The organism is Streptomyces sp. NPDC048612 (assembly GCF_043199295.1).
In the GTDB taxonomy this organism is placed as follows: Bacteria; Actinomycetota; Actinomycetes; order Streptomycetales; family Streptomycetaceae; genus Streptomyces.
The window spans coordinates 1-56824 of the sequence record NZ_JBICVV010000020.1; the positions used below are offsets into that span (position 1 = coordinate 1).

The following is a 56824-nucleotide window of genomic DNA, read 5'->3' on the forward strand; positions in this document are numbered from 1 at the left end:
GGGGGGGGGGGGGGGGGGGGGGGGGGGGGGGGGGGGGGGGGGCCGGGGCCGTGGGTTTTTTTTTGTGGGGGCGGGGGGGGGGGGGGGGGCGGGGGCCCCCCCCCCCCCCCCGGGACCCACAACGCGCACAGCCACCGGCACCGCTGCGCTTCCTGCGGACCGCTTCCGCGTCCCTGCCGTCCTCGTTGGCGGCCACCTTCACGGCCTCCTTCACGGCCGCCACCGATGCCGTCATCGCCGCCGCTCGCCGACGTCCCCGACCGTATGCGGCACCGCCCTCCCTGGACGTGCCGCGCTTCCGCCGGGGAAGGGCGCGCCGCCGCCGAGAAAGGGACTGCCCATGAACGCGTTGAGCAGCAACGGGCTCGAGTTCACCCACCCTTACCTCGCCGTGGTGCTCGGCGGCGGCTTCACGGGCATGCTCGCCGCCGCGGCACTGTCCGGACACGCCGATGTCATCGTCGTGGAGCGGGACCGGCTGCCGCGGACGCCCAGCCTCCCCACGGACCTCCCGCAGGCCCGGCATGCGCAGCTGCTGACGGCGGACGGCACCCGGCTGATCGAGGCCCTGCTGCCGGGCAGCACCGCGCGCTGGTCGGCCGAGGGTGCCCGCCGGCTGCCGTTACCGGCGGAGTTCACCGGCCGCACCGCGAAGGGCCGGCCGGGCCGGGCGCGTTCGCGGTATCTGCTCGGCTGTTCCCGCGATCTGCTCGACCGGGTCGTGCGCCGGCAGGTGGCGGCCCTCCCGGGGGTGACCGTCCTCGACGGAACCGAGGCGACCGAGCTGACCGGCACCGCGGAGCACATCACCGGGGTGCGGGTCCGGGACACCACCAGCGGCGCCACCCACCTCCTGGACGCCGATCTCGTCGTCGACGCCACGGGCCGGCACGCCACCACCCGGGAGCGGCTGACCGCGCTGGGACTGCCCTCCGCGCACGAGGACGTGGTGGACTCCGGGATCGTCTCCGCGACCCGGATCTTCCGCGCCGTCGAGGGCGCGGAGCACATGCCGGTGCTCACCGCCCGTTCGGCGCTCACCGGCCCGCTGTCCGCCCCCGGTGCACCCCATCGCCCGGTGCCCGGGAGGACGGCGACGCTGGTGCCGATCGAGGGCGGACGCTGGCTGGTCACCCTCACCGGCACCGGGGACGAGCGGCCTTCCGAACACGCGGGCCGGTTCGCGCCGTTCGCCCGCCGCACGGGCCACTCCGTGATCGGCGACCTCATCGCCGGTGCCGAGCCGCTCAGCGAGGTGCGGCTGACCCGCGACGCCACGGACCGGCGGCGGCGCTATGAGCAACTGGCGTCCTGGCCTACGGGGTTCGTCGTTCTGGGCGGCGCCGTGGTCTCGCTCGGCCATGACTGCGGTCAGGGCCTGTCGCTCGCCGCCCATGGTGCCGCTGCGCTGCGCGGGGCCCTGCGGCGGCACGGGATGGACGAGCCGTCGCTCGCCCGGAAGGTGCAGCGGACCATCGGGCGCCTCGTCCAGGAGCCGTGGTCCGCGGCCACCGGCGAGCCGCTGTCCTCCCCCGCGGCCGGCCGGGCCGTCCGGCGCGCCTATGCCGACGTCCTCGCACCCGCCGCCCCCGCGGCCCCCTTCCTGCGCCCCGCTGCCGCACTCGGCCTGTTCCGGGGGACGACACGGTTGCGTCCCGCTGCCGGCGGTGCTCCGGGCCTGCCGGCCTCGCGCGGGCCGGCCCCGGCACCCCTGCCGGCAGCTCCCGGAGGCCCGTCCGCCGCCGGTCCACACAGCCCGGCCGCCCCGGCTCTCTCGGCGCGGCCGGCCGCGTACTCGGCCGCACCGCCCGCCCCGGGACAGCCTCCGGTCCCGCCCCGCCCTCCTGGCTCCGCACCCACCCCTTGGCGCCTCCCCCGCCCGCTCGGCTTCGGGCCGACGGCGCTGCGCCGGATCAACGGAGCGACCCGGCGGAAACCGGCCGACGACTGAGGACGGGGCCGTGGGCCGTCGCGAGGACGGCCCGCGTTGCCGGGAGGCGCGGGCCTCTCATCTGCGCGGCGGTGTCTGGCGTGCGCGTCGGTGCCCGGCGTGCGGCAGTCCCTGGCGTACGCCGGTCCTTGGCGTGAGTCGCTCTCTGACGCACCGCCGTCCCTGACGTGCGCCGGCCGACGCGAAGGTCCACCGGAGACACCGCCCTCCCGGTACACGGGAGGCGTGGTGCCCGGTCAACGGGTCATGCCCCGCCGGGATGTGCGGCCTCGCCGGGCGGCACCGGGACTCCCAGGAGGCGGTGGGCGAGGGCGAGCGGCGCCCGGTGGTCTCGGGTGGGGGCGAGTGCCGTGGCGCGGTGGGTGGGGAGGCGTTCGACGGTCGTGGTGCCGGTGTCGGATTCCAGGGCAGGTGCGTAGCCGGCGGCGCGCAGCGCGTCCAGGGTGACGGCCGGTGGCCGGGCGCTGACCAGGACGGTCGGGGCGATGGTGCGCAGCCCGAGGTCCTGGAGGGCGCGGTGGGCGGCGAGTTCCCCGATGAGGGCTTCGTCGTCGGAGCGGATGCAGCAGGCGGCGGGCAGCACCCGCATCCGGCCGTGGGCGCGGGCGGCGTCGCGGACGAGGTAGCCGAGCGGCTGCGGCAGGGTGCCGGCCGACGAGGCGCGGGTCAGGTCCTCCAGGAGGGTGTCGGCGGTGTGGCCGGCGTCGAGTGCGCGGCGTACGGAGACGGGGGTGAACCGCCAGGTCACGGCGTGGCCTTCGGACTCCCGGTCGGCCGCGGCGCCGAGCAGTGCGGCGAGCGCGGCGGCGGGGCGGCCGGGCACGACGGCGGTCAGGTCGGCCTGGAAGTGGGCCTGTTCGAGGAGCGGCGGCAGCAGGTCGGCGAGCGGCTCGTCCAGCGCCTGCGAGTCGGTGAGCAGGGCGCAGCCGAGCGGGGTGAGGGTGCCGTGGGCGGTCAGGCCCAGGTAGGCGGCTTCGTGGAGGGTGTGGGCGGCCCGTTCCCCGGCCATCGGCTGCTGGGTGACCGCCAGGGGGCGGTGCCAGTCCGCCGCCCGGAGGAGGTCCTTCCAGGGGGTGGGGCTGCCGGTGTCCTCTTCCGGTGGTGCGGTGAACGGCAGGGGCGGAAGAGGGCTTCCCGCCCCATGGGGGACGGTGGCGAGGGCGGCGAGGAGGGCGTGCCGGAGGGCGGGTGCGTGCCGGTCGTGCCCGCGGACGAGCGCGGTCGGGGTCTCGCCGAACGGGGTGTGGGTGGGGATGTCCCAGAGGCCCGGCCAGGCGGCCAGGACGGGGGCGAGGCGTGCGCCGGGCGGGCGGCCGAGCCAGTCGTCGTAGGCGGCGGTGGGGAGCGCGGTGATGCCGGACGGGGTGCGGGTCAGTGCGATCAGGTCGGCGGCGAGCGCCAGGTCGAGGAGGAGGCGGGTGTGCTCTTCGGTGGCGCCGGCCGTCTTGGCCAGCCGTTTGATCTCCCGTACGGCCAGACCGCCCGACTTGCGCAGCGCGGCGGGCTGCGTCGCGAGAGAGGCCAGCAGGCGGTCCAGGGTGGCGGCGAGGGTCGCCGCGGCGGCCCGGGACTCGTCGTGCGGGGAGGTCGGCGGGACGGCCGCGGCGGGCGTCGCGGCGTCGTCGGCGTCGTGCGGGGTGGTCGGCGGGGCGTCGGCGAGGAGCGGGCCGGGGTCGTGGGCGGCCAGGAGTTGGGGGGTGCGGGGCGGGACGACGATCGCACCGTCGTCGGCCGGCGCCGCGAGTCCGTCGTCGTAGAGGGCCTGCAGGGCGCTCTCGGCGGCGGTGCGGGGGCGGCCGGGCGCGGTGGCGCCGAGGGCGGCGAGGACGTCCTCGGGCGGGACGGGTTCGGTGGCCAGGTGGGCGAAGGACAGCCGGTGCGCCATCAGGGACTGGTAGTCGGCGCCCGGGGCGGGTGCGGCGGGGCCGGGGGCGGCGCGCCGGGCGCGCTCCTGGCTGATGCGGGCGGTGGCGGTGAGCACCTGGAGCCGGGGGTGGTCCAGGTGCAGCACCAGGTGGTGGAGGGTCTCGTAGGACCACAAGGCGCTTGCCAGGCCGCGCAGTTCGGTGGGGGCGGGCCGGCGGGCGAGCGGCTCGGCATGGCGGGTGAGGAGTGCGGCGAGCTGTTCGGGGGTGCGCTGGGCGAGGGACCGGGTGAGTGCGTCGAGACCTTCCACGGCGTCGAGGTTAGTCATCGGGCGAGCAGGGCGGTGACGGCGGCCACGGGGTCGGGGCCGGCCGGGCCGGTGGGCCACCAGTCGTCGCCGCCGGGCTCGGATTCGTACGGATACCAGCGGTGGTCGTGGCCGAAGCGGAGCTGGATGCCGCGGTCCGGGTCGGTGAGGTGGTTGTGGCGCGGGCGCAGGGACGGGAGGTCCGCGGCGAGGAGGGCGCTGCGGGCCCGGTCGAAGTCGCCGGCCGGGGGGTCCCACACGGTGTCGAGCAGGGCGAGGCCTTCGGGGCCGCCCTGCCGCCAGGCGGCGACGGAGCGGGCCACGTCCGTGGTCGTACGTCCGGCCGCCGCGGCGAGGTCACGGTAGAGGGCCCGGGTGGCGGAGGTCAGGCCGGCGGTGGGGTGGGCCGTGGTGGCGAGCAGTCGGATGGCGTCCTCCCATGGGGGCAGCGACGGGAACGGGCTGTGGACGGCCGGGCGCCCTCCCGAGGAGCTTGCGGCGGACACGCAGGCGTGGGCGCGGGCGGCGGCGTCGGCCGCCACGAAGGCGAGGGCGGCGGGGGCGAAGGGCAGGCCGTCGCCGTCCGGCAGGGTGGGCGGCCCGCCGGGCTGCGGGGGCGCCGGCAGAGGGTGCGGGAGCGGCGGGCGGGGACGGTCGGCGAGGGCCGCCTTGGCCAGGACGCCCCGCGGCGGCGTCCCCAGTGCCGCACCCTCGCCGGGTGCGGCACCGGGGGCCGCCTCAGCAGCCCTTCCCGTGGCGGCAGTTGGCGTCGCTCCGTCGGTCCCGGGCCCCGGTCCGTGTGGGGGCGGCGGGGTGGCGGCGGAGGTGTGGGCGCGGGCTTCGTGGGCGGTGCGGGCGGCGTTGCGGCGGGAGAGGTCGTCGAGGAGTTCGCGTTCGCCGCGGCCGCGCATCAGCAGCAGGACGAACGGGTCCGCGTCCAGGAGGCGGGCGACCTGGAAGCAGAGCGCGGCGGCGTGTTTGCAGGGTCTGCCGTGGTCGGGGCACGAGCAGCGGGGAACGAGATCCCCGGGCCCGGGAAGGAGACGCGGGTCGTGGTCGGCCAGCGCCCGGGGCAGTTTCTTGGCCAGCAGGGCAGTCAGCCGGTCGGGCTCCGCGGCGATGGCGTCCAGGAGGCCGTCCCACTGCTGGTCGTTGAGGGTCCGGAGGCGGATGTCGGCGCTGTAGGGGCGGGGTCTGCTGCCCCGTACGGTGGCGATGACGCGGCCCGGGGTGATGTTGATGGTGTCGACGTGGCCGTCGCGGGCGTAGGTGCGGCCGCGGGCGAGCCGGGCGCTGTCGAGGGCGGTGGTCTCCAGGGCGTCCAGCCAGGCGCTGCCCCACCAGGATTCGGCGAACAGGCCCCGGGCGCCGGGCCGGGCCGGCAGGGGCGGGAAGGTACGCGAGCGGTCCGCGCGGGCCATCCGGTCTGCGGCGGCGGCGCGCCCGGAGGTGCGGTTGGGGTTCATCCGGGCCTCCTGAGGGAGACGAGATCGGCCAGTGCGGCATCGGACAGCTCGGTGAGCGCGGTCTCGCCGCCGGAGAGCACGGCGTCGGCGAGCGCTCTCTTGGCGCTGAGGAGTTGGGCGATGTTGTCCTCGACCGTGCCCTCGGCGATGAGCCGGTGGACCTGTACGGGCTGCGTCTGGCCGATGCGGTAGGCGCGGTCGGTGGCCTGCTCCTCCACGGCCGGGTTCCACCAGCGGTCGTAGTGGATGACGTGTCCGGCGCGGGTCAGGTTCAGGCCGGTGCCCGCCGCCTTGAGGGACAGCAGGAAGACCGGGGCGTCCCCCGACTGGAAGCGGTCGACCATGCGCTCCCGTTCGGCGACGGGGGTGCCGCCGTGCAGGAGCTGTGCCGGGATGCCGCGGGCGGCCAGGTGCCGTTCGAGGAGCCGTGCCATGCTCACGTACTGGGTGAAGACCAGGGTGGCGCCGCCCTCGGCGAGGATGGTGTCCAGGAGTTCGTCGAGGAGTTCGAGCTTGCCTGAGCGGGCGGCGAGGCCGGGCGCGGCCTCCTTGAGGTACTGCGCGGGGTGGTTGCAGATCTGCTTGAGAGCGGTGAGCAGCTTCATGACCAGGCCGCGGCGGGCGATGCCCTCGGCGGTCTCGATCCGGGTGAGGGTCTCGCGGACGACGGCCTGGTAGAGCGCGGCCTGTTCGCGCCCCAGTGCCACCGGGTGGTCCGTCTCCGTCTTGGGCGGGAGTTCGGGCGCGATGCCCGGGTCGGACTTCTTGCGGCGCAGGATGAACGGGCGCACCAGCCGGGCCAGCCGCTCGGCCGCCGCCGGGTCCTCACCGCCCTCGACCTCACGGGCGTGCAGGGCGCGGAACGTCTTCAGGGGACCGAGGAGCCCGGGGGTCGTCCAGTCGAGAAGGGCCCACAGCTCGGAGAGGTTGTTCTCCACGGGCGTGCCGGTGAGGGCGATCCGGGCGGGCGCCTTGATGGCGCGCAGGGCCCGGGCCGTCGAGGAGTGCGGGTTCTTCACGTGCTGGGCCTCGTCGGCGACGACCCAGGCCCAGGACCGCCCGGCCAGTTCGGTGGCGCTGCTGCGCATCGTCCCGTAGGTGGTCAGCACGAAGCCGCCGTCGAGGCCGTCGAGGCTGCGGCCGGCACCGTGGAAGCGGCGTACCGGCGTGCCGGGGGCGAAGCGCTCGATCTCGCGCTGCCAGTTGCCCAGCAGGGAGGCCGGGCAGACGACGAGGACCGGTGCGCCCGGCCGCCGGTGCAGATGGAGGGCGATGACGGTGACGGTCTTGCCCAGGCCCATGTCGTCGGCGAGGCATCCGCCGAGGCCGAGGGAAGTCATGGTGTCGAGCCAGGCCATGCCCCGTAGTTGGTAGTCACGGAGGGTGGCCCGTAGTCCGGGCGGCTGGGGCAGGGGGGCGGTCTCGCGGGTGAGGCGGGCACGCAGCGCGGCGAGGGCGCCCTGGGGCACCACCTCGACCTCCTCACCGTCCACCTCGGTGGTGCCGTGGAGGGTCGCGGCGAGCGCGTCGGCGGGCTCCAGGTAGCCCAGTTCACGCTTCCGGGCCTTACGGACGAGCGCGGGGTCCACCAGGACCCACTGGTCGCGCAGCCGGACGACGGGGCGGTGCGCCTCGGCGAGGGCGTCCATTTCCGCCTCGGTCAGCGGCACCCCGTCCATCGCCAGCTGCCAGCGGAACTGCAGCAGTTCGTCCGTGTCGAAGAAGCCGAAGCCGTCCGCGGCCGAACCCGGTGCCGGACGCAGCACCGCTGCGGCGGTCAGGCCACGGGCGAGTTCCTTGGGCCAGTGGACGGCCACTCCCGCCGCGCCCAGACGGGGCGCGGCCTCTCCCAGCAGTTCGTACAACTCGTCCTCGCCGAGCGGCAGTACGTCGGGGACCGGCCGCTCCAGGAGACGGGTGAGCGGGGGCCAGACGCGGGCGGCGCGGCGCAGGGCGAGGAGGGTGTCGACCCGTGAGCGGGGTCCGAAGTGCTCGGGGCCTTCGCCTTCCCACAGGTCGCGGGCGTCGGCGATCAGGGTGAGGTCGGTGAGGCTCTGCACCTGGAGGACGGCGGCCGCCGCACTGCGCTCTTCGGCAGTGCCGGCCCCGTGCTCCCCCACCGTGTCGAAGAGCTTGTGCGGGGCGAGGTCGAGGCGCAGGGAGAGCCGCACGCCCGCGTCGATACCGGCGGCGACCTCGGCGGCCCAATCCCGGGCGCCGGGGAGGTGCTGGGGCGCGCTCGCGGTGAACGGGGCACCGGCCACCAGCCCGGCGGCGGGAGTACGGGGCAGCGCGTCGACGACGGCGTCCACGTAGCGCCGCACCAGGCCCGCGGGGTCGGCGAGCTGAAGGGGCCGACTATCGGGGAGCGGCACGGCGTGGGCGGCGGCGGGCATGGCGGCGGCGATGGCCCGGAGGTGCGCGATGTCCTCGGGGTCGAGCGGTCCTGCACGCCAGGCGTCGACGTCCTGGAGGGTCAGTCCGGGCAGCATCCGGCCGCGGGCGGCGAGGTGCAGCGCGTGCAGGGTGGCCGCGCCCCAGCAGGCGGCGGCCGGATGAGCCGCCGGGTCGTGGCGGGCCCGGACCAGCAGGGGGACGGCCTCGGCCACCGGAAGCAGCAGGGCGGGGACCGTACGGCTGCGGGCCCCGTTTCCGTGGCGACGCGCGACGGTCAACGTCCCCGGCTCGGCGGCGGCATCCCCGCCTGACATCCCGCCTTCGCCGCCCCCACCAGCGAGATCAGGGAGCGGGCCGCCGTCCGGGCGCCAGAAGGCGATCTTCCCGGCACGTGGCAGCTGGGCGGGCAGGAAGACCGCGGCGCAGTCGGCCAGGGCGGCACCGCCGATGCCGTGACCTTCCGCAGATCCTTCGGGCAGGGCCGCGGACAGCCCGTCCGGCGGCCGGCTCTCCCCCGCTGCCGTCTCCCACCGCCTCGCCATGCCATCCCTAACCGCTCGGTCGTTCCACCCCGGCCGCGACACCCTCCGCACCTGCCGCGCCCGCTCTGCTGCTGCGCCCCCGACCTGCGAGTCTACGGTCGCACCCACTGCGTCTCCTGCGCCCCTCTCCCACATCTGCGCCCTCCTCCGAACACCCCGTGCAGGGCATCACCGGACGGCCCGGCTCTCCCGCTCGGGAAGAGCACACCTAGCGCGCCCCGCCTGCTGACGCCGGCCTCCCGCAGCGGCCGCACCGCCCCGGCCTGCCGACGATCACCAGCCCCGTCCGCATCCCGACTCCGATAGAAGCAGACAGCACTGACAACGCCTCCGACCTGCGTCTTCCGCACACCCGGCCAGGTTTTCCACAGGCCGCGAAAATTTCCTCGCCCGCACCGCGAAATCCGCTACGGTCAGTGACGTCATCACTCTCAGTGATCAACTAGCCGACTTCGGTGAGGAGCTCTCATGTACACGCCCACACACACGCCCACACACGAACAAGCTGCCGCGAGAGAGGCTTTCCCGACCGGCGCGCATCTCGTGATCCAGGCCGGCGCCGGGACCGGCAAGACGACGACCCTCGCCCTGCTCGCCCGCACCGCGCGGCGGCAGGGCCGGCGGGGCCGGTATCTCGCCTTCAACAGAGCCGTCGCGCGTCAGGCCGCCCGGTCCTTCCCCTCACAGGTGGCCTGCGGAACCGCCCACGCCCTCGCCTACACCGCCCTGGGCAGGGACTTTCAGGCTCGGATGAACGCCCCTCGGCAAGCAGGATGGCGCACGGGCGCCGCCCTCGGCATCGACGAGGAGATGTCCGTACGCCTCGGAGCCCGCAAGGTCACCCACAGGGCGCTCTCCCACACGGTCCTGCGCACCGTCACCCGCTTCTGCCAGTCCGCCGACAAGGAGATCGCGCCGCACCACGTCCCGCCCCTGCGCGGCGCCGAAGCCGAGCCGCTGCATGCCCGGCTCACCGAACTCACCCTCCCCTACGCGCGCAAGGCCTGGGCCGACCTGCAGCACCCCGACCACGGCGTGGTCCGCTTCGAGCACGACCACTACCTGAAGATGTGGGCGCTGCGCGACCCCGTCATCCCGGCGGACTTCCTGCTCCTCGACGAGGCACAGGACACCAATCCCGTGGTCGAGCAGGTCTTCACGGCCCAGCGCGATCACGCCCAGCTGGTGCTGGTCGGGGACTCCGCCCAGGCCATCTACGGCTGGCGCGGCGCCCGCGACATCATGACCGGCTTCGACGGCAGACAGCTCAGCCTCTCCCACTCGTTCCGCTTCGGGCCATCGCTCGCCTCCGAGGCCAACCGCTGGCTCGCGATCATCGGCGCACCGATCCGGCTCACGGGTTCACCTGGCCTGGAGACCGAGCTGGGCACCGCCCGCGCGCCGGACGCGATCCTCTGCCGGACCAATGTGGGAGCCATGGTCGAGGTGATACGGCAGCTGGACGCGGGACGCCGGGTCGCATTGGCCGGCGACGGGGCAGCACTCAGCGCCCTCACCCGGGCCGCACACACCCTTGAGTCCGGGCACCGGACGGCCCACCCCGAGCTGATGCTCTTCGCGACCTGGGGCGAGCTGCGCGAGTACGCGGAATTCGACCCGGCGGGCCGGGACCTGCTGCCACTGGTGGAGCTCGCCGACGAGCACGGCACGGAGGCGTTGCTGTGCGCCCTGGACCGGCTCTCCCCCGAGGACTCCGCCGAGGTGACGGTGTCCACGGTCCATCGGGCCAAGGGCCGGGAGTGGGCGCGCGTGCGCATCGCGGACGATTTCACCGGCCCCGACGACCTCGACGAACGCGACGAGAGCGGCGCCCCGGTCCCCGGCCCCATCGACCTCGACGAGGCGCGCCTGGCCTACGTCGCCGTGACCCGCGCCCGCTCACTGCTCGACATCGGCGGCCTCTCATGGATCAACAGCCACCCGGCCGGCGACCCCCGCCCCACGGCCAGGAAGCCCGAGGAGCAGGAGGTGAAATCTAGGGAAAGAGGTGCCGGGGACTGGTGACTGGCTCATCGAACGGGAGGATTCTGGAGGTGGGAGATGGGTTCCGATGCGTACGGGAAATGAGCCCCTTCAGGCACGCAGCCCGCTGAAGATTCGCTGTGGGCTAGCTCTGTGGGGATTGCTGTGGGCGATCGCCGGAGCCGTGGCCCTCGGCAACGCCGGCAGGCCGGAATGGACCGCCGCGTGTGCCGCACTGGCACTGGTGGCACTCACGGACCTGGCGATGGTGATCCACCACATCCGCCAGGGACCGCACTACCAGCCCGGCAAGGACATACCGCCCTACGCCCCTGACCGAGGCCGGAACAACGCGTTCGGCATACGCAACGGCACCGGCCGGAGACGGGGAACCAGGCCGTAGAACTGCGGCGGAGCGCTCCGAGTGCCGTGGCGACGCGCCCCCAGACGGTGACCGAGCGCGGAGACGGACGAAGGTGCACGGCGAGCCGGGCAATGCTGGGCCGAGCGGGGCAAGCGGCACGGAGAGCCGAGCACCACTGACCGGGCGAGAGGCACATACCGGGCGAGCGCTCGGAGGCACCCACGCGGCCAGCGCTCCTGGCCAGGGGCCCGGCGGCCCCCCTGGTAGCGTGCACAACGCACCCTACAAGGACGGACGTTCACGCGAACGCCCCCAGGCAGCTACTGCGAATCGCGGTCCGGGTCACCGGGGTCGCGGTCACCGTCGCCGTCGCCGGTGTCACGTGCGAAGCGTGCGGCTTCGATGAACTCCGGGCGTGGCTCCAGAGCCGCGGCCAGTCGGAAGTGGCGCAGGGCCTCCTCGGACCGGTCGGCGCGTTCCAGGGTGCGGCCGAGCGCGAAGTGCGCGAAAGCGTTGTCGGGTTCGCGCTCCAGCACGATCTGGAACTCAAGTTCCGCAGGACGCAGTTGAGCGGAGAGAAAGAAGGCACGGGCGCGCAGCAGTCGGGCCGCGGTGTTCTCGGGGTGCGCAGCGATGACCGAGTCCAGCAGCTGGATCGCGCCCCGCGGGTCGCGGGCCGCCAACAGGTGCTCCGCGGCACGGAAGTCGATGACATGCGTCTCGGGGCTGCTCTCGGGCACGGTCTGCTCCTCTCCGTCGCCGTCGGGAGATCCATCAGTTGCGGACCGTACGGCGTTGCCTGGGCACAACAAACCCATCGATCCCGGCATTCCCTGGTCGCCACGGCCTCAACCAGCCCGGCGGACACCCCCCGTATGACGCCCTCACCACGTGCCGAGGAAGAGGGCCGACCTGGCCACAGGGCGAGGGGCCTAACGGGCCGACGAGGCCGACGAGGCCGACGAAGAGGGCCGGCGCGAGGACGAGGAGGAGACGGCGGTAGTGGAGGAGGCGGGTGGGCTGGGGAGGGGAGGGGGCCCCAGCCAGGCCACCCCTCAACCCCCACCGCTACAGCCTGCCCCGCCACACCGCTACAAGCTGATGTGGTACGCCTTGCGCAGAGTCTCGTGGACGGTCCACCGGGTGCGGTCGCCCTCGCGCAGGACGCAGGCGTCACCGGGGCCGACCTCCAGCACCGGGCCGCCCTCGACCTCGATGGTGGCTCGGCCGCTGACGACCACGAACAGCTCATTGGCCTCGGTGTCCGTCACCACGCCCGGAGTGATCTGCCAGATGCCCCGGATCTGCCGGCCGTCGGGGGCCTCCCACAGCACCTTGCCCGTCACCACCGGTTCGCCGGAGACGATCTGGAACGGGTCCAGGGGGTCCGGCTCCAGATCCTCGTCCGCGATGCCCGGGATGTTGACCACGAACGAAGCGGGCGCCGGGTCCCCAGCAGAGGAGGACCCGGCGCCGGCTGCGGTACCGGAGCCGGGCTCGGCGGTGCGGACGGGCGCTATGTCAGGGGTGTTGGCGTCAAGGCCGGAAGCAGCAGTCATGGCGGCGAGGGTACCGTCCGCCCTCAGGCGGCTCGCAGGCGCTCCCACACGGCGCGGACCTGGGGTTCCAGCGCCTCCAGCGGCCCGTCGTTGTCGATGACGAGATCCGCGACCGCCAGCCGCTGTCCGCGGGTGGCCTGGGCCGCCATCCGCGACTTCGCCTCGTCCTCCGCCATGCCGCGCAGGCGCACCAGGCGGTCCAGTTGAGTCGGTGGGGCGGCGTCGACGACCACCACCAGGTCGTACAGCGGTGCCAGCCCGTTCTCCGTCAGCAGCGGCACGTCGTGCACCACCACCGCGTCCGGGCCCGCCGAGGCCTCGAGTTCGGCCGACCGTGCCCCGACCAGCGGGTGCACGATCGCGTTCAGCGCCTTGAGCTTCTCGGGGTCGGAGAACACGATCCCGCCCAGCTTCGGCCGGTCCAGCGTGCCGTCCGGCGCGAGGATCTCGTCCCCGAACTCCTCGACCACTGCCGCCAGTCCGGGCGTTCCCGGCTCGACGACCTCGCGTGCGATCTTGTCCGCGTCCACGATCACGGCGCCGTACGACGCCAGCAAGCGCGAAACCTCGCTCTTGCCCGCGCCGATTCCGCCGGTCAGCCCCACCTTCACCATGAGCCCACGCTATACGCTGCGCCCGAACGGCAGGAGACCACGGCAGGTTCAACCCCCCACCGGCTCAAGGCCTCACCGTTTCAGACCCCGGCCGGTGCAAGCCTCCACCACTTCAGCCCCCACCCAGCGCAGGCCCCCACCACTTCAGCCCCACCCGAAGCAGCCCCCGGTGCCTCAGCCCCCACTCGCCCCGCCATCCCCCTCCCGCTCCGCGAGAAAGCGCTCGAATTCCCTGCCGATCTCGTCGGCCGACGGCAGTTCCGCGGGCTCGGCCACCAGGTTCCCCCGGCTCTCCGCCCCGGCCACCGCGTCGTACTGGTGCTCCAGCCCGCTGACCAGCGCGACCAGTTCCTCGTCGCCCTCCGAGATCTGGCGCTCGATCTCCTCCTGCGTCCGCAGCGCCTCCGTACGCAGCGCATGCGCGGCGCCCGGCAGCACCAGGCCGGTCGCGGCCGTCACCGCCTCCAGAGCGGTCAGCGCGGCGTCCGGGTATGCGGAGCGGGCGATGTAGTGCGGGACATGCGCCGCCACCCCCAGGACATCGTGTCCCGCCTCCGCCAGCCGGAACTCGATCAACGCCTCCGCGCTTCCGGGCACCTGCGCCTCGTCGAAGAAGCCGCCGTGGCCCGGCATCAGATCGGTGCGGTTGCCGTGCGGGGTGAGGCCCACGGGGCGGGTGTGCGGGACGCCCATGGGGATGCCGTGGAAGTTCACCGAGAGCCGCACGCCCAGCCGCTCCACCATCTCCTGCACGGCGCCCGCGAAACGCTCCCACTCGACATCCGGTTCGGGTCCGGACAGCAGCAGGAACGGTGCGTCGGTGGTGTCCCGTACGAGCCTCAGTTCGATGCGCGGGGTCTCGTACGCCGTCCAGCGGCTGCGCTCGAAGGTGAGCAGGGGGCGGCGGGAACGGTAGTCGACGAGACGGTCGTGGTCGAAGCGGGCGACGACCTCGTTCGGCAGGCCGTCGAGCAGCCGCTCCACGATCTGGTCGCCCGTCTCACCGGCGTCGATGTACCCGTTGAAGTGGTACAGCAGCACCAGTCCGGCGGAGTCCCTGGAGGCCAGCGCCTCGACCTCCGCGAGCCCGCTCGGCTCCCATTCGTACAAACCCTGGGCATCCAACACAGTGACCGCTCCTTCTCGTTCTCATGAGCGGCAACACACGGCCCGGCACAGTCATTCCCCGCGCCGCGGATGACCCGGCGCCGCGGAGACACCCCGCCCCACCGCGCGCACCGCCCGCCCCGCACCGGAGCCGGTCCCCCACCGCTCCTCCCCGCCTCCGGAGGCACCGTTCGTTGCGTCAACTCCCCCGCACGGACGGGAAGTTCCCCTTCCGCTCTCCTGGCCGCCCCGGGACCCGCCTCCGGGCACGACGAAGGCCCGCTCCCCCGGAGGGGAACGGGCCTTCGCCTATGGGCTAGTGCCTAGCAGCGCGCACGCTGCCGTGGGCGCAAGCTCAGCTCTGGCCGCCGGCCAGCTTCTCGCGGAGCGCGGCGAGGGCCTCGTCCGACGCCAGGGCGCCGGAGTTGTCCGCCGACTCCGAGGAGTAGGAGCCGCCGCCGCCGGCGTTGCCGCCGCCGGTCTGGCCGCCACCCTGCGCCGCCGGTGCCGCGGCACCCTCGGCCGCAGCCTGCTCGTCGGCCTCGCGGGACTTGATGACCTGAGCCTGGTGCTGCTCGAAGCGCTGCTGCGCCTCGGCGTACTGGTTCTCCCAGGCCTCGCGCTGGGTCTCGTAGCCCTCGAGCCAGTCGTTGGTCTCGGGGTCGAAGCCCTCGGGGTAGATGTAGTTGCCCTGGTCGTCGTAGGACGCGGCCATGCCGTACAGGGTCGGGTCGAACTCGACCGCCGACGGGTCGGCACCGAAGGACTCGTTGGCCTGCTTCAGCGAGAGGCTGATGCGACGGCGCTCGAGGTCGATGTCGATGACCTTGACGAAGATCTCGTCGTTGACCTGGACGACCTGCTCCGGGATCTCCACGTGGCGCTCGGCCAGCTCGGAGATGTGGACCAGGCCCTCGATGCCCTCGTCGACGCGCACGAACGCACCGAAGGGAACGAGCTTGGTGACCTTACCCGGGACGACCTGACCGATCTGGTGGGTCCGGGCGAACTGCTGCCACGGGTCTTCCTGGGTGGCCTTGAGCGACAGGGAGACGCGCTCGCGGTCCATGTCGACGTCCAGGACCTCGACCGTGACCTCCTGGCCGACCTCGACGACCTCGGAGGGGTGGTCGATGTGCTTCCAGGACAGCTCGGAGACGTGGACGAGACCGTCGACGCCGCCCAGGTCCACGAAGGCACCGAAGTTGACGATGGAGGAGACGACGCCGGAGCGCACCTGACCCTTCTGGAGGGTGGTGAGGAAGGTCTGGCGGACCTCGCTCTGGGTCTGCTCCAGCCAGGCACGGCGGGACAGGACCACGTTGTTGCGGTTCTTGTCCAGCTCGATGATCTTGGCCTCGAGCTCCTTGCCCACGTAGGGCTGCAGGTCGCGGACGCGGCGCATCTCGACCAGGGAGGCCGGGAGGAAGCCACGGAGGCCGATGTCGAGGATGAGACCACCCTTGACGACCTCGATGACGGTACCGGTGACGATCCCGTCCTCTTCCTTGATCTTCTCGATGGTGCCCCAGGCGCGCTCGTACTGGGCACGCTTCTTCGAGAGGATCAGGCGGCCTTCCTTGTCCTCCTTCTGGAGGACCAGGGCCTCGATCTCGTCACCGACGGCAACGACCTCGTTGGGGTCGACGTCGTGCTTGATCGAGAGCTCGCGGCTCGGGATGACGCCTTCGGTCTTGTAACCGATGTCGAGCAGGACCTCGTCCCGGTCGACCTTCACGATGACGCCGTCGACGATGTCGCCGTCGTTGAAGTACTTGATCGTCTCGTCGATCGCGGCGAGGAAAGCTTCCTCGTTACCGATGTCGTTGACCGCAACCTGCGGGGTGGTGGCGGTGGTCTCGGTGCTGCTCGTCATGTGGGAAAGGGCTCCGGTACGGACATTGAAGTCGTAGGTACTGCTACGCCGAGAGCCCGTATCGCCTCTGCATAAGCCGGACAGTGTGAAGGGCGAATCCGGGAGAAGCTCGCAGATGCACAGCATCCGGAACGATCCGAAACGCCTCAAACCGAGGGGACATACATACAGATGCGAGCGCGGCCTGCTCCGTCTGAGGCGCGCAAGCCCGCAGCGCAACTTGTAGCATACGGGGGCAGCCGGACCCGGTCAATGCGCGAACGCGCACACCCGGGGCGGAAAGCCCCATAACCGGCACACGCGATGTTCCGCGAGGTCGAACGGCCTCACAGTCCCTGCAGCGACAAGCAGAGCACAGACTACGACGACGGGCGCGATGAACCAAGACCACGAGCCCGAGGCGACCCGCCGTCACGCCTCGGACACCGAAAGCAGCCGGGCCAGCCGTGGGTGGTGGGACCGCAACGCCGACGAGTACCAGAGTGAGCACGGCGCGTTCCTCGGGGACGACCGGTTCGTCTGGGGCCCTGAGGGGCTGGACGAGGCGGACGCCGCGCTGCTGGGGCCGGCCGCCGAGCTGAAGGGACGGCGCGTCCTGGAGATCGGGGCCGGCGCGGCGCAGTGTTCCCGCTGGCTGGCGGCGCAGGGCGCGCTCCCCGTGGCGCTGGACCTCTCGCACCGGCAGCTCCAGCACGCGCTGCGGATCTCCGGCGGGACGGCGGACGACGCCCCCGCGCTGGTGGAGGCGGACGCCGGGGCGCTGCCGTTCCGCGACGGCAGCTTCGACCTCGCGTGCTCCGCCTATGGGGCGCTGCCGTTCGTCGCCGAGCCGGTACGGGTGCTGCGTGAGGTGCGCCGGGTGCTGCGGCCGGGCGGCCGGTTCGTCTTCTCCGTGTCCCACCCCGTCCGGTGGGCCTTCCCCGACGAGCCGGGGCCCGAGGGGCTGTCCGTGGGGGCCTCGTACTTCGACCGCACCCCCTATGTGGAGCAGGACGAGTCCGGCCGGGCCGTATATGTCGAGCACCACCGGACGCTGGGTGACCGGGTGCGGGACGTGGTGGCCGCCGGGTTCCGGCTGGAGGATCTCGTCGAGCCGGAGTGGCCCGACTGGAACACCCAGGAGTGGGGCGGCTGGTCCCCGCTGCGCGGGCATCTGATCCCGGGGACGGCGATCTTCGTGTGCACGGCGGCGGCTTAGGGGCTCCCGCCCCGGCGGTGTGTCCCGGGGCGGCAGACTGGGGGCGTGATCCGTCGTGACGCCCTTGACCAGCTGCCCGTCCGTACCGCTCTGCCCGCGCTGCGCGCCGCCCTCGACGGGCCCGGGAGCGCGGTGCTGTGCGCCCCGCCGGGTACCGGCAAGACGACGCTGGTGCCGCTGGATCTGGCGGGTCTGACAGGTAAGGGGCCCAAGCGGCGGGTGCTGGTGGCCGAACCGCGCCGGATGGCGGCCCGTGCGGCCGCGCGGCGGATGGCCTGGCTGCTGGGCGAGGAGGTCGGTACGGGGTCCGCCCCCGCGCAGGGCTGGGGGCCGGTGGGGTTCACGGTGCGGGGAGAGCGGCGGGCCGGGCCGCGGACCGCCGTGGAGGTGGTGACCACCGGCGTGCTGCTGCAGCGGCTGCAGCGCGATCCGGAGCTGGCCGGGGTCGATGTGGTGGTGCTCGACGAGTGCCATGAGCGGCATCTCGACGCCGATACCGCCGCGGCGTTCCTCCTGGACGTACGGGAGACCCTGCGCCCCGAACTGCGGCTGGTGGCGGCGTCCGCCACCACGGACGCGGAGGGGTGGGCGCGGCTGCTGGGCGGGGCGCAGGGGGCCGCGCCGGTGGTCGAGGCGGCGGGCGTGTCGCATCCCGTGGAGGTGGTGTGGGCGCCGCCGGAGCGGGCGGTGCGGCCGGCGCACGGGACGCGTGTCGATCCGGCGCTGCTGACGCATGTGGCGGGAGTGGTGCGGCGGGCGCTGCGGGAGCGGGCGGGCGATGTGCTGTGTTTCCTGCCGGGAGTCGGGGAGATCGGGCGGGTCGCCGGGGAGCTGGCCGGGGTGGACGCCGAGGTGCTGCAGGTGCACGGGCGGGCGCCGGCCGAGGTGCAGGACGCCGTGCTGGCGGGCGGGAACGGGGTACGGCGGGTGGTGCTGGCGACGTCGGTGGCGGAGTCCAGCCTGACCGTGCCGGGGGTGCGGGTGGTGGTGGACAGCGGGCTGGCGCGGGTGCCGCGGACGGATCATGCGCGGGGGCTCAGTGCGCTCACCACGGTGCGGGCGTCCCGGGCGGCGGGCCGGCAGCGCGCCGGCCGGGCGGGGCGTCAGGCACCGGGTGCGGTGTACCGCTGCTGGCCGGAGGGGGAGGACGGGCGGCTGCCGGCCTTCCCCGATCCGGAGATCAGGGTCGCCGATCTGACGGCGTTCGCGTTGCAGGCGGCCTGCTGGGGCGATCCGGCGGCCGGTGGTCTGGCGCTACTCGACGCGCCGCCGGCCGGGGCCATGGCCGCGGCCCGGGAGGTGCTGACGGCGATCGGCGCGGTGGACGGGGACGGCCGGGCGACGGAGCGGGGCGTCCGTATGGCGCGGCTCGGACTGCATCCGCGGCTGGCGCGTGCCCTGCTGGACGGGGCGCAGGAGGCCGGGGTGCGGCGCGCGGCGGAGGTGGTCGCCCTGTTGAGCGAGGAGCCGCCGCGGGCCTATGGGGACGATCTGGCGGCCGCGTGGCGTACCGCGCGGCGGGGCGGTGACGCGTACGGGGCGCGGTGGCGGCAGGAGGCGCGGCGGCTGGCGTCGGCGGCCGGGTCGGGCGCGGGCGACGGGCGCGGGACCGGAGCGCCGCTCACGGAGGACGCCGTGGCGGGTCTGGTGGCCGCGCTGGCGTTTCCGGAGCGGGTGGCCCGGGCGCGTGGGGCCGGGAGTTACCTCATGGCGTCCGGGACCGGCGCCGAACTGGCCGGGGCGCGGGCCGGCCGGGGGGACCGGGCGGGCGCTTCGGGCGCGGGGGCCGGTTCGGGGCTGCGGGACGCGGAGTGGCTGGCGGTGGCGGTGGCGGACCGGCCGGTGGCGTCCGCGTCGGCGCGGGTGCTGCTGGCGGCGGTGATCGACGAGGGGACGGCCCGGGCGGCGGCGCCGGCGTTGTACGCGTCGGGTGAGGAGGTGCGCTGGGCGGACGGGGATGTGGTGGCCCGGCGGGTGTCCCGGCTGGGGGCGATCGAGCTGGCGGCGCGGCCGCTGTCGGCGCCCGATCCGGGTCTGCTGCGGGACGCGGTGGTGGCGGGTCTGCGGCGGGAGGGGCTCGGGCTGCTGCGGTGGCCGGAGGCCGGGGTGGCGTTGCGGCAGCGGATGGGGTTCCTGCACCGGGAGCTGGGCGCGCCGTGGCCGGATGTGTCGGATGCGGCGCTGCTGGGGTGCGTCGAGGAGTGGCTGGGGGTGGAGCTCGGGCGGGCGCGGCGGCGCGCCGATCTGGAGCGGGTCGACGCGGGGCAGGCGCTGTCCCGGCTGCTGCCGTGGGCGACCGGCGAGGCGGCCCGGTTCGACGAGCTGGCGCCGGAGCGGATCGAGGTGCCGAGCGGTTCACGGGTGCGGGTGGACTACGGGGGTGCGCAGCCGGTGCTGGCGGTGAAGCTGCAGGAGCTGTTCGGCCTGCAGGAGTCGCCGCGGGTGGCCGGCGGGCGGGTGCCGGTGCTGGTGCATCTGCTGTCGCCCGCGGGGCGGCCGGCCGCCGTCACGGCCGATCTCGCCTCGTTCTGGCGGGACGGCTACCGGTCGGTGCGTGCGGAGTTGCGCGGCCGCTATCCGAAGCATCCCTGGCCGGAGGACCCTTCGACGGCGGAGCCGACCCGGCACACGTCGGCGCGGCTGCGGCGGGGCTGAGCGGGTCACCGGCCGTCGGCCGCGGGTTCGCCGGCCGGTGCCGCGGGGGCGGGCGGCCCGTCCGGTGCGGTGGCGGGGCGGCGGGCGCGGGCTTCGAGGTACAGGCTCAGGGCGAGCAGGGCGGCGCCGAGGAGCAGGAAGCCCCAGGGGAGGTAGCGGGTGAGCAGCAGGACGAGGGTGCGCTGTGAGGTCACCAGGTCGACGGTGGAGTCCACGTAGTCGCCGCGCATCTTCACATGGCCGGCGAAGGCGGTGACCTTGCCGCCGCCGGGCAGCAGGTCGCCGCCGCGCAGCTCCTCCCGGTGGATCTCCTGGCCGTTGACCGGGGCGCCGGTGACGGGTTCGACCCAGAACATCCGCTTGGTGGTGTACCAGCGGGTGGTGCCCATCTTCCGTACGGACTCCGGGGTGATGCCCTTGACCGGCATCTTCTTGGGGAGGGCGACCCTGGTCCAGGGGATGGTCTGCTCGAAGTAGTAGACCTCCAGGCCGCGGAAGGTGCGGGTCCCCTTGTAGTGGATGGGGGCCGAGGTGCGGGTCTGGGCGTCGAAGTAGGTGTAGTCGCGCCGCTCGGTGAGGAACGGCCACTTGAACTCGATGCCCTCGCGGCGCACCGGGTCGCCGTCGACCATCTCGCCGGTGGCGTGCACGGGTTCCTGGGTGTGCGCGTCGAAGAGGTAGCGCTCGGGGATCGCGGAGACCATCTTGCCGTCGGGGCCGGCGACGTAGGACAGCGCGTTCCAGACGACGATGTCGCGGCCGGCGGACTTCTCGATCCGGTCGGAGGCCGCGACATCGCCCTTGAGGGTCTGCACGATGGTGACCCTGGGGACGCGTTCGGCCTTCATCGTCCCGTAGTCGAGGAGGGTGGCGGGGGCGGCTTCCAGGACCATGTCCTGGTACTGGTTCGGCGGGATCTTGGCGAGCCGGGGGAAGGCGTACCAGCGCATCAGCGGGGACAGGGCGGTGAAGAAGACGGCGCAGGCCAGCAGGATCAGGCTCGCCCGGCGGCGCATACCGCGGGGCGGCCGGCGCCGGCCGCCGGCGGGCGGGCCCTGGGGGGTTGGCTCGGTACGGCGCATGGCGGTCGCGTCCCTCCCTCAGGGGTGTTTGGGGACGGTGGTCAGCAGCGGCTTGGGCGAGGTGGTGCCGCTGGGCGCGCCGGTCGCCGTGAGGGTGAGGACGAGGGCGAGCGCCGCGGCCAGTCCGACCGCGGCTGCTGTCAGGGCGCGCATGGCCGGCCTCCCGGGAACTGATACGACGTCAGGGCGGGGCACCGTAGCAACGCGCGGCGGAGATGAGAACACATGGCACCGCCGTCCTGCCCGGGACGGCGGGCAGGACGGCGGAGACCGGCCGGGCGCGGGGAGCGGCCCGGGGTGCGGAACCGGCCGGGTGGACGGGCCGGCGGGTGGGTCAGGAGCGGGCCGGGGCGGCGACCTTCAGCTTGACGGTGAGGACGGCGCCGTCGGCGGTGGTCAGCCGCAGCAGGAAGGTTCCCGGGTGTGCGTCGGTGTAGATCTTCGGGAGTTTCAGCAGGCCGTCGGCGTCCGTGGTGAGTCCGGTGAGGGTGCGGACCGGCTTGTCCTTGGTGGCGCGGGGGGCGGCGGGGTCCTTGAAGTAGGGGCCCTTGTCGTTCTCCACGGGGCGGTCCGGGTCGGCGGTGACCATGGTGGCGGTGACCGCGACGCCCGCCGCGGCCTCGCCCTGGTAGGTCGCCTTGATCTCGACGGCGTCCTCCGCGAAGGCCTTCCCGGCGGTCGCGGTCAGCTCCTTGTCCGAGGTGCGGGCGAGCTGGTCGGCCTTCGGGGCGGGCCGGGGCTTGACGGTGGCGCCGATCTCGACGGCGGGCGCGGTGTCCTTCTCCGCGCTGACCCTGATGCGGAAGGCACCAGTCCGGTCGCCCGCGCGGAGGGTGGGTGCGGTGGCCAGGCCGCTCTTGTCGGTCTTGACGGTGACGGCGGTGACGTCACCGGGGAAGCGGGCGTCGGTGGCCTTCGGGAGGGTGAAGCGGACGGGGGCTCCGGCGACCGGCTTGCCCTGGCCGTCCTGGGCGCGGACCTGCGGCGCGTGGGCGAACTCGGCGCCCGCGATGGCGCTCAGGTCCGTCTCGCCGACCCGTACGAGGGCGGCGGGGCGCGCGGGTCCGGTGGGCGGCTCGGGGGTGGGGGTGGGCTTCGGGGCGGGCGGCTCGGAGCCACCCGGTGCGGGGCCGGTGCCGTCCGGGCGGCCCGGCGTGCCGGGGTCGTGCTGCTGGCCCTTGCCGGGCTTGTGTCCCTGGCCGGGCTTGTGCCCCTGACCGGGCTTCTCGGGCTTGCCGGGGCGCGGGCTCTTGCCCGGCTTGTCGCCGGTGCCGTGGCCGGGCCGCCGCTGTCCTTCGGACCGGCCGCCGTGGTCGTCGCCGTGCCGGCCGGAGTCGCGGTGGACCGGCAGGACGCCCGTGCCGTCCGGCACCTCATGGGTGCCGTTGCGGTAGAACGCGTACCAGGACAGCACCGTGCGGAGATACTCCTCGGAGTGGTTGTACCCGAGGATCGCCCGGTCCAGGTCCTGCTGGACCTTCAGATCGCGGCCGCCGGCGCAGAGGTAGCCGCCCGCGGCGAGCGCCGCGTCGAAGACGTTGTGCGGGTCCTTCTTGCCGTCGCCGTTGCCGTCGGCGCCCCAGCCGGCGCCGTCGGGGCCGCCGTCGGACCAGGTGGACGGGATGAACTGCATCGGGCCCACGGCACGGTCGTGGGTGAGGTCGCCGTCGTAGCGGCCCGCGTCGGTGTCGGTGATCCGCGCGAAGCCGCGGCCGTTGAGCTGGGGACCGAGTATCGGCTGGAGGGTGGTGCCTTCGGCATCGACCGCTCCACCGCGCGCCTGGCCGGACTCGACCTTGCCGATCCCGGCGAGCAGCTGCCAGGGCAGCCGGCAGCCCGGGTCGGAGGCGTCGATCGTGGACGCGGCCTTCTTGTAGGCGGCGAGGACGGTGGCGGGGAGTCCGGCCTCGGCGTGCCCCTTGCCGGTGGCCTGGCCCTGACCCTGGCCCTTGTGGTGCGAACCCCGGGGCGGCACCGGGCTGTTGAGGGGCGGCAGGTCGGTGAAGTACCCGGAACCACCGTCGATCGGGACGTCGGCGGGCGGCGGGGCCGGCTGCCGCTCGGCGGCCGCTTCGCCGGTGGCGCCCGGCGCCTGAGAGGCGGTCAGCGCGGCAAGCACCAGGGCCGCCACGGCCGTCGAGGCCGCTCCCCTGTGGAGCCGCCGTCGGAATGTGGCTGCCATACGTGGTTCCCCTCCGCATTGCCGTACCGCGCTCCTGACGCGGTATCGCGCTCCCCCAGCGCTCCAACTCAGGCGAGACTACGACAACTCGGGCCCGGCATCTACCACCCACATCACCCAATAATGATCGCAACCGATCAAGGAGAGGCATATGCCATTCACGCTCAGCCACGCCGCCGCGGTGCTCCCCGCCGTCCGGCGAACCGGCGCGGCCCGGGGCCCGCTGGTCGCCTCGGCGCTCGTGGCAGGGTCGTTCGCACCCGATATGACGTACTACGCGGACACTTTGGTTCCGGGTGGGATGGCCTTCGGTGCGGTGACCCACTCGCTGCCCGGGGTGCTGACCGTGGATGTGCTGGTCACCGTGGTGCTCGTGGCCGGCTGGCTGCTGGTGCGCGAGCCGTTGACCGCGCTGGTGCCCCGGACCTGGCGGGGCCCGGTCCACGCCTTCCTGCGCGGCCGGCCCTGGCAGCCTCGTGGGTCTCGCGAACTCGCCGTCCTGGTGGGCGGGTTCCTGGTCTCGGCGGTACTCGGGGCGGCGACCCATGTGGTCTGGGACGCCTTCACCCACCCGGGCCGCTGGGGCACCCGGCTGGTTCCCGGGCTGGACCAGGTGGTGGGCGGACTGCCGGTGTACACGTACGTCCAGTACGGGACCTCGGCGCTCGCGCTGGCCGGGGTGGCCGTGTTCGTGTGGCCGGTCCTCCGGGGGCGGGGCGCTACCGCGGCTGCCGCCGGGCCGCCGGCCTCGGTGCCGGAGCTGTCCGTACGGCTGCGGCTGCTGCTGACCGCCCCGCTCGCGCTGTGCGTGGCGGCCGGTGCCGTGCACCGGGTCCTGCGGGCGCGCGCCGTGTACGGTCCCGCGGCGAGCGCACTCGAATACCTGCCGACCGCGCTCTTCGGCGCCGGGGCCGGCCTCGTCCTCGGGCTGCCGCTCTTCGCGGTGGCCGTACGGCTGCTGCACCGCCGCACCCGGGCGGCCGGCGCCACGGGGCGGCTGCCGGCGCCCGCGGTGCGGACCGCGCCCCGGGAGGTGTCGCCGTCGGGTGCCGCGGCCGGGTCACGGAACAGGCCGCCCGGCGGCGCGTGACGACGCCCGGCGCACCCGCCGGGCCTGCGCGCCGCCGCACCGCGTCGGGCTACTCGGCGAGGGCCGCATCGGGCTGCGGCACCGGAGCCGGGGCGGCCCGGCGGGCGGCGCGCAGCAGGAAGGCGCCGCAGCCGAAGCCGATGGCGGCCGCCAGCAGATGTCCCACGGTGGTGAAGTCGGGCAGCACCCCGCTCCAGTCGCCGCCGAGCACCGGCCAGGCGACGACACCGGCCGCCGCGAACCACCGCGCCCGGCGCAGCAGGAGTGCCCCCGTCGCGAGCACCGTCTCGGCCCCGTAGCTGATGCCGAAGTCGGCGGCGTGCCGGACGCTGTCCGGGTACCAGCCCTGGGCGAGGGCCACCTGGATCACCGGCACGGTGAGCAGCGTGGCACCGAGGTGCCCCAGGACGAAGATGCCGTAGGCCCGTCCCGCTCCGTACCGGCGCTCCAGCCATGCCAGGCAGACGATGACGCCGAGCCCGAGTGTGATCAGCGTGCCGGCGAAGGCCTCCGAGGTGACCTCGGTCAGCGTGCCGTCGAAGAACAGCATGCTGCCCGCCAGCGCACGGACCGGACGGTCCTGGAGATTGTCCAGATGGGTGCTGATGCCGAGCATCACCCGCTGAGCCTCCGCGGTGGACAGCACCGCGGTGCACCACAGATGGGTCGACAACAGCAGTCCGGCATAGCCGGCCGTGACCGGGCTGCGGGAGACATAGGTGCCCAGAGCGCGGGCCACACGGCGTATCACGGGGTGATCAAAGCAGGTGCCCTCCCGGTGAACAAGATCCATGACGCGCCGGGCGACGACCGGGGCGGGCTCCTGCCGCACAGGCCGGAGGCGGGGCAACTCGGCGCGGGGCGGGCTGGGTTGGGGCCGGGTTGGGGGCCGGGCGGCAGGTGGTGGAGCACGGTGCGGCGGTGGCAGCGCCGCACGGGCCGGTGGCCGCACGGGCCGGTGACAGCCTGGGGCCGGTGACAGCCTGGGGCCGGTGACAGCCTGGGGCCGGTGGCGCCGCGGAGTGTCCCGCGCCGCCACCGGCCCGCTTCCCGGCTCAGTGCGCCGCGGACTCCCAGTCCTTGCCGGAGCCGACCGAGACGTCCAGCGGGGCGCTCAGTTCGACGGCAGCGGCCATCTCGCGGCGGACCAGTTCCTCGACCTTCGTGCGTTCGCCCGGGGCCACCTCGACCACGATTTCGTCGTGGACCTGGAGCAGCATCCGGGACTCCAGCTCCGCGGCCCGCAGCGCCGTGTCGACCCGCAGCATCGCGATCTTGACGATATCGGCGGCGGTGCCCTGGATCGGGGCGTTCAGCGCCATCCGCTCGGCCATTTCGCGGCGCTGGCGGTTGTCGCTGTTGAGGTCGGGGAGGTAGCGGCGGCGGCCGAGCATCGTCTCCGTGTAGCCGGTGGCGCGGGCCTCCTCCACGACGCGCTGGAGGTAGTCGCGCACTCCGCCGAAGCGCTCGAAGAAGTTGTCCATCAGCTTGCGGGCCTCGTCGGGCTGGATGCCCAGCTGCTGGGAGAGGCCGAAGGCCGACAGCCCGTACGCCAGGCCGTAGGACATCGCCTTGATCTTGCGGCGCATCTCCGGGTCGACCTGGGACGTGTCGACCGAGAAGACATGCGAGGCGACGGTGGTGTGCAGGTCCTCGCCGGAGGTGAACGCCTCGATCAGGCCCTCGTCCTCGGAGAGGTGGGCCATCACCCGCAGCTCGATCTGGCTGTAGTCGGCGGTCAGTAGCGACTCGAAGCCCTCGCCGACGACGAAGCCGCGGCGGATCGCCCGGCCCTCGTCCGTGCGCACCGGGATGTTCTGCAGGTTGGGGTCCGTGGAGGAGAGCCGGCCGGTGGCCGCCACGGTCTGGTTGAAGGTGGTGTGGATGCGGCCGTCGGCGGCGATGGTCTTGATCAGGCCCTCGACGGTCGTGCGCAGCTTGGCCTGCTCACGGTGCCGGAGCATGATCACCGGGAGTTCGTTGTCGGTCTGCGAGGCGAGCCAGGCGAGCGCGTCGGCGTCGGTGGTGTAGCCCGTCTTGGTCTTCTTGGTCCTGGGCAGGCCCAGTTCACCGAAGAGGACCTCCTGGAGCTGCTTGGGCGATCCCAGGTTGAACTCGTGGCCCGCGGCGGCGTGCGCCTCCTTGACGGCCTGCTGCACGGCGCCGGCGAACTGCTGCTCCATCCGCTCCAGCCAGCCCCGGTCCGCGGCGATCCCGGCCCGCTCCATCCGGGCCAGCAGCCGGCTGGTCGGCAGCTCCACGTCGCGCAGCAGCTCGGCGGCGCCGACCTCGGCCAGCTTCGTCCCGAACGCCGTGCCCAGGTCGAGGACCGTACGGGCCTGGCCCATCAGGGCGTCCGCCTCGGCCTCCTCGTCCGCGCCGAACGCCAGCTGGCCGTCACCGGCCGCGGCCGGGGCGAGGTCACGCCCCAGGTATTCGAGGGACAGCGCGTCCAGGGCGAAGGAGCGGCGGCCCGGCTTGACCAGGTAGGCGGCCAGCGCGGTGTCCATGGTGACGCCGTCGATGCGCCAGCCGTGCTCGCCGAACACCCGCATCAGGCCCTTGGCGTTGTGCATCACCTTGGGGCGGTCGGGGTCGGCGCTCCAGGCGGCGAAGGCCTGCTCGTCGGCCTCGTCGAGCTGGGCCGGGTCGAACCAGGCGGCCGGGCCGTCGGCGGCGGCCAGCGCCACCTCGGCGACGCTGCCGCTGCCCAGCGTCCAGACGTCGACCGTGGCGACACCCAGCGGTCCCGTGCCGTGCGCGGCCAGCCACGGAGCGAGTTCCCCGGTGCCGATGACCGTGCCGTCCACCTCGACGCCGGCGGCGGGGGCGGCCTGCCCGGCGGCCTCCTCGGCGCCCGGGTCGACGGCGTGCAGCCGGTCCCGCAGGCCCTGGTTGCGGATCTCCAGGCCGTTGAGGAAGACCGTGAGCGCGTCGCGGTCGTACGCCGCGCGGGTCAGCTCCGCCGGGCCGCACGGCAGCTCGACGTCGCGCACCATCTCGGTCAGCCGGCGGTTGAGCTTCACCGCGTCCAGGTGCTCGCGGAGGTTGGCGCCCGCCTTGCCCTTGACCTCGTCGACGCGCTCCACCAACTCGGCGAAGGAACCGAACTGGTTGATCCACTTCGTGGCGGTCTTCTCGCCGACGCCGGGGATGCCGGGGAGGTTGTCGGACGGGTCGCCGCGCAGCGCGGCGAAGTCGGGGTACTGGGCGGGGGTCAGGCCGTACTTCTCGAAGACCTTCTCCGGGGTGAAGCGGGTCAGCTCGGAGACGCCCTTGGTGGGGTAGAGCACCGTGACGTCGTCGGAGACCAGCTGGAAGGAGTCGCGGTCGCCGGTGACGATCGAGACCTCGAAGCCCTGCGCGGTGGCCTGCTCTGTGAGCGTGGCGATGACGTCGTCGGCCTCGAAGCCCTCGATCGCGAACCGCTTGACCCGCATCGCGTCGAGCAGCTCACCGATCAGCTCGACCTGGCCCTTGAACTCGTCGGGCGTCTTGGAGCGGTTCGCCTTGTAGTCGGCGAACTCCTCGGACCGCCAGGTCTTGCGCGAGACGTCGAACGCCACCGCGAAATGCGTGGGCGCCTCGTCACGCAGGGTGTTCGCGAGCATCGACGCGAAGCCGTAGATCGCATTGGTCGGTTGTCCCGTGACGGTCGTGAAATTCTCCACGGGCAGGGCGAAGAACGCCCGGTACGCCATGGAATGCCCGTCCATCAGGAGCAGACGGGGGCGGCCGCCCGCCGCCGCTTCGGTCCCGGTCGCTTCGCTCTTCTTCGCTGCCTTTGCTGCCACGCCCCCGATCCTGCCACGCCGCACTGACAATCCCCGCCGCGGCGGCCCCGGCCCCCGCCGGCACCCCGCCGCTCCCCCGGCCCGCACCCCTGATCCGCGCCCCCGGCGATCGTCTCTACACCGCCCCGGCGCGTCCGTGACAGGATCTGATGCGTACGGCAACGATCCGCCACGTCCCGGCGGACCACGCCCCGGCTCACGGCTCAAGGGAGAGCGTCATGGCAGGCAAGCCGCCCGCGTCGGACCCCGTCCAGGACGCACCCGAGGTCAGCGGACCCCAGCACTCCGCCGTCGGGCTGCCGGCGCTCACCCACGCCCTGCGCATGTCCCAGCAGCAGATGGGCGTCCGCCGCACCGCCCTCACCCTCCTGCGCGTCAACCAGCCGGACGGCTTCGACTGCCCCGGCTGCGCCTGGCCCGAGCCCGACAAGCCGCACACCGCCGAATTCTGCGAGAACGGCGCCAAGGCCGTCGCCGAAGAGGCCACCCTGCGCCGGGTCACCCCGGACTTCTTCGCCGCGCACTCCGTCGAAGACCTCGCGACCCGCAGCGGCTACTGGCTCGGCCAGCAGGGCCGCCTCACCCACCCGATGTACCTCGCCGAGGGCGCCGACCACTACGAGCCGGTGACCTGGGAGCGGGTCTTCGACATCATCGGCGAGGAGCTGACCGCCCTCGGCTCCCCCGACGAGGCCGTCTTCTACACCTCCGGCCGCACCAGCAACGAGGCCGCCTTCCTCTACCAGCTGTTCGCCCGCGAGTTCGGCACCAACAACCTCCCCGACTGCTCCAACATGTGCCACGAGTCGTCGGGCACCGCCCTGACGGAGACCCTCGGCATCGGCAAGGGCAGCGTCCTCCTGGAGGACCTCTACCAGGCCGACCTGATCATCGTCGCCGGGCAGAACCCGGGCACCAACCACCCGCGGATGCTGACCGCCCTGGAGAAGGCCAAGGCCGGCGGCGCGAAGATCATCTCGATCAACCCGCTGCCCGAGGCCGGACTGGAGCGCTTCAAGAACCCGCAGACCGCGCGCGGCCTGGCCGGCGGCGGCACCGCGCTCACCGACCTCTTCCTCCAGGTGCGCCTCGGCGGCGACCAGGCGCTCTTCCGCGCCCTCAACCGCCTCCTCCTCGACACCGACGGAGCCCTCGACGAGGACTTCATCCGCGAACACACCCATGGCTTCGAGGAGTTCGCGCGCACCGCCCGCGCCGGTGACGACCGGGACGAGACGCTCCGCGCCACCGGCCTGACCCGCGAGGAGATCGACCGCGCGCTCGCCATGGTCCTCGCCTCGCGCCGCACCATCGTCTGCTGGGCCATGGGCCTGACCCAGCACAAGCACTCCGTCCCCACCATCCAGGAAGTCGTCAACTTCCTGCTGCTGCGCGGCAACATCGGCCGCCCCGGCGCCGGCGTCTGCCCCGTACGCGGCCACAGCAACGTCCAGGGCGACCGCACCATGGGCATCTTCGAACGGCCCGCGCCCGCCTTCCTCGATGCCCTGGAGAAGGAGTTCGGCTTCGCCCCGCCCCGGGAGCACGGCCTCGACGTCGTCCGCGCCATCCGCGCCCTGCGCGACGGACAGGCCAAGGTGTTCTTCGCGATGGGCGGCAACTTCGTCGCCGCCACCCCCGACACCGACGTCACCGAGACCGCCATGCGCCGCGCCCGGCTGACCGTCCACGTCTCCACCAAGCTCAACCGCTCGCATGTGATCACCGGCGCCCGCGCGCTGATCCTGCCGACCCTGGGCCGTACGGAACGCGATGTGCAGACCGGACCCGACGGGCGGCGCACCGAACAGTTCGTGACGGTCGAGGACTCCATGGGCATGGTGCACGCCTCCCGCGGCCGCCTGGAGCCCGCCGGCCCCCAGCTGCTGTCCGAGACCGCCATCGTCGCCCGCCTGGCCCGCCGCGTCCTGGGCGCCGCGAGCCGCACCCCCTGGGAGGAGTTCGCGCGGGACTACGCCACCATCCGCGACCGCATCTCCCATGTCATCCCGGGCTTCGAGGACTTCAACACCCGGGTCGCCCGCCCCGGGGGCTTCGCCCTCCCGCATGCCCCCCGGGACAGCCGCAGCTTCCCCACCGCCACCGGGAAGGCCAACTTCACCGCCGCGCCCGTCGAGTACCCCGCCGTCCCCGAGGGCCGGCTGCTGCTGCAGACGCTGCGCTCCCACGACCAGTACAACACCACCGTCTACGGCCTCGACGACCGCTACCGCGGCATCAGGAACGGCCGCCGCGTGGTGCTCGTGCACCCCGACGACGCCCGCGAACGGGGCCTGGCCGACGGCGCGTACACCGACCTGGTCAGCGAGTGGACGGACGGCAGCGAGCGGCGCGCGCCCGGCTTCCGCGTCGTGCACTACCCGACGGCCCGCGGCTGCGCGGCCGCCTACTACCCCGAGACCAACGTCCTCATCCCGCTGGACCACACCGCCGACACCAGCAACACCCCCGCCGCCAAGTCTGTGGTGATCCGCCTGGAGAGCCCCCGAGAGGACTGACCGCTCACGGGACGTGCGGCGGGAACCACGACCCCGCGCTGAGCGCTTGCTCAGGCGCCTGATAGGAACAGGCACGGATCGACGACGATCACGGGCGAGCGAACGGAGCCGTAGGCATGGGTGAGCGCAGCACGACCAACTTTCCGCAGGAGATCCTCGACCAGTGGGCCGGCCTCGGCCTCGACCTGCCCTCGTTCTTCTCCGCCGGACACCTCGGCGAGCGGATGAGCGTGCAGGTCACCGACGCCGCCCCCGACCGGGTCGTCGGCACCATGCCCGTCGAGGGCAACACCCAGCCCTACGGGCTGCTGCACGGCGGCGCCTCGGCCGTCCTCGCCGAGACCCTCGGCTCCGTCGGCGCCATGCTGCACGGCGGCCCCACCAAGCTCGCCGTCGGCGTCGACCTGAACTGCACCCACCACCGCGGCGTGCGCTCCGGCCTGGTCACCGGTGTCGCCACCCCCGTCCACCGTGGCCGCTCCACCGCCACCTACGAGATCGTGATCACCGACGAGCAGGACAAGCGGGTCTGCACCGCCCGGCTGACCTGCATGCTGCGCGACGTGGACGCCGACGCCTACCGCGGCTGACCCGCCCCGGACGGTCCACCGCCGCAAGCCGTCACGGCCCCGCACCCGGTCACGGGAGCGGGGCCGTCCGCATGTCCGTAACGCTGCGTGACCCCGGCGCGGTGCGTCGCCCGGCCCAACTGCCGTACCCCCCACGGGCATCGGCACCGCCGCACCCGGCGCATCCGCTATCCGGACGCCGCTGCTGCACCGCGCGTCCTAATACGCCCGTGGAAGTGCGAGTTCGCCCTCCGCACCGTGTTCGCCCTGCGGTGTAAGGACCATAACGGCATAACGCTCATCGAAGGTCATAACAAGAGCGTCACATCCTGGTCGGCGCCTCTGCCGGTGCGGCGAACACCGGCTTAGAGTCACCGCCAGTCACCGCGCCGCCGGGCTCACTGACGAAGCACGCACCTTCGCTGCCCAGCGCAGCCCCGGCCACCGCGGAACGGCCATGCGACAGCCGTGGCCGCGCCAGGGAAAGGACTGATCGTGCGTCACCGTTCCTTGCTTCTCCTCACCACCGCAGTCACCGCCGGCGCCCTCACGCTCTCCGCGTGCGGCTCCCGCGGCGACGACAAGAGCGGCGACGGCTCCAAGACAACCGTCGTCATCGGCCTCGACGCCCCCACCACCGGCGAGCTCTCCGCCCTGGGCCTGGGCATCCGCAACTCCGCCCAGCTCGCCATCGACACCGCCAACAAGGCCGGCGAGGTCGACGGCGTCACCTTCAAGCTCGAAGCCCTCGACGACAAGGCCCTCCCCAACGCCGGCCAGCAGAACGCCACCAAACTCGCCGGCGACAAGGACGTGCTCGGCATCGTCGGCCCGCTCAACTCCGGCGTCGCCCAGTCCATGCAGCAGGTCGCCCAGCAGAACAACCTCACCCTGATCTCGCCGGCGAACACCACGCCCGACCTCACCCAGGGCAAGGACTGGAAGCAGAACAAACGCGTCCGCCCCTTCTCCACCTACTTCCGCACCGCCACCACCGACGAGGTGCAGGGCGCCTTCGACGGCCAGTACGCGTGGGAGAAGATGAAGGCCAAGAAGGCCTACGTGATCGACGACCAGAAGACCTACGGCGTCGGCCTGGCCTCCTCCTTCAAGGACCAGTTCAGCAAGCTCGGCGGCAAGATCGCCGGCACCGAACACGTCAGCCCCGACGACCGTGACTTCAAGGCCGTCGTCTCCAAGGTCAAGTCCGCCAAGCCCGACCTGGTCTTCTACGGCGGCGAATACCCCGCCTCCGGCCCGCTCAGCCAGCAGCTCAAGGACGGCGGCGTCACCGTCCCCCTCATGGGCGGCGACGGCATGTACAGCGGCGACTACATCAAGCTCAACAAGAAGGCACAGGGCGACTACGCCTCCTCCGTCGGCAAGCCCGTCGAGGAACTCCCCTCCGCCAAGAAGTTCATCGCCGACTACAAGGCAGCCGGCTTCAAGGAGTCCTACGAGGCCTACGGCGGCTCCGCCTACGACTCGACCTGGGCCATCATCCAGGCCGTGAAGAAGGTCGTCGCGGACAACGACGGCAAGCTGCCCGACGACGCCCGCAAGAAGGTCGTCGACGCGATGAACAAGGTCACCTTCGACGGAGTCACCGGCCCCATCGCCTTCGACAAATACGGCGACACCACCAACACCATGATCACCGCCTACCAGGTCGACAAGGGCGCCTGGGCCTCCCGATTCAGCGCCGAATTCAAGAAGTTCGACAAGAGCTGACCCACCGCACCACCCCACACCACCCGGGCCGCGCCAGGACGCACCAACGCCCCTGGCGCGGCCCGCGGCACACCGGGACAGCCCGGACTCTCCCCACTCCCACCCGGCCTGGATGACCCCTCGCTCCGACCGGCCCGGAGATCCTCACTCCCACGCAACGGAGGCCCTGCGGTGAGCGAACTGCCGCAACAGCTGGCCAACGGACTCATCCTCGGCGCGATGTACGGACTCATCGCGATCGGCTACACGATGGTCTACGGAATCGTCCAGCTCATCAACTTCGCCCATGGCGAGATCTTCATGGTCGGCGGCTTCGGAGCGCTCAGCGTCTTCCTCGCACTGCCCGCCGGCACCTCCCTCGCCCTCGCCCTGCCGGCCATGCTCCTCGGCGGCATCGCGGTATCCGTCCTCGTCGGCATAGCCGCCGAACGCTTCGCCTACCGCCCCCTGCGCGGCGCCCCCCGCCTCGCCCCCCTCATCACCGCCATCGGCCTGTCCATCGCCCTCCAGCAAGCCGTCTGGAAGTGGTACCCCGACGGCAAACAGGCCCGCGTCTTCCCCCAGTTCAAAGGCGACGCCTTCGAGATCCTCGGCGCCACCGTCCAGCGCGGCGACCTCTTCGTCCTCGTCGCCGCCCCCGCCTGCATGATCGCCCTCGGCTTCTTCGTCGCCAAGACCCGCAGCGGCCGCGCCATGCAGGCCACCGCGCAGGACCCCGACACCGCCAAGCTCATGGGCATCAACACCGACCGCATCATCGTCCTCGCCTTCGCCATCGGCGCCGCCTTCGCCGGCGTCGCCGCCGTCGCCTACGGACTGCGCACCGGCGAGGTCCAGTTCCGCATGGGCTTCATCATGGGCCTCAAGGCCTTCACCGCAGCCGTGCTCGGCGGCATCGGCAACATCTACGGCGCCATGCTCGGCGGCGTCGTCCTCGGCGTCGCCGAAGCCCTCGCCACCGCCTACATCGAGGAAATCCCCGGCATGCAGCAATTCGGCGGCGGAGCCTGGAAGGACGTCTGGGCCTTCGTCCTCCTCATCCTCGTACTCCTGCTGAGACCACAAGGCCTCCTGGGCGAACGCGTCGCGGATCGGGCGTGATACCGATGACCACCCACACCACCACCCCCGCCCGCGGCCTCATACCGCTCCCCGAGCGCACCGCGCGCCTGACCACCGTCGCCGGCGCCCTGGCCACCACCGCCAGCACCGCCCTCGCCTGGACCTGGAGCAGCGACTTCCCCGGCGACCTCACCTACTACCTCTCCCCCGCCGGACTGCAGCTCGTCACCCTCGCCGGCAGCCTCCTCACCCTGCTGTTCGCCCTCGCGGCCCTCGGCGTCCGCGGCCTGCGATGGCTCACCCCCGCGGGACGCAACGCCCCCACCCTCCTCGCGGCCCTCGCCACCTTCGCCGCCACCTGGTTCACCCTCCTCGCCATCGCCGTCCACCTCAACGGCCTGATCAACCTCGAACCGGGCGGCGCCCTCGCGGCCGCCACCTCCCTGCTCACCCTCGCCGGCGCCCTCGCGCTGCCCCCCGACAAGACCGACGGCAAGCCACCCGCCACCCCCTGGCAGCGCTTCACCGCGAGCCTCGCCGCCTCCCCCGTACGGCGCCGCACCCGCGAACTCCCCTCCTGGGCCGAGATCCTGATCATCGCCGCCGCCTTCGCCGCCGGGCTGCTCGCCTTCACCTACGGCATCGACACCGACGACGGCGCCCCCTTCGTCGGCTACCTGCTCTTCATGGTGCTCGCCGTCCCCGCCCTCCACCGGGCCGGACTCATCGCACGGCTCACCGCACTCACCCACACCCACCGCGGCGTGGCCCTCGGCGCGGCCTTCCTCTCCGCCGCCTGCTTCCCCTTCACCCAGGACACCGACCAGTACACGATCATCGGGGCCAACATCCTGATCTTCGCCACCGTCGCCCTGGGCCTCAACGTCGTCGTCGGCCTCGCCGGCCTCCTCGACCTCGGCTACGTCGCCTTCCTCGGCGTCGGCGCCTACGCCGCCGCCCTCGTCTCCGGCTCCCCCGAATCCGCCCTCGGACTCCACTTCCCCTTCTGGGCGGCCCTCCTGACCGGCGCCGCCGCCTCCCTCGTCTTCGGCGTCCTCATCGGCGCCCCCACCCTCCGCCTGCGCGGCGACTACCTCGCCATCGTCACCCTCGGCTTCGGTGAGATCTTCCGCATCGCCATGCTCAACCTCAACGGCACCACCGGCCCCGACATCACCAACGGCGCCATGGGCATCCCCAACATCCCCAACCTGGAGATCTTCGGGTTCAACTTCGGCGAACCCCACACCATCCTCGGCATCCCCATCGCCACCTACGGCAACTACTACCTGCTGATGATCCTCGTGACGGCCTTCGTCGTCCTCGTCTTCCGGCGCGCCGCCGCCTCCCGCATCGGCCGCGCCTGGATCGCCATCCGCGAGGACGAGACCGCCGCCATCGCCATGGGCATCAACAGCTTCCGCCTCCGCCTCCTGGCCTTCGCCCTCGGCGCCGCCCTCGCCGGACTCGCCGGCACCGTGCACGCCCACGTCGTCACCACCGCCACCCCCGAACAGTTCCAGTTCGCCGGCCCCCAGCCCCCCAACTCCGCCTTCCTCCTCGCCGCCGTCATCCTCGGCGGCATGGGCACCCTCAGCGGACCCCTCGTCGGCGCCGCCCTCCTCTTCCTCATCCCCGCCAAACTCGACTTCCTCCAGGACTACCAGCTCCTCCTCTTCGGCATCGCCCTCGTCCTCCTCATGCGCTTCCGCCCCGAAGGCCTCATCCCCGACCGCAGGAAGCAGCTGGAATTCCACGAAACCGGCCAACTCGACGTGCCCGACCAGCGCCTCCCCGACGCAGACGCCACCCTCGGCGCCACCCAGGCAAAGGCGTGACGACCATGACCACAGCAGCCAGCCCCGCACCCACCACCGACACCGGCACCGTCCTCCGCGCCGACGGCGTCACCATGCGCTTCGGCGGACTCACCGCCGTACGCGGCGTCGACCTCACCGTCGGCGCCGGCGAAATCGTCGGCCTCATCGGCCCCAACGGCGCCGGCAAAACCACCTTCTTCAACTGCCTCACCGGCCTCTACGTGCCCACCGAAGGCACCGTCAGCTACCGCGGCACCCGCCTCTCCCGCAAACCCCATCTCGTCACCCAGGCCGGCGTCGCCCGCACCTTCCAGAACATCCGCCTCTTCGCCAACATGACCGTCCTCGAAAACGTCCTCGTCGGACGCCACACCCGCACCAAAGAAGGCCTCTGGTCCGCCCTCCTCCGCAGCCCCGGCTTCAAGAAAGCCGAACGCACCAGCGAGGAACGCGCCATGGAACTCCTGGAGTTCACCGGCCTCGCCCACAAACGCGACCACCTCGCCCGCAACCTCCCCTACGGCGAACAACGCAAGCTCGAAATCGCCCGCGCCCTCGCCAGCGAACCCGGACTGCTGCTCCTGGACGAACCCACCGCCGGCATGAACCCCCAGGAGACCCGCGCCACCCAGGACCTCGTCCTCGCCATCCGCGCCCAGGGCATCGCCGTCCTCGTCATCGAGCACGACATGCGCTTCATCTTCACCATGTGCGACCGCGTCGCCGTCCTCGTCCAGGGCCAGAAACTCGTCGAAGGCACCGCCGACATCGTCCAGGCCGACGAACGCGTCATCGCCGCCTACCTCGGCACCCCCGTCGAGGACGCCGCCGCACCGGCCCCCGCCACGGACCCGGCCGGCCCCGGCACCCCGGACGCGACCGCAGCACCCGACGCAGCAGACGGGACGGCCCCCACCGACCAGCCGGCCCAGGGACAGACCGGAGACACCCCATGACCGCACTGCTCGAAGTCGAGGACCTCCGCGTCGCCTACGGCAAGATCGAAGCCGTCAAAGGCATCTCGTTCTCCGTCGAAGCAGGCCAGGCCGTCACCCTCATCGGCACCAACGGCGCCGGAAAGACCACCACCCTGCGCACCCTCTCCGGCCTCCTCAAGCCCCTCGCCGGCAAGATCACCTTCGACGGCGAACCGCTCAACGGCGTCCCCGCCCACAAGATCGTCGAACGCGGCCTCGCCCACTCCCCCGAAGGCCGCCGCCTCTTCCCCCGCCTCACCATCGCCGAAAACCTCAAGCTCGGCGCCTTCCTCCGCAAGGACGCCGACGGCATCGAGAAGGACATCCAGCGCGTCTACGAACTCTTCCCCATCCTCGGCGAACGCAGCAAACAAGCCTCCGGCACCCTCTCCGGCGGCGAACAGCAGATGCTCGCCATGGGCCGCGCCCTGATGTCCCGCCCCAAACTCCTCATGCTCGACGAGCCCTCCATGGGCCTCTCCCCGATCATGATGCAGAAGATCATGGAAACCATCCGCGAACTCCGCTCCCAGGGCACCACCATCCTCCTCGTCGAACAGAACGCCCAGGCCGCGCTCTCCCTCGCCGACCAGGGACACGTCATGGAGATCGGCCGCATCGTCCACTCCGGCACCGGCGCCGCCCTCCTCCACGACGAGTCCGTCCGCAAGGCCTACCTCGGCGAGGACTGACCCACCGCACCGCACGACGAGCGGCCCCGTACCGGTCAACACCGGTACGGGGCCGCTCACTCGCACGGCACGGGCCGCTACTAGTCCTTCTGCTGCTTCTTCTCCTCGGCGTCCTCGATGACCGCCTCCGCAACCTGCTGCATCGACAGCCGCCGGTCCATCGACGTCTTCTGAATCCACCGGAACGCGGCCGGCTCCGTCAGCCCGTACTGCGTCTGCAGAATGCTCTTCGCCCGGTCCACCAGCTTCCGGGTCTCCAGCCGCTGCGTGAGGTCCGCGACCTCCTGCTCCAGCGTCTTCAGCTCGGTGAACCGGCTCACCGCCATCTCGATCGCCGGCACCACGTCGCTCTTCGAGAACGGCTTCACCAGATACGCCATCGCGCCCGCGTCCCGCGCCCGCTCCACCAGCTCACGCTGCGAGAACGCGGTCAGCATCAGCACCGGGGCGATGCTCTCCTCGGCGATCTTCTCGGCCGCCGAGATACCGTCCAGCACCGGCATCTTCACGTCCAGGATCACCAGGTCGGGCCGGTGCTCCCGGGCCAGCTCCACGGCCGTCTGCCCGTCCCCGGCCTCACCGACGACGGTGTAGCCCTCTTCCTCCAGCATCTCCTTGAGGTCGAGACGGATGAGCGCCTCGTCCTCCGCGATCACGACCCGCGTGGTCAGCGGCGGGACATGCGACTGATCGTCATCGGCGACGGGCTGCTCGGGCTCGGCGGCGCTCACGGGACTCCTCATTCCAGGCAGGTGGTGCCCCATGAGCCTACCTAGCTCCTGTAGGGTAGGACCACGCAGGGCAGCAGGTATCCTCCCTTTCTAAGGCCCCAGTACTCCAACTGGTTAGAGAGGCGGCTCTCAAACAGCCGAAAGTGTGGGTTCGAATCCCACCTGGGGCACTTTCTCTTCGATTCGAAGATGACGCGACAACCGATTAGCTTCACCCTTTTCGGTGATGGCGCTATCGAATTCCCCTCGCTTGAAGCAATTCCCGTCACGATCGCATGCATGTACGACACCTCAACGCGTACTCATGCCCTCTCCCTCGTAGCCCAAGGGCGCAGCCTCAACTCTGTGAGCAAGCAGACCGGCATATCCCGGTACGCAATCCGCTCCTGGCAGACCAGGATCGAGCCCCTCTCGCGCACGACGGAATGCCCGCGATGCGAGCAGGTGCCACAGCCGCCGAAGGATGCCGAGGCGTACGCGTACTTACTCGGCCTCTACCTCGGCGACGGCTGCCTCAGCAAACAACCTCGACGGCGTGGGTACGCGCTGCGTATCGCGTGCGCGGATGCCTGGCCGGGCCTTATCGCCGCATGCCGCGACGCGGTCAAAGCGGTCCGCCCCACAAACAGCGTGTGCATCGTCCAGCGCGAAGGCTGCGTCATGGTGACGAGCTACAGCCGCCACTGGCCCTGCCTGTTCCCCCAGCACGGCCCCGGCAAGAAGCACGAGCGACCCATCGTCCTCGAATTCTGGCAGCAGCAGATCGTGGACGCGTATCCCTGGGAGTTCCTCCGCGGACTCATCCATTCCGACGGCTGCCGCATCACCAACTGGACCACGCGGATCGTCGGCGGCGAGCGCAAACGCTACGAGTATCCGCGGTACTTCTTCACCAACATGTCCGCCGACATCATCCGCCTCTACACCGACACCCTCGACGCCGTCGGGGTCGAGTGGAAACCCGCCCGGCAATCCCGCAAAGCCGAGAACGTCTCCGTAGCCCGCAAAGCCTCCGTCGCCCTCATGGACCGACACATCGGGCCGAAGTACTGACAGGGACGGCAGTCAGGTACCTCGGCCCAGCGGGAGCGCGGTGCGGGTGGGGCTACTTCGGGGTGTCGTCCTCGCCGATGTGGTGGACGCGGACGAGGTTGGTGGAGCCGGGGATGCCGGGCGGGGAGCCGGCGGTGATGATGACGACGTCGCCCTTCTGGCAGCGGCCGAGCCTCAGGAGCTGCTCGTCGACCTGGGCGACCATCTCGTCGGTGGAGTCGACGGTGGGGCCGAGGAAGGTTTCCACGCCCCAGCTGACGTTGAGCTGGGAGCGGGTGGCCGGGTCGGGGGTGAAGGCCAGCAGCGGGATGGGCGAGCGGTAGCGGGAGAGGCGGCGGACGGTGTCGCCGGACTGGGTGAAGGCGACGAGGAACCGTGCGCCGAGGAAGTCGCCCATGTCGGCGGCGGCGCGGGCGACGGCGCCGCCCTGGGTGCGGGGCTTGTTGGCGTCGGTGAGCGGCGGGAGGCCCTTGGCGAGGAGGTCTTCCTCGGCGGCCTCGACGATGCGGCTCATGGTCTTGACGGTCTCGGTGGGGTACTTCCCGACGCTGGTCTCGCCGGAGAGCATGACGGCGTCGGTGCCGTCGATGACGGCGTTGGCGACGTCGGAGGCCTCGGCGCGGGTGGGGCGGGAGTTGTCGATCATCGAGTCGAGCATCTGGGTGGCGACGATGACCGGTTTGGCGTTGCGCTTGGCCAGCTTGATGGCGCGCTTCTGGACGATCGGGACGGTTTCCAGGGGCATTTCGACGCCGAGGTCGCCGCGGGCGACCATGATGCCGTCGAAGGCGGCCACGATGTCGTCGATGTTGTCGACGGCCTGGGGCTTTTCGATCTTGGCGATGACGGGCAGGAAGCGGTCTTCCTCGCGCATGATGCGGTGGACGTCTTCGATGTCGCGGCCGCTGCGGACGAAGGAGAGGGCGATGAGGTCGGCGCCGTAGCGCAGGGCCCAGCGGAGGTCGTCCTGGTCCTTTTCGGAGAGGGCGGGGACGGAGACGGCGACGCCGGGGAGGTTGAGGCCCTTGTGGTCGGAGACCATGCCGCCCTCGATGACCCGGGTGCGGACGTGGGGTCCGTCGACCTCGGTGACCTCGAGGGTGACCTTGCCGTCGTCGATGAGGATGTGTTCGCCGGTGGTGACGTCGGCGGCGAGGCCGTCGTAGGTGGTGCCGCAGATGGCGCGGTCGCCTTCGACGGAGGGTTCGACGGTGATGGTGAACTCGTCGTCGCGTTCGAGAAGTACGGGGCCTTCGCGGAACCGGCCGAGCCGGATCTTCGGGCCTTGAAGATCGGCGAGGATGCCGACGCTGCGGCGGGTCTCTTCGGAGGCTTTGCGGACCCGGTCGAACCGTGCCTCGTGGTCGGCGTAGGTGCCGTGGCTGAGGTTGAAGCGGGCGATGTCCATTCCGGCCTCGACGAGGGCTTTGATCTGCTCGTACGAGTCGGTGGCGGGCCCCAGGGTGCAGACGATTTTCGCTCGGCGCATGCGTCGACCCTATGACGTACCGGGCGGTAGGGAACGGTGGGCAGGTGACTGCTCAACGAGCGGTTGGTGAAGGGGTGTTGACAACTCTTGGAATGGGCGCGAAGGCGCTCTGATGAGCGGAATATAGCCCTCGTGCGGGGTGGTCTCAGAGCGCGGGACGGGTCATGGTGAAGCGCGCGTTGACCTGGGCGTAGACGGCTTGGCGCTGGGGTTCGAGGTCGAGTGCGGGGGCGTTTTCCTGGGTGGCGCCGCCGTATCCGGCGAAGGAGCGCATGGCGGGGGCGGCGGGGGCGTTGTTCTCGGCGCCGAGGTCGGCGATCTCCAGGAGGGCGTCGAGGCGGGCGTCGAGGGCTTCGGCGTATTCGCGGGCGCGCTGGACGGCTTCGTGGACGGCTCGGGTGCGGGCGGTGCGGTGGGCGGGTGAGTCGGGGCGCAGGGCCCACCAGGGGCCGTCGACGCCGGTGAGGTCGAGGTCGGCGAGGCGGGTGGTGAGTTCGCCGAGGACGGTGAAGTCGTTGAGGGTGGCGGTGTGGGTGACGCGTCCGTGGTAGGCGCGGATGCGTTCGTGGCGGCCCTTTTCGGTGAGCTGGGGGGTGAGGCTGAAGGTGCCGGTTTCGAGTTTCTCGATGGCGTCGCCGTAGTTCTTGATGAGCGTGAGGGCGGCTTCGTTGCGGTGGGTGAGGTCGGTGAGGGCGGTGGTGCGGTCGGTGCCGCGGGCGCTGACGGTGACGGCGATGCGGGCGATTTCGGGGTCGACTTCGAGGCGGGCTTCGCCGCGTACGGCGAGGCGGGGGGTGTCGGGGGTGCCGTAGGGGAGGGCGGTGGGGGTGTGGGGGGCGGTCATGGTGGCTCCCTGTGCGCTGGGGTGTGGGTGGTGCAGGGTCGCACATCGGGACGGCCGGTGGTGGGTCATCCGGCCGCGGGGGGGAGCCGGTCCGGTCGGGGGTCAGTGGCGGGGGACGAGGGTGGAGCTCTGGCGGGGGACGGTGCCGGTGCGGCCGGTGGTGGGCTGGGGCAGGCCGAAGGTGGTGAAGGCGGTGCGGGTGGGGAGGGGGTAGGGGGTGGTGCCGGTGAGGGAGTTGAGGATGGTGGCGCTGCGCCAGGCGGCGAGGCCGAGGTCGGGGGCGCCCACGCCGTGGGTGTGGGTTTCGGCGTTCTGGACGTAGACGGAGCCGGTGACGGCGGGGTCGAGGATCAGCCGGTGCTGGGCGTCGATGCGGGGGCGGGCGCCGGAGTCGCGGCGTAGGTAGGGGTCGAGGGCGGCGAGCAGGGTGTCCATGCGGCGTTCGCGGTAGCCGGTGGCGAGGACGACGGCGTCGGTGGTGAGGCGGGAGCGGGTGCCCTGCTGGAGGTGGTCGAGGTGGAGTTCGACCTTGGTGGTGCCGACGCGGCCCGCGGTGCGGACGAAGACGCCGGGGGTGAGGGTGGCGTCGGGCCAGCCGCCGTCGAGGGTGCGGTGGTAGAGCTCGTCGTGGATGGCGGCGAGGGTGTCGTGGTCGATGCCTTTGTGGAGCTGCCACTGGCCGGGGACGAGGTCGTCGCGGACGCGTTCGGGGAGGGCGTGGAAGTAGCGGGTGTAGTCGGGGGTGAAGTGTTCGAGGCCGAGCTTGCTGTATTCCATGGGGGCGAAGGCGGGGGTGCGGGCGAGCCAGTGGAGGTGTTCGCGGCCGGCGGGGCGGGCGCGGAGCTGGTCGAGGAAGATCTCGGCGCCGGACTGGCCGGCGCCGATGACGGTGAGGTGGTCGGCGGCGAGGAGGCGTTCGCGGTGGTCGAGGTAGTCGGCGGCGTGGACGACGGGGACGGCGGGGGCGTCGGCGAGGGGGCGGAGCGGGACGGGGATGTGGGGGGTGGTGCCGATGCCGAGGACGAGGTTGCGGGCGTGGGTGCGGCCGAGGGCTTCGGCTTCGCCTTCGGGGTCGAGCTGGGTGTAGTCGATTTCGAAGAGTTCGCGTTCGGGGTTCCAGCGGACGGCGTCGATCTGGTGGCCGAAGTGGAGGGTGGGGAGTTGTTCGCTGACCCAGCGGCAGTAGGCGTCGTATTCGGCGCGGTGGATGTGGAAGCGTTCGGCGAAGTAGAAGGGGAAGAGGCGTTCGCGGGTTTTGAGGTAGTTGAGGAAGGTCCAGGGGCTGGCGGGGTCGACGAGGGTGACGAGGTCGGCGAGGAAGGGGACTTGGAGGGTGGCGCCGTCGATGAGGAGTCCGGGGTGCCAGTGGAAGGCGGGGCGCTGGTCGTAGAAGGCGGTGCGGAGGCCGGTGAGGGGGTGGGCGAGGGCAGCGAGGGAGAGGTTGAAGGGGCCGACGCCGATGCCGGCGAGGTCGAGGGGTTCGCCGGGGCTCGTGGTGTGGGGGGTGGGGGTGCCTTCGGTGTGTGGAGTGCTGCTCATCTGGGGGTGTGCCCTTCCACGAGGGTGAGGAGGGTGGTGAGGTCTCCGGGCTGGGTGTGGGGGTTGAGGAGGGTGGCCTTGAGCCAGAGGCCGGTGGGGGTGGTGGCGCGGCCGAGGACGGCGTGTCCGTCGGTGAGGAGGGTGCGGCGGATGGTGGCGAGGGTGGTGTGGTCGGCGCCGGTGGGGCGGAAGAGGACGGTGCTGAGGGTGGGGCGGGAGTGGAGTTCGTAGCGGGGGTGGGCCTCGATGAGGTCGGCGAGGGTCTGGGCGGCGGCGAGGGTGCGGTCGACGAGGTCGCCGAGGCCGTGGCGGCCGAGGGCTTTGAGGGTGACGGCGATCTTGAGGATGTCGGGGCGGCGGGTGGTGCGCAGGGAGCGGCTGAGCAGGTCGGGGAGGCCGGCTTCGGTGTCGTCGTCGGCGTTGAGGTAGTCGGCCTGGTGGGCGAGGGGGGCGAGGGTGGCGGGGCCGGGGACGGCGAGGAGGCCGGCGGCGACGGGTTGCCAGCCGAGTTTGTGCAGGTCGAGGGCGACGGTGTGGGCGCGGGCGAGGCCTTCCAGGGCGGCGCGGTGGGTGTCGCTGAAGAGGAGGGCGCCGCCGTAGGCGGCGTCGATGTGGAAGCGGGCGCCGTGGTGTTCGGCGAGGTCGGCGAGGGCGGGGAGGGGGTCGATGGCGCCTGAGTCGGTGGTGCCCGCGGTGGCGGTGAGGAGGACGGGGCCGGTGCGTCCGGCAAGGCCGGCGAGGCAGCTGTGGACGGTGTCGGGGGTGAGGATGCCGTCGGGGGTGGGGAGGGTGAGGGGTTCGGGGAGGCCCAGGAGCCAGGCGGAGCGGTGGATGCTGTGGTGGGCGTTGGCGCCGCAGATGATCTGGAGGGGGCGGGCGGGCCGGTGGGGTTCGGTCGCGGTGGCGTCGGGGGCGGCGGCTTCGCGGGCGAGGAGGAGGGCGAGCTGGTTGGACTCGGTGGCGCCGGTGGTGACCAGGGCGTCGGGGGCGGTGGCCTGGGGGTAGACCAGCGCGGCGAGGGTGTGGCCGGTGAGGGCTTCGAGGGCGGAGGCGGCGGGGGCCTGGTCCCAGGAGTCCATGGAGGGGTTGAGGGCGGCGGCGGCGAGGTCGGCGGCGGTGGCGAGGGCCAGTGGCGGGCAGTGCAGGTGGGCGGCGCAGTGCGGGTCGGCGGGGTCGGCGGCGCCGGCGGCGAGGGTGTGGACGAGGGTGCGCAGGGCGGCGTGCGGGCCGGTGCCGTGGTCGGGGAGCAGGGGGTGGCAGGCGTCGCGTACGGTGCGGGCGACCGTTTCGGGGCCGCCGGGTGGCAGGGGGCCGGCGCGGTCCTCGGCGCCGGTGGTGAGGGCGTCGAGGACGGTGTCGAGGAGGGGGCGGAGTGCGCGGGGGCCGTGGGTGCCGCCTGCGAGGGCGGTGCCGGCAGGGGGCACAGGCATCAATGTGCTTTTCTGTCAGGGGAGTTCGGGCCGTGGTCCGGTGCGGACGGGCCTCAAGCGGCCCCAAATTACTTTCCCTGCCGGGCGCGTTTCCACTGGTCGCGGTCATACCACCCGTAAGTGGGACGGGTGTACCGCTGGTGTTCGGGTGCCGCCGGCCGCCGGTCCGGCGGCACCCGTGTGCCGGGTTCCGGGTCAGGCGCCGCCGGCTGCGGCGCGTACCCGCAACGCCCGTCGCAGGTCGTCGAGTTGGTCCGCGAGCCTGCGGCGCAGGGCGGGGACCGGGTCGCCGGTGGCGAGGCAGTCCTCGGCGAGGCGGCGGGTGTGGTCCTCGACGGCGGTGGCGGGGAAGGCGTAGCGGCCGGCGGCCTTGGCGAGGGCGGGGCCGCGGGCGGCGGCGAGGGCGGGGACGTCGGTGAAGTACCGGTCGACGTAGGGGCGGAGCAGGTCGTGCTGTTCGGGGGCCCAGAAGCCGGTGGCGGTGGCGGTGAAGAGGTGGTTGGAGAGGGCGGCCGCGCTGTCGGTGGTGAACAGGGCGTCCCAGGCGGTCTGTTTGGCGTCCGGGTCGGGGAGGGCCGCGCGGCAGCGGGCGGCGCCCTCGCGGCCGGTGGCGCTGGGGTCGCGGGCGAGTTCGGCGTCGATGGCGGCGCGGAGTTCGCCGAGGGGGCCGGCGCCGAGGGTGGTGAGCCGACGGAGGATGCGCCAGCGGAGTTCGGGGTCGAGGCGGGGGCCGCCGGGGACGCTGCCGTCGTCGAGCCAGTCCTGGAGGCCTTCGGGGCTGGTGGCGCTGTCGATGAAGGCGCGTACGGCGGTGAGCCGCAGTCCTGCTTCGGCGCCGTGCTCGGGGCCTTCGGTGCGGCGGAGTATGTCGCGGCTGAGGGCGGTGAGGGTGGTGAGGGCGGCGTGGCGTTCGGTGGGCAGGAGGTAGCGGTCGGCGATCTCGGTGCGGGCGAAGGCGAGGACGCCCTGGACGAGGGCGAGGTCGGTCTCTTGCGGGAGGTGGGCGCGGGCGGCGTCCAGGTAGGCGGTGGGGGCGAGTTCGCCGTCGCGGACCATGTCGCGGGCGGCGTTCCAGACGACGGCGCGGGTCAGCGGGTCGGGCAGGCCGGAGAGGGCGCCGAGGGCGGTGTCCCAGGAGACCGGGTCGACGCGGACCTTGGCGTAGGTGAGGTCCTGGTCGTTGAGGAGGAGCAGGGCGGGGCGGCCGCCGGTGGCCCGGTGGACGCCGCTTTCGGGCACGTCCCAGGACAGCGGTTCGCGGGGCACGAGGCGGCCGGGGGTGGCGGGGTCGTGGTCGTAGAGCCCGAGGGTGAGCCGGTGGGGGCGGGTGCCGTCGTCGCTGCCGGTCTGTTCGACGGAGACGCTCCAGTTGCCGTCCGCGGCCTCCCGTACGACGGGGGTGAGGGTGTCGGCTCCGGTGGTGCGCAGCCAGCGTTCGGCCCAGGCGTGGACGTCGCGGTCGGTGGCGCGGGCGAGGGAGTCGAGGAAGTCGGCGAGGGTGGCGTTGCCGAAGCGGTGCCGGGCGAAGTGCTCGTTGATGCCGGTGAGGAAGTCCTTCTCCCCCATCCAGGCGACGAGTTGGCGCAGCGCGGAGGCGCCCTTGGCGTAGGAGATGCCGTCGAAGTTGAGGAGCGCGGAGGCGGTGTCGGGGACGTCCTCGGGGGTGGGGGCGACGGGGTGGGTGGAGGGGCGCTGGTCGGCGTCGTAGCCCCAGCCCTTGCGGGCGACGGCGAAGTCGGTCCAGGTGTCGGTGAAGCGGGTGGCTTCGGCCAGGACCTGGTAGCCCATGTACTCGGCGAAGGACTCGTTCAGCCAGATGTCGTCCCACCACTGGAGGGTGACCAGGTCCCCGAACCACATGTGGGCCATCTCGTGGGCGATCACGACGCCGCGGGTCTGGCGTTCGGTGTCGGTGACGGCGGAGCGGTAGACGAACTCGTCGCGGAAGGTGACCAGGCCGGGGTTCTCCATGGCGCCGGCGTTGAACTCCGGTACGAAGGCCTGGTCGTAGGAGTCGAAGGGGTACGGCTCCGCGAAGATCTCGTGGTAGCGGTCGAAGCAGCGGCGGGTGAGGTCGAGGATCTCGTCCGCGTCGGCGTCCAGGTGGGGGGCGAGGGAGCGGCGGCAGTGGATGCCGAAGGGGAGGCCGGCGTGCTCGGTGCGGACGGAGTGCCAGGGGCCTGCGGCGACGGCGACGAGGTAGGTGGAGATGAGGGGCGTGGGCGCGGCCTGCCAGCGGCCCTCCCCCAGGTGCTCGGTGACGCCGTTGGCGAGGACCGTCCAGTCCTCGGGCGCCTGGACGGTGACCGTGAACTCGGCCTTCAGGTCGGGCTGGTCGAAGGCGCCGAAGACGCGTTGGACGTCGTCCAGGAACAGCTGGGTGTAGACGTAGCTCTCGCCGTCGGCGGGGTCGGTGAAGCGGTGCATGCCCTCGCCGGTGCGGGAGTAGCGCATCGTGGCGTCCAGGCGCAGTTCGTGGGCGCCGGGGGTGAGGCCGGTGAGCGGGAACCGGTTGTCGTCGAGGGCCGCGGGGTCGAGGGGGCTGCCGTCGAGGGTGGCGGAGTGCAGCTCGGCGGGATTGAGCTCGATGAAGGTGTCGCCGCCGGTACGCGCGGTGAAGTGGATGACCGTACGGGAGCCGAAGCGCTCCTCGCCCTGGGTGAGGTCGAGGGCGATCTCGTAGCGGTGCACGTCGATCTGTCGGGCTCGGGTCTGCGCCTCGTCGCGCTGCAGTTGGGGCATGTTGCCATGCTGCCGTATGGGCTGTGGGCGGTGCACGGGGGTTTGGGGGCCGTTGTTTTGGCTGCGGGTGGGGTTGGGGCTGAGCGCGCAGTTCCCCGCGCCCCTTTGGGGTGCGATCTGGTCGACCCGTTGGTGCGGGCCCGGTGGTGGCTTGCGCCGTGGCGGAGTTCGTGGTTGCCGCGGGGGCCGGAGGGGACGCACCGGGGCCCGTCCTCGGCGCGGGCGACGCGGCTACGAGCGATTGAGTGCCCCGGCGTTCGCTCCGGTCCTGCGGGCGGTCCCCGGTACATCCCCTCCGACCGTCCCCCGTTGCCGACCGCCGGACGGTGACACCGCGCCTCACAGCCCCACACGCGCCCGCGCCCAAGCTGCGGGGCGGGGCCGAACCAGCTGCCTGCCAAGGGATGCCGTACGGGTCTTCCGTAACGGTGATCCGTACGGCGGGTCAGCCGCGTACGAACGGCGGTCGGAGGGGATGTCCGGTGAGCCGCCCGCAGGACCCGGAGCGAACAACGGGGCGAAGAACCTCAGGGACCAGCATCGCCCGCGCCGAGGACGGCTTACCGGGCGTCCCCTCCGACCCACCACCCACAGGCCGTAGGCGAACGGCGCCCAGCCACCGGCAAACCCGTTGACCAGGGGTGGGTCGTTCGGGTCCGGGATCTGGGTGGACCTGGCGGTCGCGAAAGCGGACGGGGGCGGTGCCGACGCGGCGGGTGAAGAGGCGGCTGCAGTAGACGGGGTCGGCGTCGGTGTCGGCGCGGGCGCGGCGCGGCGCGACCAGCAGTTCGTGCGCGGGCGGGGAGTGGGCGGCTCAGGCGGTGGCCCCGCCGTCGAGGGGCAGGACGGCGGTGAGTTCCCAGCCGCCCTCGGCCGCCGGGCCCGCGGTGAGCCGGCCGCCCATCGCCTCGGCCCGTTCGGTGAGTCCGGCGAGGCCGAAGCCGCCGCCGCGGGCCTGTTCGGAGAGGCGGGCGGGGGCGCCTCCGTCGTTGGCGACGCGCAGTTCCACTCCGCGGGCCACGGACCGCAGGCCGATCCGTACCGCCGAGGCGTCCGCCGCGTGCTTGCGGACGTTGGTGAGTGCCTCGCGCACGATGCGGTGGACGGCGGCGGCCACCTCGGCCGGCAGCGCCTGTGCCGCGGCGCTTTCGAGGGCGAGGACGACGGGCGGGCCGGTGCGGGCGAAGGCGTCGGTCATCGCCCGGACCTCGACGAGCCCGGCGAGCGGGTGGGACGGTGCGCCGTCCTCGCGCAGGACCCGCACCAGCCGGCGCATCGCGCCCAGTGCCTCGCTGCCGGCGGTCTCGATCCGTTCGAAGGTGACGGCGGCCGGCGGTCCGTCGAGGGCGGTGGAGCGGGCGGCGCGGGCCTGGACGACGATGCCGGTGACGTGGTGGGCGACCAGGTCGTGGAGTTCCCGTGCCAGTTCCAGGCGTTCGGCGGCCCGGACCGCCGCGAGGTCGCGCAGCCGCTGGGCGTCCTGCCGGCGCAAGGTCAGCGAGTAGGCGGTGACGACCACCGTGAGCACCGCCTGGACGACGGTGAAGAGGCCCGCGTGGAGGTCCCGCAGCGGGGTGAGCACACAGGCCAGGCCCAGCAGCGGGCCGAGGACGGCGGCGGTGCGGCCGGGTGCCCCGCGGACCACGCCGGCGAGCAGCAGGAGCAGGGCGAGGCCCTCGCCCAGGCCCCACACCTGCGGCGGGTGCGGTCCGGCGATCAGCAGCGCCGACCCGGTCAGGGAGAGCACGGCCGCGGCGCCGGCCCGGACGGTCAGCGGGACACGGGCCCAGGGCACCGCGCACAGGCAGACCAGGGCGGCGGTGGCCGCCATGATCACATGCGGCCGGACGGGCTGACGGGTCATCGCCGCGGCCTCCAGCCCGGCGAGGAGCAGCAGGAGCACCGCCAGTGCCGTCCCGGACACGACGCGGTGCCGCGGCAGGTCCGCCGGGAATCGGGGCAGGGTGCTCATGCGCGGGACCCGCCGCGGGCGCGCGGGGGCCGCGTGGGCCGGCCCGGCGGGCCCTCGGTGGGGGGTGCGGGAGGCCTCAGCCCCGGGCCGCGTTCGAGGGGGCATCGTCCGGTGACTCGACGAGGTCGTGATGACCGCCGAGCAGGACATAGGCGAGGGCCGCGGCGGAGGCGGCGAGGAGCAGTGCGGCGCAGATCGTGGTGCGGCGGTCGCGGTCGGGCGCCGGGGGGCGGCGGCGGGGCTCGGGGGTCATGCCGTTCACGCTAGGCAGTCCGCGCGGGGCCGCCCAGGGGCCGTTGGGTCATCGGTGGCGGCACAAGACCCGGCCGGGAGCGGGCGTTTGGTCCCGGGGTGGACGGACCGAGGTCCCTGCCGCGTCGGGACCAAGGTCCCGGGCTCCGGCGCGGCGAAGGGCCCGGGGAGCGCTCCCCGGGCCCTCGGTGTGCGGGTGGGCGGTCAGCCCAGTTCGCCCGCGGCCTTCTTGATGTCCTTGGCGAAGGTGCTCACCTCGCTGTAGACACCGGGCTTGCCGGGGCGGGCGCAGCCTTCGCCCCAGGAGACGATGCCGACCTGGAGCCACTGGCCGGCGTCGTCCTTGCGGAACATCGGGCCGCCGGAGTCGCCCTGGCAGGTGTCGACGCCGCCGGTGTCGAGCTTGCCGGCGCAGATCTCGTCGCCGGGGGTCAGCTGGTCGCCGTAGGCCTTCTGGCAGGCGGCGTCGTCGATGAACGGCACGGTCGCCTTGAGGAGGTAGCGCTGCTGGTCGCCGCCTTCCTTGTCGGCGCCCCAGCCGGCGATGGTGAAGTCGCCGTTGTTGAGCTTGTCGTCCTCGGCGATCTTCAGGGTGGGCTGGTCTATCGGCTTGGCGAGCTTGACCAGCGCCCAGTCCTTGCCCTTGCCGTTGTAGCCGGGGGCCTGCAGGACCTTGGTGGACTTGACCTTGACGGCGGCGGAGTCCTCCAGGTCGACCACGCCGGCGGTGGCGGTGATGGAGGTGTTGTCGCCGCTGCCGTCGACGCAGTGCGCCGCGGTGAGCACGATGTCCTTGGCGTAGAGGGCGCCGCCGCAGCCCATCGACAGCCGGACCATGAAGGGGAATTCACCCTGGTCGGCCTTGGTGCCGCCGACGACCTTGGTGGAGGGTTCGGAGGAGGGGGCGGCCGAGGCCGAGCCGGGCTGGAGGCTGAAGGCGGCCAGGGCGACCGCGCCGAGGGCAGTGGCTCTCTTGAGGTGCTTCCGGTAGCTGCGCAACGGGCTTCCTTTCGTGGGGGGGTTGCACGTCGATGACGAGCCCATGCCAACACCGGAGCCCGGACGTGACCGTCGCAGACCGCACGCGAAACGACAGCACACCGTGAGGCGTCCGGACCCAGTGGGGGATGAGTCCGTACAGCGCTCTGTGATTATGTGGACTGCGCGATCAGGGTGACAAGGGTGCGCATCCGGCCAACTCCCGTACGCGCCACGCCCGTACAGCTCATACCGGACTTTCCCGGCCTCCCCTACAGTGGCCGGGTGACCACCGGCGACCGGGCCGTCGAGCACGGCTACCCCCACCTCGACACGGTGCGTGCGGCCGTCCGTGCCCTGTTCAAGCGCCTCTCGTACGACACGGTGAGCACCTTCGGCACCAGCGTGCCGCCGGTCGACGTGGCCTTCGACGAGACCGAGGACCTGCATCTGGGCGCGCAGCGGGTGGCGGGCGCCCTCATCCGGCATCTGCATCTGCCGGACGCGCGGGCGGTGATCTCCTTCCGCGAGATGGAGCACGCCGCGAACGTCGAACTCACCGCGGGCCCGGAGTACTTCATCGAGCTCAACGACCGCTTCCGCAGGCACCGCAAGGACATCGGCGCCGCGCTGGCCCATGAGGTGACGCATGTCGCGCTGCACCGCCTGGACCTGGCGTTCCCCGGCACCCGCGACAACGAGATCCTCACCGACACGGCCGCCGCCTATCTCGGCGCGGGCTGGCTGCTGCTGGACGCCTACCGGGAGCACGGCCCGTTCTCGCAGAAGCTGGGCTATCTGACGCCGGAGGAGTTCGGCTATGTCCTCGCCAAACGGGCCCGGTTCTTCGGGGAGGACCCGGCGCCGTGGTTCACCAGCCCGCAGGCGTACGACGCGTACACGGCGGGCGCCGCGCGGGCCCGCCAGGACCTGCGCCGGCCGCCGCTGGCCGGGGCCGGGTGGGCCGCCCGGCTGCGCTACGCCAAGGACCGCCGGGCGGCGCAGGCCCCGCGGCGCACGGACCGGCCGCCCGCCTCCGGTGAGGGCTACGCCTTCGAGGGCCCGTCGCCGCTGCGGGTGTCGTTCCCCTGCCCCGCCTGCCACCAGCGCGTCCGGGTGCCGGTCCGCGGCCGCCTCCAGGCGCGCTGCGGACTGTGCAGGACGCTGCTGGACTGCGACACCTGACGGGGAGCCGGCTGCCCGGGGGAGGCCGGTCGCCCGGCTCCGTTCCCGCGCTAGACCCAGCCGTCCAGGCCCGCCATGAAGCCGTCGAAGTCGTCACGGTGGATGGTGTGGCCGGTGCCGGGCACCGTCCGTACCTCGAAGCCCCGCTCGGTCAGCTCGGCCGCCGCCTGCGCGGAGAAGAGGAACCCCTCCCCCGCGAACTGCACCAGGGACGGCACGACCGGCTTCTCGGGCGTGTGGTCGTGCAGGTGGACGGCGGACAGCGCGAGGGCGGTGCCGGTGTCCCAGTCCGCGACGGTGGCCAGTTCGAGGTCGACGTCGGCGGCGCTCCAGCGCGGGTTGAAGGTCCGCACCATCGCCCGGTCGGCGCTCTTGAACGCGACGAACAGGGCCGGGTCGACGGGCTGTCCGAGCCTGGCGAAGGACCACGCCGGATCGCTGTACACCGCCCGCCGGGGCTGCAGCCGCTCCACCGCCCGGGACAGCGCCAGCGCGCCGAGGGAGTGCCCGATGACGACCTCGGGCGCGGCGGGCAGGGTCTCCACGAGGTCCTCGGCGAACAGCTCCGCGCCGTACGCGCCGCGCGGGCTGCGGCCGTGGCCGCGCAGGTCGACGGCGAGCACCCGGTAGCCCCGGTCGGCGAGCGCCGGACCGACCCGGTACCAGGTGCGGTGATCGGACATCATGCCGTGGACCAGCACCGCGACCCGTTCACCGGTGCCCCATTCGTGGGTGTGCAGCTGCATGCCTGCCTCTCCTCGGTTCCCCGTGCGCGCCGGCTCCCGGGGCCGGTCACGCACCCGGCCCGACGTTACACGTGCCGACGGGTGCCGCCGGTGCGCCGCCGCAGCTCCCCGCGCGGCGGCCCGCGCCCCGTCCCGTGGCGGCGCACCACCCCGTCCGGCCCCTGCCCGTCCCGGGGTTGGCGCTCACAGCCAGTCCTTCTCGGGGGTGGCCGCGGCGAGGATGTCCCGTGCGCCGGTGCGGAGCGGGGCGCCGTGCGGGACGCACACCGTGTCCAGCTCGTCGAGGGCGGCGAGCCGCCGGAAGGAGGCGATGGCCTCGTCGCGCGCCACGTTGAAGGGGCCGAGGACCGCCCGGGTGCCGTCGGGCGAGGTGCCGATGAGGTCGCCGGGGAAGAGCAGCCGGCTCTCCGGGAGGTGGAGGGCGATCCCGCCGGGGGTGTGGCCGGGGACGTGCAGCACCCTCACCGGCTCCGGCCAGCCGTCGAGGGTGTCCCCGTCGTGGAGTTCGGTGTCGACCTCGACGGGGCGCAGCGGCGGGAGTCCGGCGGCCGCGAGATCGGCCATGATCCCTTCGTGCAGCGCCTGCTCCGCCGGGGTGAGTACGGGTGCGGGCACGGCGGTGCCGCGGACGCAGGGGGCCTCCAGGGCGCCGGCCAGTACGCGGGCGCCGGTGGCGGCGACCAGGTCGGCGGCGGAGCCCATGTGGTCGATGTGGGCGTGGGTGAGCACGATCTGCCGCAGCTGGTCCGGCCGGCCGCCGAGCCGGGCCAGTGCGCCGAGGACGGCGGGGGCCGAGCCGGGGAGGCCGGTGTCGACGGCGGCATAGCCGTCGTCGGGGAGGGCGACGAGGTACACGTGCCCGACGGGGAAGGGGAGTTGCCAGACGGTGGGGGTGATCGCGGTGAGTGCGTCCATGGCCCGGACGCTAGCCGGACCGGTCCGGCGGCCGCCTGAGTTGCGCCGTCGGCGGATTGCGCGGGCGGCGGAAGCGCCCCGGTACACGAGGCCGGAAGGCGGCCGGAACCTGTCTTGCCTTTGGTGCGTCTCATCGCCGAACCAAGGAGGCATGTCATGCGAGGATCCCACCTCTCCCGCACCCGTACGCTCACCGCCGTGCTCACCCTGGCGGTGTCCGGCGCCGTCGTCCTGACCGGCTGCGGCCAGAAGCAGCAGACCGTGGGCAGTGCGCCGCCGCCGAAGAAGCCGGACGCCTTCGAGCAGCGGGCGGACCAGATCGTGCGGCAGTGGCCGAAGGTCTCCCCGGTGTCCGGGCGGCAGCAGGCGATACTGCCGCTGGCCGACGCGGAGCGCCCCGGGAAGAAGGACGTACGGGAGATCACCGTCACCGTCGGGCACAGCGCCTGCGATGTCCGCTTCGGTGCCCGCAGCCACGAGTCGAAGGACCTGGTGGTGGTCACCGGCTGGGGCAAGCGGAAGAGCTCCAAGGGGATGTGCACCGAGCAGCTGGCCACCGACAAGGTGAAGGTGCGGCTCAAGAGCGCGCTGGGTGACCGCAAGGTCGTGGACGCGGCCACCGGCAAGGAACTCTTCAAGAACTGACGGCCGGTCCGACGTGGCGGTGGGCTCACTCCGCGGGTCCGCCGCCGGGGGCGTTCCACGCCCTAGGCTCCTCGGCATGAGCCCTTCCACCGCCACCACCACCCACGTCGAACTGCCCGGGCTGCTGGAGTTCGTCCGCCCCCGGCACCGCGCGATCCTGCTCACCCGCCGCAACGACGGCACCCCGCAGGGCTCGCCGCTGACCTGCGGGGTGGACGACTCCGGGCGGCTGGTGATGGCGACGTATCCGGAGCGCGCCAAGGCCCGCAACGCCCGCCGGGTCGCGTCGGTCAGCGTGATCGTGCTGTCCGACGAGTGGAACGGCCCGTGGGTGCAGGTCGACGGCGAGGCGGAGGTCATCGACACCCCGGACGCCATCGAGCCGCTCGTCGAGTACTACCGCAACATCGCCGGTGAGCACCCGGACTGGGACCAGTACCGGGAGGCGATGCGCAAGCAGGGCAAGTCGCTGATCCGGGTGACGCCGCTGCGCTGGGGCCCCATCGCGACCGGTGGTTTCCCGGCCCGGCTCACCGAGGGCGGCTAACCCCGCACCCGCGGCGCACCGTACCGGTGGGGCCGGGCGTCAACGGGTGGTGCGGGTACCGCCGTTGACGTTCAGGACCTGTCCGGTGAGGTGCCGGGCCGCCGGGGACGCCAGGAAGGCCACCGTTCCCGCGATGTCGTCCGGGGACCCGGCGCGGCCCACCGCCGCGGCGGCCACCAGCTGGTCGCGGCGCTCGTCGGTGAGCCGGTCGCGGAAGAACTCGGTGTCGGCGATGTAGCCCGGCGCGACGACGTTGGCGGTGATGTCGCGGGGGCCGAGGGTCCGGGACAGTCCGGCGTTCCAGGAGGCGAGACCGGCCTTGGCCGCCCCATAGGCGCCGCCGCCCTGGTCGGCGGCGATCGACCCGATGTGGACGACCGCGCCGCCGGCCGCCAGACGGCCGTCCAGGGCCCTGGTGGTCAGGACGGCGCTGACCAGGTTGGCGTCCAGGTTGGCGCGGAAGTCCCGGGCGTAGGCGGCCAGATCGGTGGCCTCCTCCCGGCCGAGGTCGGTGTTGCCGCCCGCGTTGTTGACCAGGACGTCGATCCGTCCGGGGAGGTGGGCGAGCAGCCCGGTGAGCGACGCGGGGTCGGTGTGGTCGCAGACCAGCGGGCGGACGGTGGGCCGGCCGGCCGCGGTCTCCTCCAGGGGCGCGGTGCGCCGGCCGGTGACGAGGACCTCGTCGCCCTGGTCGGCGAAGTGGTGGGCGACGGCGCGTCCGATGCCGGTTCCGCCGCCGGTGACCAGGATGGTGCGTGACATATGCTGAACTCCGTCCATCACGTTCAGGTCTAAATTTAGAGCTGAACATAACATCGGCGGGAGGGCCCGTGGCAAGAGAACCCGAGGCGCAGGACCACCATGGGCAGCACGCCCCGTACCCCGTGGAGGAGATCGCCGCCGCCTGGGAACGCGAGCGCCCCGGCACCCCGGTCTCCTCGATCGGGATCGTGACGCCGATCTGGCAGCTGGCGAAGCTGCTGGGCGACGACCGGCGGCGGGTGCTGGCCCGCGCCGGGATGGACCCGGCCACCCTCGACCTGCTCAGCGTGCTCCGCCGCAGCGGCCCGCCCTACACCCTGACCACCCGTGAGCTGGGCCGCCGCTCCATGGTCACCGCGGGCGCCGTCTCCCAGCGGGTGGCCCGCGCCGAGCGCGAGGGGCTGGTGACCCGCCGGCCCGGCGAGGGCCGCCCGCGGACGGTCCTGGTCGAGCTGACCCCGGCCGGCCACGAACGGGTCGAGGCCACCGTCGGCCAAGTACTGCACCGCGAGGCGGAGTTGATCGACGGCCTCACCCCCGCACAGCAGGAGCAGCTCGCCGGCCTGCTGCGGATTCTGCTCCAGGACACCCAGCGCAAGCTGGGCGACGACCGGATCAGCCAGGTCGGCGAGGCCTGACGGGCACCGCGCCCGCCGAGCCCGCCGGTCAGCCGCGCGGCGCCGGGAGCGCGAGGGAGGGGAAGAGCGCCTCGTCGGGGAGCCCGAGCTGCGCCCGGAAGGCCGCCCGGCCCGCCGTGGTGACGGTGAGGATGCGGGTGGCGAGCGCCTTGACGACCCAGCCGCGCTCCAGGGCGTGCCGGTAGAGCGCGGCACCGACCGCACCGGAGAGATGCTGGCGGCGCACCGTCCAGTCGAGGCAGGTGCGGACATGGGCCCGGTGGGCGGCCGGCGGCACGGCGTCGGGGACACCGAGCGCGGCGAGCCAGTCGGCGCCGGCCGCGGTCAGCACCAGCCCGTAGTCCCGCGCCAGCAGCCCGCGTTCGGTCATCGACTCGGCGAGGGCGACCCCCAGGGCGCCGGCGATGTGGTCGTAGCAGGTCCGGGCGTGGTGCAGCGCCCGGCGCTGGTTGGCCTCGGCCAGGGAGCGGATGGGGACCTGGCGATACGGGGCGAGCCCGGCGAGGTTCTCCAGGGTCTCCGCGGTCTCCGGCCCGGCCAGCCGTACATACCTCCGCCGCCCCTGGCGCTCCTCGGCGAGCAGCCCGCCGGCCACCAGGAGGTTGAGGTGCTCGGTAGTGGTGGACGGCGCCACCGCGGCGTACTCGGCCAGTTCGCCCGCGGTCCAGGTGCCGCCGTCGAGCAGGGCCATACAGATCGCGGCACGGGTGCGGTCCGCGAGCAGCGCCGCGAGGGCGGCCAGATCGGGGGTCTCCGCGACGCTTTCCTGATCGGCGTCCCATCGTTTCATGTACACAGAGTAACCTCTGATAACATTTCGGTGAGCACCGAATCAACCGGCTTCTATCCTCGGCACCATGAAAGGCGCGCTGGAGAAAAGCAGTTCGGTCGCCCCGGCGCTGCTGTCCACCGAGAACGACGACGGGACATTCGTGCTGGTCGAGCTGCGCATC

At 72.9% G+C, this 56824-nt stretch carries 45 protein-coding genes and 1 tRNA gene (1 of these 46 cut by a window edge); 20 read left to right on the forward strand and 26 right to left on the reverse strand.

Features of this window, described 5'->3' with window-relative positions; translation table 11 throughout:
* Positions 1 to 340 precede the first annotated feature (340 nt).
* Positions 341 to 1951 (forward strand): FAD-dependent oxidoreductase, encoded by a 1611-nt coding sequence (locus ACGFN2_RS26105; RefSeq protein ID WP_393364443.1) that lies wholly within the window; start codon positions 341 to 343, stop codon positions 1949 to 1951.
* 244 nt (positions 1952 to 2195) lie between these two features.
* On the opposite strand, the gene ACGFN2_RS26110 is transcribed toward ACGFN2_RS26105, so the two are convergent.
* Genes ACGFN2_RS26110 through ACGFN2_RS26120 form a run of 3 tightly spaced genes read right to left on the reverse strand, consistent with a single transcriptional unit; the run spans position 2196 to position 8529 of the window.
* The gene (locus ACGFN2_RS26110) at positions 2196 to 4127 is read right to left on the reverse strand and encodes a helicase-associated domain-containing protein (RefSeq protein WP_393364446.1); all 1932 of its coding nucleotides are present in this window, start codon (positions 4125 to 4127) and stop codon (positions 2196 to 2198) included.
* 14 nt (positions 4128 to 4141) lie between these two features.
* The gene (locus tag ACGFN2_RS26115; protein WP_393364449.1) at positions 4142 to 5590 is read right to left on the reverse strand and encodes an SWIM zinc finger family protein; all 1449 of its coding nucleotides are present in this window, start codon (positions 5588 to 5590) and stop codon (positions 4142 to 4144) included.
* Positions 5587 to 8529 (reverse strand): DEAD/DEAH box helicase, encoded by a 2943-nt coding sequence (locus tag ACGFN2_RS26120; protein WP_393364452.1) that lies wholly within the window; start codon positions 8527 to 8529, stop codon positions 5587 to 5589. The genes ACGFN2_RS26115 and ACGFN2_RS26120 overlap by 4 nt, the downstream gene beginning before the upstream one ends.
* A 468-nt stretch (positions 8530 to 8997) precedes the next feature.
* Here ACGFN2_RS26120 and ACGFN2_RS26125 point away from each other — a divergent pair, with 468 nt between their 5' ends.
* A complete protein-coding gene (locus ACGFN2_RS26125; RefSeq protein WP_393364455.1) occupies positions 8998 to 10554 on the forward strand; it encodes a UvrD-helicase domain-containing protein in 1557 nt (518 codons plus the stop codon).
* 46 nt (positions 10555 to 10600) lie between these two features.
* On the forward strand, positions 10601 to 10915 hold the full coding sequence (locus ACGFN2_RS26130; protein WP_393364458.1) for a DUF6343 family protein: 315 nt from the start codon (positions 10601 to 10603) through the stop codon (positions 10913 to 10915).
* Positions 10916 to 11196: 281 nt separating this feature from the next.
* Here the strand turns inward: ACGFN2_RS26130 and ACGFN2_RS26135 are convergent, their stop codons facing one another.
* The 5 genes from ACGFN2_RS26135 to rpsA all read right to left on the reverse strand — a co-directional run bounded on the left by ACGFN2_RS26135 (position 11197) and on the right by rpsA (position 16032).
* Complete coding sequence (locus tag ACGFN2_RS26135) at positions 11197 to 11616, reverse strand: tetratricopeptide repeat protein (RefSeq protein WP_362608124.1); 420 nt, start codon at positions 11614 to 11616, stop codon at positions 11197 to 11199.
* A 351-nt stretch (positions 11617 to 11967) separates the two neighbouring features.
* A complete protein-coding gene (locus tag ACGFN2_RS26140; protein ID WP_393364461.1) occupies positions 11968 to 12435 on the reverse strand; it encodes a cupin domain-containing protein in 468 nt (155 codons plus the stop codon).
* 23 nt (positions 12436 to 12458) lie between these two features.
* A complete protein-coding gene (gene coaE / locus ACGFN2_RS26145) occupies positions 12459 to 13049 on the reverse strand; it encodes a dephospho-CoA kinase (protein ID WP_362608125.1) in 591 nt (196 codons plus the stop codon).
* Positions 13050 to 13223: 174 nt separating this feature from the next.
* Complete coding sequence (locus tag ACGFN2_RS26150) at positions 13224 to 14177, reverse strand: PAC2 family protein (protein WP_362608127.1); 954 nt, start codon at positions 14175 to 14177, stop codon at positions 13224 to 13226.
* 334 nt (positions 14178 to 14511) lie between these two features.
* A complete protein-coding gene (gene rpsA / locus ACGFN2_RS26155) occupies positions 14512 to 16032 on the reverse strand; it encodes a 30S ribosomal protein S1 (protein ID WP_129296945.1) in 1521 nt (506 codons plus the stop codon).
* Positions 16033 to 16408: 376 nt separating this feature from the next.
* Here rpsA and ACGFN2_RS26160 point away from each other — a divergent pair, with 376 nt between their 5' ends.
* Both ACGFN2_RS26160 and hrpB read left to right on the forward strand, forming a co-directional pair.
* A complete protein-coding gene (locus ACGFN2_RS26160) occupies positions 16409 to 17230 on the forward strand; it encodes a class I SAM-dependent methyltransferase (RefSeq protein ID WP_393364465.1) in 822 nt (273 codons plus the stop codon).
* Positions 17231 to 17275: 45 nt separating this feature from the next.
* A complete protein-coding gene (gene hrpB, locus ACGFN2_RS26165) occupies positions 17276 to 19885 on the forward strand; it encodes an ATP-dependent helicase HrpB (protein ID WP_393364468.1) in 2610 nt (869 codons plus the stop codon).
* 5 nt (positions 19886 to 19890) lie between these two features.
* Here the strand turns inward: hrpB and ACGFN2_RS26170 are convergent, their stop codons facing one another.
* The 3 genes from ACGFN2_RS26170 to ACGFN2_RS26180 form a co-directional block, all read right to left on the reverse strand.
* The gene (locus tag ACGFN2_RS26170; protein ID WP_393364660.1) at positions 19891 to 20901 is read right to left on the reverse strand and encodes a DUF3068 domain-containing protein; all 1011 of its coding nucleotides are present in this window, start codon (positions 20899 to 20901) and stop codon (positions 19891 to 19893) included.
* 84 nt (positions 20902 to 20985) lie between these two features.
* Entirely contained in the window at positions 20986 to 21120 is a 135-nt protein-coding gene (locus ACGFN2_RS26175; protein WP_362608132.1) for an SPW_0924 family protein, read from the reverse strand.
* A 181-nt stretch (positions 21121 to 21301) separates the two neighbouring features.
* Positions 21302 to 23149 (reverse strand): lytic transglycosylase, encoded by a 1848-nt coding sequence (locus tag ACGFN2_RS26180; RefSeq protein WP_393364471.1) that lies wholly within the window; start codon positions 23147 to 23149, stop codon positions 21302 to 21304.
* Positions 23150 to 23300: 151 nt separating this feature from the next.
* On the opposite strand from ACGFN2_RS26180, the gene ACGFN2_RS26185 reads away from it, so the two are divergent.
* Complete coding sequence (locus ACGFN2_RS26185) at positions 23301 to 24239, forward strand: DUF4184 family protein (RefSeq protein WP_393364474.1); 939 nt, start codon at positions 23301 to 23303, stop codon at positions 24237 to 24239.
* Positions 24240 to 24288: 49 nt separating this feature from the next.
* On the opposite strand, the gene ACGFN2_RS26190 is transcribed toward ACGFN2_RS26185, so the two are convergent.
* Both ACGFN2_RS26190 and polA read right to left on the reverse strand, forming a co-directional pair.
* Complete coding sequence (locus tag ACGFN2_RS26190) at positions 24289 to 24978, reverse strand: rhomboid-like protein (protein ID WP_362608136.1); 690 nt, start codon at positions 24976 to 24978, stop codon at positions 24289 to 24291.
* 316 nt (positions 24979 to 25294) lie between these two features.
* Entirely contained in the window at positions 25295 to 28033 is a 2739-nt protein-coding gene (gene polA, locus ACGFN2_RS26195; RefSeq protein WP_393364477.1) for a DNA polymerase I, read from the reverse strand.
* A 218-nt stretch (positions 28034 to 28251) separates the two neighbouring features.
* On the opposite strand from polA, the gene ACGFN2_RS26200 reads away from it, so the two are divergent.
* From ACGFN2_RS26200 to ACGFN2_RS26230, 7 genes are all read left to right on the forward strand, one after another.
* Entirely contained in the window at positions 28252 to 30552 is a 2301-nt protein-coding gene (locus ACGFN2_RS26200) for an FdhF/YdeP family oxidoreductase (protein ID WP_393364480.1), read from the forward strand.
* Positions 30553 to 30668: 116 nt separating this feature from the next.
* Positions 30669 to 31142, forward strand: coding sequence for a hotdog fold thioesterase (locus tag ACGFN2_RS26205; protein ID WP_362608141.1), 474 nt, complete (start codon positions 30669 to 30671; stop codon positions 31140 to 31142).
* 489 nt (positions 31143 to 31631) lie between these two features.
* Positions 31632 to 32852 carry a branched-chain amino acid ABC transporter substrate-binding protein gene (locus ACGFN2_RS26210; RefSeq protein WP_362608163.1) on the forward strand — a complete coding sequence of 407 codons (1221 nt, stop codon included), beginning with the start codon at positions 31632 to 31634 and terminating at the stop codon, positions 32850 to 32852.
* Positions 32853 to 33023: 171 nt separating this feature from the next.
* On the forward strand, positions 33024 to 33953 hold the full coding sequence (locus ACGFN2_RS26215; RefSeq protein WP_362608142.1) for a branched-chain amino acid ABC transporter permease: 930 nt from the start codon (positions 33024 to 33026) through the stop codon (positions 33951 to 33953).
* A gap of 5 nt (positions 33954 to 33958) precedes the next feature.
* Positions 33959 to 35752, forward strand: a complete 1794-nt coding sequence (locus ACGFN2_RS26220; protein WP_362608144.1) for a branched-chain amino acid ABC transporter permease — start codon at positions 33959 to 33961, stop codon at positions 35750 to 35752.
* 5 nt (positions 35753 to 35757) lie between these two features.
* On the forward strand, positions 35758 to 36690 hold the full coding sequence (locus tag ACGFN2_RS26225) for an ABC transporter ATP-binding protein (protein ID WP_393364484.1): 933 nt from the start codon (positions 35758 to 35760) through the stop codon (positions 36688 to 36690).
* The gene (locus tag ACGFN2_RS26230) at positions 36687 to 37403 is read left to right on the forward strand and encodes an ABC transporter ATP-binding protein (RefSeq protein ID WP_362608147.1); all 717 of its coding nucleotides are present in this window, start codon (positions 36687 to 36689) and stop codon (positions 37401 to 37403) included. The genes ACGFN2_RS26225 and ACGFN2_RS26230 overlap by 4 nt, the downstream gene beginning before the upstream one ends.
* Positions 37404 to 37483: 80 nt before the next feature.
* Here ACGFN2_RS26230 and ACGFN2_RS26235 read toward each other — a convergent pair whose 3' ends face one another.
* On the reverse strand, positions 37484 to 38146 hold the full coding sequence (locus ACGFN2_RS26235; RefSeq protein WP_393364488.1) for an ANTAR domain-containing response regulator: 663 nt from the start codon (positions 38144 to 38146) through the stop codon (positions 37484 to 37486).
* Between the two features lie 83 nt (positions 38147 to 38229).
* Between ACGFN2_RS26235 and ACGFN2_RS26240 the strand changes: the two genes are divergently transcribed.
* Positions 38230 to 38304 (forward strand) — tRNA-Leu (locus tag ACGFN2_RS26240).
* Between the two features lie 109 nt (positions 38305 to 38413).
* Positions 38414 to 39187, forward strand: coding sequence for a transcriptional regulator (locus tag ACGFN2_RS26245; RefSeq protein WP_362608164.1), 774 nt, complete (start codon positions 38414 to 38416; stop codon positions 39185 to 39187).
* Positions 39188 to 39239: 52 nt separating this feature from the next.
* Here the strand turns inward: ACGFN2_RS26245 and pyk are convergent, their stop codons facing one another.
* The 8 genes from pyk to ACGFN2_RS26285 form a co-directional block, all read right to left on the reverse strand.
* A complete protein-coding gene (gene pyk, locus ACGFN2_RS26250) occupies positions 39240 to 40676 on the reverse strand; it encodes a pyruvate kinase (protein WP_393364491.1) in 1437 nt (478 codons plus the stop codon).
* Positions 40677 to 40821: 145 nt separating this feature from the next.
* Positions 40822 to 41520, reverse strand: a complete 699-nt coding sequence (locus ACGFN2_RS26255; RefSeq protein ID WP_393364494.1) for an SIMPL domain-containing protein — start codon at positions 41518 to 41520, stop codon at positions 40822 to 40824.
* A gap of 102 nt (positions 41521 to 41622) precedes the next feature.
* Positions 41623 to 43059 carry a SidA/IucD/PvdA family monooxygenase gene (locus tag ACGFN2_RS26260; protein ID WP_362608154.1) on the reverse strand — a complete coding sequence of 479 codons (1437 nt, stop codon included), beginning with the start codon at positions 43057 to 43059 and terminating at the stop codon, positions 41623 to 41625.
* Positions 43056 to 44489: a pyridoxal phosphate-dependent decarboxylase family protein gene (locus tag ACGFN2_RS26265; protein WP_393364497.1), complete on the reverse strand. Its 1434-nt coding sequence runs from the start codon at positions 44487 to 44489 to the stop codon at positions 43056 to 43058. The genes ACGFN2_RS26260 and ACGFN2_RS26265 overlap by 4 nt, the downstream gene beginning before the upstream one ends.
* Before the next feature lie 195 nt (positions 44490 to 44684).
* Positions 44685 to 47231, reverse strand: a complete 2547-nt coding sequence (pepN, locus tag ACGFN2_RS26270; RefSeq protein WP_393364500.1) for an aminopeptidase N — start codon at positions 47229 to 47231, stop codon at positions 44685 to 44687.
* Between the two features lie 814 nt (positions 47232 to 48045).
* Entirely contained in the window at positions 48046 to 49203 is a 1158-nt protein-coding gene (locus ACGFN2_RS26275; RefSeq protein WP_393364503.1) for a sensor histidine kinase, read from the reverse strand.
* Between the two features lie 76 nt (positions 49204 to 49279).
* Positions 49280 to 49456 (reverse strand): hypothetical protein, encoded by a 177-nt coding sequence (locus ACGFN2_RS26280; RefSeq protein WP_362610325.1) that lies wholly within the window; start codon positions 49454 to 49456, stop codon positions 49280 to 49282.
* 203 nt (positions 49457 to 49659) lie between these two features.
* Positions 49660 to 50454, reverse strand: coding sequence for a serine protease (locus tag ACGFN2_RS26285; protein WP_362610322.1), 795 nt, complete (start codon positions 50452 to 50454; stop codon positions 49660 to 49662).
* 264 nt (positions 50455 to 50718) lie between these two features.
* Between ACGFN2_RS26285 and ACGFN2_RS26290 the strand changes: the two genes are divergently transcribed.
* Complete coding sequence (locus ACGFN2_RS26290) at positions 50719 to 51618, forward strand: hypothetical protein (RefSeq protein ID WP_393364506.1); 900 nt, start codon at positions 50719 to 50721, stop codon at positions 51616 to 51618.
* A 50-nt stretch (positions 51619 to 51668) separates the two neighbouring features.
* Here the strand turns inward: ACGFN2_RS26290 and ACGFN2_RS26295 are convergent, their stop codons facing one another.
* Together ACGFN2_RS26295 and ACGFN2_RS26300 are read right to left on the reverse strand one after the other, a co-directional pair.
* Positions 51669 to 52364 carry an alpha/beta fold hydrolase gene (locus tag ACGFN2_RS26295; RefSeq protein WP_393364509.1) on the reverse strand — a complete coding sequence of 232 codons (696 nt, stop codon included), beginning with the start codon at positions 52362 to 52364 and terminating at the stop codon, positions 51669 to 51671.
* Between the two features lie 183 nt (positions 52365 to 52547).
* Positions 52548 to 53279 (reverse strand): MBL fold metallo-hydrolase, encoded by a 732-nt coding sequence (locus tag ACGFN2_RS26300; protein WP_362610315.1) that lies wholly within the window; start codon positions 53277 to 53279, stop codon positions 52548 to 52550.
* A 156-nt stretch (positions 53280 to 53435) separates the two neighbouring features.
* On the opposite strand from ACGFN2_RS26300, the gene ACGFN2_RS26305 reads away from it, so the two are divergent.
* On the forward strand, positions 53436 to 53924 hold the full coding sequence (locus ACGFN2_RS26305; RefSeq protein WP_362610314.1) for a hypothetical protein: 489 nt from the start codon (positions 53436 to 53438) through the stop codon (positions 53922 to 53924).
* Between the two features lie 76 nt (positions 53925 to 54000).
* Entirely contained in the window at positions 54001 to 54471 is a 471-nt protein-coding gene (locus tag ACGFN2_RS26310; RefSeq protein WP_393364512.1) for a PPOX class F420-dependent oxidoreductase, read from the forward strand.
* Positions 54472 to 54510: 39 nt separating this feature from the next.
* On the opposite strand, the gene ACGFN2_RS26315 is transcribed toward ACGFN2_RS26310, so the two are convergent.
* Entirely contained in the window at positions 54511 to 55233 is a 723-nt protein-coding gene (locus ACGFN2_RS26315) for an SDR family oxidoreductase (protein ID WP_362610308.1), read from the reverse strand.
* Positions 55234 to 55301: 68 nt separating this feature from the next.
* Here ACGFN2_RS26315 and ACGFN2_RS26320 point away from each other — a divergent pair, with 68 nt between their 5' ends.
* Positions 55302 to 55871, forward strand: a complete 570-nt coding sequence (locus ACGFN2_RS26320) for a MarR family transcriptional regulator (protein WP_362610306.1) — start codon at positions 55302 to 55304, stop codon at positions 55869 to 55871.
* Positions 55872 to 55899: 28 nt separating this feature from the next.
* On the opposite strand, the gene ACGFN2_RS26325 is transcribed toward ACGFN2_RS26320, so the two are convergent.
* Positions 55900 to 56661: an ArsR/SmtB family transcription factor gene (locus tag ACGFN2_RS26325; protein ID WP_393364516.1), complete on the reverse strand. Its 762-nt coding sequence runs from the start codon at positions 56659 to 56661 to the stop codon at positions 55900 to 55902.
* Positions 56662 to 56728: 67 nt separating this feature from the next.
* On the opposite strand from ACGFN2_RS26325, the gene ACGFN2_RS26330 reads away from it, so the two are divergent.
* Positions 56729 to 56824, forward strand: the beginning of a protein-coding gene (locus ACGFN2_RS26330; RefSeq protein ID WP_362610301.1) for a hypothetical protein. The gene runs 474 nt beyond the window's last position; only the first 96 of its 570 coding nucleotides appear in the window; it begins with the start codon at positions 56729 to 56731; its stop codon lies off the right edge, out of view.

Bases quoted from the DNA above. Each gene is read 5' to 3' on its own strand.
- ACGFN2_RS26105 (WP_393364443.1), top strand. From the start codon at position 341: ATGAACGCGTTGAGCAGCAACGGGCTCGAGTTCACCCACCCTTACCTC.
- ACGFN2_RS26115 (WP_393364449.1), bottom strand. From the start codon at position 5,590: ATGAACCCCAACCGCACCTCCGGGCGCGCCGCCGCCGCAGACCGGATG.
- ACGFN2_RS26120 (WP_393364452.1), bottom strand. From the start codon at position 8,529: ATGGCGAGGCGGTGGGAGACGGCAGCGGGGGAGAGCCGGCCGCCGGAC.
- ACGFN2_RS26125 (WP_393364455.1), top strand. From the start codon at position 8,998: ATGTACACGCCCACACACACGCCCACACACGAACAAGCTGCCGCGAGA.
- ACGFN2_RS26130 (WP_393364458.1), top strand. From the start codon at position 10,601: ATGCGTACGGGAAATGAGCCCCTTCAGGCACGCAGCCCGCTGAAGATT.
- ACGFN2_RS26140 (WP_393364461.1), bottom strand. From the start codon at position 12,435: ATGACTGCTGCTTCCGGCCTTGACGCCAACACCCCTGACATAGCGCCC.
- coaE (WP_362608125.1), bottom strand. From the start codon at position 13,049: ATGGTGAAGGTGGGGCTGACCGGCGGAATCGGCGCGGGCAAGAGCGAG.
- rpsA (WP_129296945.1), bottom strand. From the start codon at position 16,032: ATGACGAGCAGCACCGAGACCACCGCCACCACCCCGCAGGTTGCGGTC.
- ACGFN2_RS26160 (WP_393364465.1), top strand. From the start codon at position 16,409: ATGAACCAAGACCACGAGCCCGAGGCGACCCGCCGTCACGCCTCGGAC.
- ACGFN2_RS26170 (WP_393364660.1), bottom strand. From the start codon at position 20,901: ATGCGCCGCCGGGCGAGCCTGATCCTGCTGGCCTGCGCCGTCTTCTTC.
- ACGFN2_RS26175 (WP_362608132.1), bottom strand. From the start codon at position 21,120: ATGCGCGCCCTGACAGCAGCCGCGGTCGGACTGGCCGCGGCGCTCGCC.
- ACGFN2_RS26180 (WP_393364471.1), bottom strand. From the start codon at position 23,149: ATGGCAGCCACATTCCGACGGCGGCTCCACAGGGGAGCGGCCTCGACG.
- ACGFN2_RS26185 (WP_393364474.1), top strand. From the start codon at position 23,301: ATGCCATTCACGCTCAGCCACGCCGCCGCGGTGCTCCCCGCCGTCCGG.
- ACGFN2_RS26200 (WP_393364480.1), top strand. From the start codon at position 28,252: ATGGCAGGCAAGCCGCCCGCGTCGGACCCCGTCCAGGACGCACCCGAG.
- ACGFN2_RS26205 (WP_362608141.1), top strand. From the start codon at position 30,669: ATGGGTGAGCGCAGCACGACCAACTTTCCGCAGGAGATCCTCGACCAG.
- ACGFN2_RS26220 (WP_362608144.1), top strand. From the start codon at position 33,959: ATGACCACCCACACCACCACCCCCGCCCGCGGCCTCATACCGCTCCCC.
- ACGFN2_RS26225 (WP_393364484.1), top strand. From the start codon at position 35,758: ATGACCACAGCAGCCAGCCCCGCACCCACCACCGACACCGGCACCGTC.
- ACGFN2_RS26230 (WP_362608147.1), top strand. From the start codon at position 36,687: ATGACCGCACTGCTCGAAGTCGAGGACCTCCGCGTCGCCTACGGCAAG.
- ACGFN2_RS26235 (WP_393364488.1), bottom strand. From the start codon at position 38,146: ATGAGGAGTCCCGTGAGCGCCGCCGAGCCCGAGCAGCCCGTCGCCGAT.
- ACGFN2_RS26245 (WP_362608164.1), top strand. From the start codon at position 38,414: ATGTACGACACCTCAACGCGTACTCATGCCCTCTCCCTCGTAGCCCAA.
- pyk (WP_393364491.1), bottom strand. From the start codon at position 40,676: ATGCGCCGAGCGAAAATCGTCTGCACCCTGGGGCCCGCCACCGACTCG.
- ACGFN2_RS26255 (WP_393364494.1), bottom strand. From the start codon at position 41,520: ATGACCGCCCCCCACACCCCCACCGCCCTCCCCTACGGCACCCCCGAC.
- ACGFN2_RS26260 (WP_362608154.1), bottom strand. From the start codon at position 43,059: ATGAGCAGCACTCCACACACCGAAGGCACCCCCACCCCCCACACCACG.
- ACGFN2_RS26265 (WP_393364497.1), bottom strand. From the start codon at position 44,489: ATGCCTGTGCCCCCTGCCGGCACCGCCCTCGCAGGCGGCACCCACGGC.
- pepN (WP_393364500.1), bottom strand. From the start codon at position 47,231: ATGCCCCAACTGCAGCGCGACGAGGCGCAGACCCGAGCCCGACAGATC.
- ACGFN2_RS26275 (WP_393364503.1), bottom strand. From the start codon at position 49,203: ATGAGCACCCTGCCCCGATTCCCGGCGGACCTGCCGCGGCACCGCGTC.
- ACGFN2_RS26280 (WP_362610325.1), bottom strand. From the start codon at position 49,456: ATGACCCCCGAGCCCCGCCGCCGCCCCCCGGCGCCCGACCGCGACCGC.
- ACGFN2_RS26295 (WP_393364509.1), bottom strand. From the start codon at position 52,364: ATGCAGCTGCACACCCACGAATGGGGCACCGGTGAACGGGTCGCGGTG.
- ACGFN2_RS26300 (WP_362610315.1), bottom strand. From the start codon at position 53,279: ATGGACGCACTCACCGCGATCACCCCCACCGTCTGGCAACTCCCCTTC.
- ACGFN2_RS26305 (WP_362610314.1), top strand. From the start codon at position 53,436: ATGCGAGGATCCCACCTCTCCCGCACCCGTACGCTCACCGCCGTGCTC.
- ACGFN2_RS26310 (WP_393364512.1), top strand. From the start codon at position 54,001: ATGAGCCCTTCCACCGCCACCACCACCCACGTCGAACTGCCCGGGCTG.
- ACGFN2_RS26315 (WP_362610308.1), bottom strand. From the start codon at position 55,233: ATGTCACGCACCATCCTGGTCACCGGCGGCGGAACCGGCATCGGACGC.
- ACGFN2_RS26325 (WP_393364516.1), bottom strand. From the start codon at position 56,661: ATGAAACGATGGGACGCCGATCAGGAAAGCGTCGCGGAGACCCCCGAT.